The 57,671-nt window shown below is 45.8% G+C and carries 51 protein-coding genes (2 of these 51 only partly in view); 30 read left to right on the top strand and 21 right to left on the bottom strand.

Features of this window, described 5'->3' with window-relative positions:
- The 21 genes from FLM48_RS18360 to FLM48_RS18260 form a co-directional block, all read left to right on the top strand.
- Positions 1-279: the end of an NAD(P)H-hydrate dehydratase gene (locus FLM48_RS18360; protein ID WP_179025661.1), read on the top strand. It extends 1,197 nt beyond the left edge of the window; the window shows 279 of its 1,476 coding nt (coding positions 1,198-1,476); its start codon lies beyond the left edge, outside the window; its stop codon occupies positions 277-279.
- Between the two features lie 104 nt (positions 280-383).
- Positions 384-839 (top strand): tRNA (adenosine(37)-N6)-threonylcarbamoyltransferase complex ATPase subunit type 1 TsaE, encoded by a 456-nt coding sequence (gene tsaE / locus FLM48_RS18355; RefSeq protein WP_179025660.1) that lies wholly within the window; start codon positions 384-386, stop codon positions 837-839.
- A gap of 6 nt (positions 840-845) precedes the next feature.
- Positions 846-2,174: an N-acetylmuramoyl-L-alanine amidase gene (locus FLM48_RS18350; protein ID WP_084632602.1), complete on the top strand. Its 1,329-nt coding sequence runs from the start codon at positions 846-848 to the stop codon at positions 2,172-2,174.
- Complete coding sequence (mutL, locus tag FLM48_RS18345; protein WP_256870974.1) at positions 2,171-4,042, top strand: DNA mismatch repair endonuclease MutL; 1,872 nt, start codon at positions 2,171-2,173, stop codon at positions 4,040-4,042. Before FLM48_RS18350 ends, mutL begins: the two co-directional genes overlap by 4 nt.
- Before the next feature lie 35 nt (positions 4,043-4,077).
- Entirely contained in the window at positions 4,078-4,971 is an 894-nt protein-coding gene (miaA, locus tag FLM48_RS18340) for a tRNA (adenosine(37)-N6)-dimethylallyltransferase MiaA (RefSeq protein WP_218645354.1), read from the top strand.
- A gap of 88 nt (positions 4,972-5,059) precedes the next feature.
- Positions 5,060-5,341 carry an RNA chaperone Hfq gene (hfq, locus tag FLM48_RS18335; RefSeq protein ID WP_028774848.1) on the top strand — a complete coding sequence of 94 codons (282 nt, stop codon included), beginning with the start codon at positions 5,060-5,062 and terminating at the stop codon, positions 5,339-5,341.
- Between the two features lie 18 nt (positions 5,342-5,359).
- On the top strand, positions 5,360-6,658 hold the full coding sequence (gene hflX / locus FLM48_RS18330; RefSeq protein WP_028774847.1) for a ribosome rescue GTPase HflX: 1,299 nt from the start codon (positions 5,360-5,362) through the stop codon (positions 6,656-6,658).
- 44 nt (positions 6,659-6,702) lie between these two features.
- On the top strand, positions 6,703-7,845 hold the full coding sequence (gene hflK, locus FLM48_RS18325; RefSeq protein WP_179025658.1) for an FtsH protease activity modulator HflK: 1,143 nt from the start codon (positions 6,703-6,705) through the stop codon (positions 7,843-7,845).
- Between the two features lie 2 nt (positions 7,846-7,847).
- Positions 7,848-8,726, top strand: coding sequence for a protease modulator HflC (hflC, locus tag FLM48_RS18320; RefSeq protein WP_179025657.1), 879 nt, complete (start codon positions 7,848-7,850; stop codon positions 8,724-8,726).
- Positions 8,727-9,053: 327 nt separating this feature from the next.
- Positions 9,054-9,644 (top strand): ubiquinol-cytochrome c reductase iron-sulfur subunit, encoded by a 591-nt coding sequence (gene petA / locus FLM48_RS18315; protein WP_028774551.1) that lies wholly within the window; start codon positions 9,054-9,056, stop codon positions 9,642-9,644.
- Positions 9,644-10,858 carry a cytochrome bc complex cytochrome b subunit gene (locus tag FLM48_RS18310; RefSeq protein WP_028774552.1) on the top strand — a complete coding sequence of 405 codons (1,215 nt, stop codon included), beginning with the start codon at positions 9,644-9,646 and terminating at the stop codon, positions 10,856-10,858. The genes petA and FLM48_RS18310 overlap by 1 nt, the downstream gene beginning before the upstream one ends.
- Positions 10,858-11,586, top strand: a complete 729-nt coding sequence (locus FLM48_RS18305) for a cytochrome c1 (protein WP_028774553.1) — start codon at positions 10,858-10,860, stop codon at positions 11,584-11,586. Before FLM48_RS18310 ends, FLM48_RS18305 begins: the two co-directional genes overlap by 1 nt.
- A 103-nt stretch (positions 11,587-11,689) precedes the next feature.
- Positions 11,690-12,319, top strand: coding sequence for a stringent starvation protein SspA (gene sspA, locus FLM48_RS18300; RefSeq protein ID WP_028774554.1), 630 nt, complete (start codon positions 11,690-11,692; stop codon positions 12,317-12,319).
- Positions 12,320-12,778: a ClpXP protease specificity-enhancing factor gene (locus FLM48_RS18295; protein ID WP_179025656.1), complete on the top strand. Its 459-nt coding sequence runs from the start codon at positions 12,320-12,322 to the stop codon at positions 12,776-12,778.
- A gap of 166 nt (positions 12,779-12,944) precedes the next feature.
- Complete coding sequence (locus FLM48_RS18290) at positions 12,945-13,520, top strand: aminodeoxychorismate/anthranilate synthase component II (protein ID WP_179025655.1); 576 nt, start codon at positions 12,945-12,947, stop codon at positions 13,518-13,520.
- Positions 13,521-13,683: 163 nt separating this feature from the next.
- Positions 13,684-16,155, top strand: coding sequence for a prolyl oligopeptidase family serine peptidase (locus FLM48_RS18285; protein ID WP_179025654.1), 2,472 nt, complete (start codon positions 13,684-13,686; stop codon positions 16,153-16,155).
- Positions 16,156-16,333: 178 nt separating this feature from the next.
- Positions 16,334-17,476, top strand: a complete 1,143-nt coding sequence (locus tag FLM48_RS18280) for an HDOD domain-containing protein (protein WP_179025653.1) — start codon at positions 16,334-16,336, stop codon at positions 17,474-17,476.
- Positions 17,477-17,872: 396 nt separating this feature from the next.
- Positions 17,873-19,090, top strand: a complete 1,218-nt coding sequence (locus tag FLM48_RS18275) for an aspartate aminotransferase family protein (protein ID WP_179025652.1) — start codon at positions 17,873-17,875, stop codon at positions 19,088-19,090.
- Between the two features lie 114 nt (positions 19,091-19,204).
- On the top strand, positions 19,205-20,224 hold the full coding sequence (astA, locus tag FLM48_RS18270; RefSeq protein WP_179025651.1) for an arginine N-succinyltransferase: 1,020 nt from the start codon (positions 19,205-19,207) through the stop codon (positions 20,222-20,224).
- A gap of 8 nt (positions 20,225-20,232) precedes the next feature.
- Positions 20,233-21,693 carry a succinylglutamate-semialdehyde dehydrogenase gene (astD, locus tag FLM48_RS18265; protein WP_179025650.1) on the top strand — a complete coding sequence of 487 codons (1,461 nt, stop codon included), beginning with the start codon at positions 20,233-20,235 and terminating at the stop codon, positions 21,691-21,693.
- A gap of 138 nt (positions 21,694-21,831) precedes the next feature.
- On the top strand, positions 21,832-22,629 hold the full coding sequence (locus tag FLM48_RS18260; RefSeq protein WP_179026426.1) for a DUF1338 domain-containing protein: 798 nt from the start codon (positions 21,832-21,834) through the stop codon (positions 22,627-22,629).
- Between the two features lie 46 nt (positions 22,630-22,675).
- On the opposite strand, the gene FLM48_RS18255 is transcribed toward FLM48_RS18260, so the two are convergent.
- The 4 genes from FLM48_RS18255 to crp all read right to left on the bottom strand — a co-directional run bounded on the left by FLM48_RS18255 (position 22,676) and on the right by crp (position 26,051).
- A complete protein-coding gene (locus FLM48_RS18255) occupies positions 22,676-24,004 on the bottom strand; it encodes an ATP-binding protein (protein WP_179025649.1) in 1,329 nt (442 codons plus the stop codon).
- 2 nt (positions 24,005-24,006) lie between these two features.
- Positions 24,007-24,681 carry a response regulator transcription factor gene (locus FLM48_RS18250; RefSeq protein WP_179025648.1) on the bottom strand — a complete coding sequence of 225 codons (675 nt, stop codon included), beginning with the start codon at positions 24,679-24,681 and terminating at the stop codon, positions 24,007-24,009.
- Between the two features lie 316 nt (positions 24,682-24,997).
- The gene (locus FLM48_RS18245) at positions 24,998-25,333 is read right to left on the bottom strand and encodes a PepSY domain-containing protein (RefSeq protein WP_256870973.1); all 336 of its coding nucleotides are present in this window, start codon (positions 25,331-25,333) and stop codon (positions 24,998-25,000) included.
- Between the two features lie 82 nt (positions 25,334-25,415).
- Positions 25,416-26,051 carry a cAMP-activated global transcriptional regulator CRP gene (crp, locus tag FLM48_RS18240; protein WP_011864391.1) on the bottom strand — a complete coding sequence of 212 codons (636 nt, stop codon included), beginning with the start codon at positions 26,049-26,051 and terminating at the stop codon, positions 25,416-25,418.
- Between the two features lie 440 nt (positions 26,052-26,491).
- Between crp and FLM48_RS18235 the strand changes: the two genes are divergently transcribed.
- Positions 26,492-27,271, top strand: coding sequence for a sel1 repeat family protein (locus FLM48_RS18235; protein ID WP_372847166.1), 780 nt, complete (start codon positions 26,492-26,494; stop codon positions 27,269-27,271).
- A gap of 427 nt (positions 27,272-27,698) precedes the next feature.
- Here the strand turns inward: FLM48_RS18235 and FLM48_RS18230 are convergent, their stop codons facing one another.
- From FLM48_RS18230 to FLM48_RS18220, 3 genes are all read right to left on the bottom strand, one after another.
- Positions 27,699-28,586, bottom strand: coding sequence for a phosphoribulokinase (locus tag FLM48_RS18230; RefSeq protein ID WP_028774566.1), 888 nt, complete (start codon positions 28,584-28,586; stop codon positions 27,699-27,701).
- Positions 28,587-28,700: 114 nt separating this feature from the next.
- Complete coding sequence (locus tag FLM48_RS18225; RefSeq protein ID WP_179025647.1) at positions 28,701-28,940, bottom strand: YheU family protein; 240 nt, start codon at positions 28,938-28,940, stop codon at positions 28,701-28,703.
- Between the two features lie 13 nt (positions 28,941-28,953).
- Complete coding sequence (locus tag FLM48_RS18220; protein WP_179025646.1) at positions 28,954-29,922, bottom strand: hydrolase; 969 nt, start codon at positions 29,920-29,922, stop codon at positions 28,954-28,956.
- Between the two features lie 216 nt (positions 29,923-30,138).
- Between FLM48_RS18220 and FLM48_RS18215 the strand changes: the two genes are divergently transcribed.
- Both FLM48_RS18215 and FLM48_RS18210 read left to right on the top strand, forming a co-directional pair.
- Positions 30,139-30,648 carry a twin-arginine translocation signal domain-containing protein gene (locus FLM48_RS18215; RefSeq protein ID WP_179025645.1) on the top strand — a complete coding sequence of 170 codons (510 nt, stop codon included), beginning with the start codon at positions 30,139-30,141 and terminating at the stop codon, positions 30,646-30,648.
- Between the two features lie 63 nt (positions 30,649-30,711).
- Entirely contained in the window at positions 30,712-32,301 is a 1,590-nt protein-coding gene (locus FLM48_RS18210; protein ID WP_179025644.1) for a GMC family oxidoreductase, read from the top strand.
- A gap of 367 nt (positions 32,302-32,668) precedes the next feature.
- Here the strand turns inward: FLM48_RS18210 and FLM48_RS18205 are convergent, their stop codons facing one another.
- The 4 genes from FLM48_RS18205 to FLM48_RS18190 form a co-directional block, all read right to left on the bottom strand.
- On the bottom strand, positions 32,669-33,649 hold the full coding sequence (locus FLM48_RS18205; RefSeq protein ID WP_179025643.1) for a hypothetical protein: 981 nt from the start codon (positions 33,647-33,649) through the stop codon (positions 32,669-32,671).
- 136 nt (positions 33,650-33,785) lie between these two features.
- Entirely contained in the window at positions 33,786-36,062 is a 2,277-nt protein-coding gene (locus FLM48_RS18200; RefSeq protein WP_179025642.1) for an AAA family ATPase, read from the bottom strand.
- A 758-nt stretch (positions 36,063-36,820) separates the two neighbouring features.
- Positions 36,821-37,276, bottom strand: coding sequence for a TIGR02444 family protein (locus FLM48_RS18195; protein WP_179025641.1), 456 nt, complete (start codon positions 37,274-37,276; stop codon positions 36,821-36,823).
- Positions 37,277-37,289: 13 nt separating this feature from the next.
- Positions 37,290-39,206, bottom strand: a complete 1,917-nt coding sequence (locus FLM48_RS18190; RefSeq protein ID WP_179025640.1) for an ABC transporter ATP-binding protein — start codon at positions 39,204-39,206, stop codon at positions 37,290-37,292.
- A gap of 207 nt (positions 39,207-39,413) precedes the next feature.
- Here FLM48_RS18190 and FLM48_RS18185 point away from each other — a divergent pair, with 207 nt between their 5' ends.
- Positions 39,414-39,614, top strand: coding sequence for a YheV family putative zinc ribbon protein (locus FLM48_RS18185; RefSeq protein ID WP_028773258.1), 201 nt, complete (start codon positions 39,414-39,416; stop codon positions 39,612-39,614).
- 59 nt (positions 39,615-39,673) lie between these two features.
- Here FLM48_RS18185 and FLM48_RS18180 read toward each other — a convergent pair whose 3' ends face one another.
- Entirely contained in the window at positions 39,674-39,985 is a 312-nt protein-coding gene (locus FLM48_RS18180) for a hypothetical protein (protein ID WP_179025639.1), read from the bottom strand.
- Positions 39,986-40,206: 221 nt separating this feature from the next.
- On the opposite strand from FLM48_RS18180, the gene dbpA reads away from it, so the two are divergent.
- Entirely contained in the window at positions 40,207-41,619 is a 1,413-nt protein-coding gene (dbpA, locus tag FLM48_RS18175; RefSeq protein ID WP_179025638.1) for an ATP-dependent RNA helicase DbpA, read from the top strand.
- A 107-nt stretch (positions 41,620-41,726) separates the two neighbouring features.
- Here the strand turns inward: dbpA and FLM48_RS18170 are convergent, their stop codons facing one another.
- Together FLM48_RS18170 and FLM48_RS18165 are read right to left on the bottom strand one after the other, a co-directional pair.
- Complete coding sequence (locus tag FLM48_RS18170) at positions 41,727-42,143, bottom strand: GFA family protein (RefSeq protein ID WP_179025637.1); 417 nt, start codon at positions 42,141-42,143, stop codon at positions 41,727-41,729.
- A gap of 11 nt (positions 42,144-42,154) precedes the next feature.
- Positions 42,155-42,574 (bottom strand): hypothetical protein, encoded by a 420-nt coding sequence (locus FLM48_RS18165; protein ID WP_256870972.1) that lies wholly within the window; start codon positions 42,572-42,574, stop codon positions 42,155-42,157.
- 369 nt (positions 42,575-42,943) lie between these two features.
- Between FLM48_RS18165 and FLM48_RS18160 the strand changes: the two genes are divergently transcribed.
- Complete coding sequence (locus FLM48_RS18160) at positions 42,944-43,087, top strand: hypothetical protein (RefSeq protein ID WP_179025636.1); 144 nt, start codon at positions 42,944-42,946, stop codon at positions 43,085-43,087.
- A 78-nt stretch (positions 43,088-43,165) separates the two neighbouring features.
- On the opposite strand, the gene FLM48_RS18155 is transcribed toward FLM48_RS18160, so the two are convergent.
- Positions 43,166-44,539 (bottom strand): DEAD/DEAH box helicase, encoded by a 1,374-nt coding sequence (locus FLM48_RS18155; protein ID WP_179025635.1) that lies wholly within the window; start codon positions 44,537-44,539, stop codon positions 43,166-43,168.
- Positions 44,540-45,052: 513 nt separating this feature from the next.
- Here FLM48_RS18155 and FLM48_RS18150 point away from each other — a divergent pair.
- The 3 genes from FLM48_RS18150 to cydC all read left to right on the top strand — a co-directional run bounded on the left by FLM48_RS18150 (position 45,053) and on the right by cydC (position 49,113).
- On the top strand, positions 45,053-45,361 hold the full coding sequence (locus FLM48_RS18150) for a DUF3622 domain-containing protein (RefSeq protein WP_179025634.1): 309 nt from the start codon (positions 45,053-45,055) through the stop codon (positions 45,359-45,361).
- Positions 45,362-45,547: 186 nt separating this feature from the next.
- Entirely contained in the window at positions 45,548-47,332 is a 1,785-nt protein-coding gene (gene cydD, locus FLM48_RS18145; RefSeq protein WP_179025633.1) for a cysteine/glutathione ABC transporter permease/ATP-binding protein CydD, read from the top strand.
- Positions 47,332-49,113, top strand: a complete 1,782-nt coding sequence (gene cydC / locus FLM48_RS18140) for a cysteine/glutathione ABC transporter ATP-binding protein/permease CydC (RefSeq protein WP_179025632.1) — start codon at positions 47,332-47,334, stop codon at positions 49,111-49,113. The genes cydD and cydC overlap by 1 nt, the downstream gene beginning before the upstream one ends.
- Before the next feature lie 51 nt (positions 49,114-49,164).
- Here cydC and FLM48_RS18135 read toward each other — a convergent pair whose 3' ends face one another.
- The 6 genes from FLM48_RS18135 to FLM48_RS18110 all read right to left on the bottom strand — a co-directional run.
- Positions 49,165-51,054 carry a methyl-accepting chemotaxis protein gene (locus FLM48_RS18135; RefSeq protein ID WP_179025631.1) on the bottom strand — a complete coding sequence of 630 codons (1,890 nt, stop codon included), beginning with the start codon at positions 51,052-51,054 and terminating at the stop codon, positions 49,165-49,167.
- 327 nt (positions 51,055-51,381) lie between these two features.
- On the bottom strand, positions 51,382-51,558 hold the full coding sequence (locus FLM48_RS18130; RefSeq protein ID WP_028773269.1) for a DNA-binding protein: 177 nt from the start codon (positions 51,556-51,558) through the stop codon (positions 51,382-51,384).
- A gap of 141 nt (positions 51,559-51,699) precedes the next feature.
- Entirely contained in the window at positions 51,700-54,879 is a 3,180-nt protein-coding gene (gene putA / locus FLM48_RS18125) for a bifunctional proline dehydrogenase/L-glutamate gamma-semialdehyde dehydrogenase PutA (RefSeq protein ID WP_179025630.1), read from the bottom strand.
- 294 nt (positions 54,880-55,173) lie between these two features.
- Positions 55,174-55,749, bottom strand: coding sequence for a TIGR04211 family SH3 domain-containing protein (locus FLM48_RS18120; protein WP_256870971.1), 576 nt, complete (start codon positions 55,747-55,749; stop codon positions 55,174-55,176).
- A 235-nt stretch (positions 55,750-55,984) separates the two neighbouring features.
- The gene (locus FLM48_RS18115) at positions 55,985-57,253 is read right to left on the bottom strand and encodes an inorganic phosphate transporter (protein WP_179025629.1); all 1,269 of its coding nucleotides are present in this window, start codon (positions 57,251-57,253) and stop codon (positions 55,985-55,987) included.
- 25 nt (positions 57,254-57,278) lie between these two features.
- Positions 57,279-57,671, bottom strand: partial view of a TIGR00153 family protein gene (locus FLM48_RS18110; protein WP_179025628.1) — the 3' portion only. It continues 288 nt past the right edge of the window; only the last 393 of its 681 coding nucleotides appear in the window; its start codon lies beyond the right edge, outside the window — the gene reads right to left on this strand; the stop codon is at positions 57,279-57,281.

The following is a 57,671-nucleotide window of genomic DNA, read 5'->3' as shown; positions in this document are numbered from 1 at the left end:
GTGGTAGTGCTAAAGGGGCCTGGCACGCTAATTTATGATGGTGAGGTTTGCCATGTTGCCCCAGTAGGGAACGCGGGGTTAGCCAGCGGTGGCAGCGGTGATGTATTAGGCGGTATTGTTGCTGCGCTTATGGCGCAAAAAATGTCACCTATGGCTGCTGCGACAGCTGCGGTGGTGATTCACGGGCGAGCAGCAGAGTGCGCGGCCGTAGATGGAATGAGAGGCATGCTGGCTAGTGATTTATTCGTCCATATACGTCGCTTAGTGGATGAGTTGTAGTGTTTAAAATTAAATTAGGCTAATGTTTGTTTAGATAAGCGACTGATTACGGTAAAGTAGCGTATTATCGTCGGCGTGCCGTTTGTTTTGTTATTGTGGAAATTATGTCGTCATTAGCATTTGAATTAGAAAATGAAACTGCAACTGTTGCCTTTGGGTTGCGTTTAGCCAAAGTACTTGATGCGCCAACTACCTTGTATTTATATGGTGAGTTGGGGGCGGGCAAGACTACCCTTAGTCGCGGTATTATCCAGAGTTTGGGCCATAAAGGGGCAGTGAAAAGCCCGACTTACACACTTGTTGAGCCTTATGAACTTGACGGTATGGAGGTCTACCACTTTGACTTGTATCGTTTAAGTGATCCTGAAGAGCTAGAGTTTATGGGAATTAGGGATTATTTTTCTCCCACGAGCCTATGTCTCGTCGAGTGGCCCGATAGAGGTGAGGGGTTATTGCCCGCAGCCGATGTTAAACTTGAATTGGTGTACCAAGGGGAAAACCGTAAAGTTACACTGACCGCAGAGTCTGAAAAAGGTGAGCGGATTTTACAAAGCCTATAATAAAAAATGACAAATAAAGCGCTAAAAATACAATTTGTTAGTTTCATATTTTTACTGTGCCTGTCCGCAGGGGTTGCTGCCGCTAATCAATTAGATGGTGTGCGTATTTGGGCTGCGCCAGAATCAACTCGGGTGGTGTTCGACCTCTCAAAAGCGGCTGATTACAGTTACTTTACCCTGACGAGCCCTTATCGCTTAGTCGTGGATTTAAAAGGCGCATCGACCAAGCTAGATCTCAAAAAAATCAGCAATAACAGTAAACTGGTCAAGCAGGTGCGGACCAGTAAGCCGCCAGCAAAAGGCACGTTACGTCTGGTTATCGATCTCACCAAACCCGTTAAAGCTAACTTATTTGCGTTACCGCCCACCGCTCCTTACGGCAACCGTCTGGTGGTTGATTTAGATGCTGGTGGCACCAAAGCAAGTTCGGCAGCTACGGTAAACAAGAAACCAACCAATGCGCTGCGGGATGTTGTTATCGCCATCGATGCGGGCCACGGTGGCGACGACCCAGGCTCTATCGGGCCCAAAGGCACCTATGAAAAACGGGTAGTGCTACAAATTGCTAAAAAAGTTGAAGCTAAAATCAACAGTACACCAGGTATGAAGGCGGTGATGACCCGCACCGGTGATTACTTTGTCAATATTAACCGCCGCTCTGAGATTGCCCGCAACAGTAAGGCTGATTTACTGATTTCTATTCACGCGGATGCTTTTACTTCACCACAACCGCGTGGCGCTTCAGTGTGGGTGCTATCAATGGGGCGGGCCAATAGTGAAATTGGTCGCTGGTTAGAGCATAAAGAGAAACATTCAGAGTTATTGGGCGGTGCTGGAGAAATCATTCAAAACACCGACAATGAGCAATACCTAGCAATGACTTTGCTGGATATGTCGATGGATAGATCAATGGCGATTAGTCATAACATCGCCGATGATGTGTTGGCCAACCTTGGTAAAGTCACTAAGTTACATAAGCACAAGCCAGAATCTGCAAGCTTTGGTGTGCTTAAGTCGCCAGATATTCCCTCGATTTTGGTTGAAACGGGCTTTATTTCCAATCATAAAGAAGAGCGTTTACTGACTCAGCGAGAGCATCAAAACAATATTGCCAATGCGGTTCATCGTGGTGTGTTGCGCTATTTTGAGAATAATCCGCCCAGTGACACCTTGATGGCAAGTAAAAGCTCTCGCAGCCACAAAGTGCGCTCTGGCGAATCGTTGTCGGTTATTGCTCACCGTTACCAAGTGACGGTCGCCAGCATTAAAAAAGCCAACAATCTAAAATCCGACATGCTAAGAGTGGGTCAAAAACTAGTTATACCAAGGGCATGATGAGCGAAAAATTGATTCAGATATTGCCGCCTCAACTCGCTAACCAGATTGCTGCAGGTGAAGTTGTTGAAAGACCGGCGTCGGTGATTAAAGAGCTGGTAGAAAACAGTTTAGATGCCGGTGCGACTCGTGTTGATATAGAGATCGACAAGGGCGGCAGCAAGTTAATAAAAATTCAAGACAATGGTTCAGGGATTGCCAAAGAGCAGTTGTCCTTGGCCCTGTCGCGTCACGCGACGTCTAAACTGAGTACATTAGATGATCTCGATGCCATTTTAAGCTTTGGTTTTCGCGGTGAGGCATTAGCCAGTATCAGTTCAGTATCGAGGCTGACGCTTACCTCCAAAACCGCGGAGCAAACAGAAGCTTGGCAGGCCTATGCTGAAGGCTCAGAGATGGCGGTCAAGATTTTGCCTGCCGCCCATCCAGTGGGGACCACGTTGTCGGTGGTTGACTTGTTTTTCAATACCCCAGCTCGGCGCCGCTTCCTAAAGAGTGACAAGACAGAGTTTACCCATATTGATGAGTGGCTTAAGCGGATTGCTTTGGCGCGCAGCGAAATTCACTTTACTTTAAAGCACAATGGTAAGCAGGTACGCAATTACCGCGCAGCTAAAACAGAAGATCAGTATTTACAGCGCTTGGCCCAAGTCAGTGGCAAACGTTTTGCCGAGCAAGCATTAAAAGTGGATTGTAGTCATAACGGGCTCCGATTAAGTGGTTATATTCAATCGCCTCGTTTTGAAGCCAGTGCCAACGATACCCAATATTTTTACGTAAATGGTCGTTTAGTACGAGACCGCTTAGTCAATCACGCAGTACGCCAAGCGTTTGCCGAGTTTATGACTCATGAGCAAATTGGCTTTGTATTGATGTTAGATATCGACCCGCATCAAGTGGATGTCAATGTGCATCCTGCTAAGCACGAAGTGCGTTTTCATGAGAGTCGCTATGTACACGATTTCATCTTACAAGCGTTGCAGTCAGCTTTAATTCAGCTTGTTTCGTTACCCTTAGAGGCGGAACAAGATAACCAAGCCCAAGTGATAGCCAGTGCCCATGACATTGGCCTTACCAAGCAAGCTGAAACGAGTCACAGTGCTAATGAAGTGGTTAAGCCGTTAGCGCCAGAGATAAGCGCAAGTATTCAAGAGCGTGCGCCTACTCCTTATCAAGCGCCAAGTGAATCAAGCCGCCACGATTATGGGCGCAGCGACTATTCTCGCGGTGCAGCAGGCGGGAGAGCATCGGCTAGAGCCGACGTTGAGTTACCTAGCCAAGCGGCGGTTGATGCCTATGCACAACTATTAACAACGCCAAAGGTCGACTCGAGTGAACAACCGCAGCCGACAGATATGCCAGCGGTACTCGATGGGCAGTATTGGGTGATTTGTGCCGATCAGTCATTGCAGTTACTGAGTATTAATGATGTAGCCGATACGGTAAAAACGCTAGAGCTACAACATAAACTCGCAGGTGGCCTAGTTGGGCAACCGCTGTTGATGCCGGTATCGGTAGCAGCTGATGAAGACTGGCAGGCAACGCTTACCGAGCGTGAGCAGTTGATTCGTAAACTCGGTATTGAAGTAACAATTCGTTTAGGGCAGTTGATAATTAAGAAAGTGCCCCCATATTTAAGAAAGAGCCAATTGGCTAAGATTATTCCAGAGTTGATCCAATGGATACGCTTTGAGGAACCGAGTGATGAAGCGATGATCAATTGGCTCGTCACCCAAAGCCAAGAGCAGTTTAGCTCAGCGGCCGATGTTTGGCTGGCACTGTCGACATTGAGCCAAGCAGAACAAGATTCAATATTTACTCAAGCTAAGGCATTGCCTTGGCAAAACTGGATAGCAGAGCAAAATTAGTGACAGATAAACGTTTACCACAGATTGTAACGTTAATGGGGCCAACCGCCTCAGGTAAGACGGCACTTGCCATTGAATTGGTTGAGCAACATCACTGTGAAATTATCTCTGTAGATTCAGCCTTAATCTATCGCCAAATGGACATCGGCAGTGCTAAACCCGATGCGCAAGAACTTGCGCGAGCGCCACATCGCTTGATTGATATTCGCGATCCCAGTGAAAGCTATTCAGCCGCGGATTTCCGCCAAGATGCGCTAGTTGAAATTGAAGCGATATTGGCAAAAGGTAAGACGCCATTACTTGTTGGCGGCACCATGATGTATTTTAAGGCCTTATTGGAAGGATTATCGCCATTACCAGCAGCAGATGAAGCTATTCGGGCACAAATCGCACTCGAGGCTGATGCAAAAGGTTGGCAAGCATTGCATGATGAATTGGCGACAGTGGATGAAGTGGCGGCTAAGCGCATTCATCCAAATGATCCACAACGGTTATCACGGGCAATTGAAGTGTATCGTATAACCGGTAAGTCCTTGACTGAATTAACACAAACTAAGTCAGAAGCCCTGCCTTATACTGTGTCCCAGTTTGGGATTTCGCCAAAAGATCGGAAACAGTTACATCTTTCTATAGAACAAAGATTCAAATTGATGTTAAATCAAGGATTCATTGAAGAAGTTGAGCAGTTACGTGCTCGCGGCGATTTACATTTAGATCTGCCTTCAATGCGTTGTGTGGGTTATCGTCAAGTGTGGCAATATCTCGATGGGGACTACGACTATAATACAATGGTCGAAAAAGCGGTTGTTGCTACTAGGCAATTGGCTAAGCGTCAATTAACATGGTTGAGAGGGTGGCCAGAGCTAAATTGGCTAGAAAGTGGCGATGAGAGCAATATATCTCGCTTAATGGCGCATGCTGCTAGCTAAATATGTCACTCTATATAATACTAAAACCAAACAAAATTTTATGTTGTATCGGTTTTTACTGATTTATTAATAAAAAGGAAATTATAAAATGGCAAAGGGGCAATCTTTACAAGACCCATTTTTGAATGCGCTACGACGTGAGCACGTTCCAGTATCAATTTATTTGGTTAACGGTATTAAGCTTCAAGGACAAGTTGAGTCATTTGACCAGTTTGTTATTTTGTTGAAAAACACAGTGAGTCAAATGGTATACAAGCATGCCATTTCTACTGTTGTGCCAGCACGCCCATTTAAGGTTGGCGGTCATCACGGTACGCCTAACCAGGCCGGTGGTTTTAACACCCCAAGTGACGACAACGAACAACAGTAATTTTAAGGAGTTTGCTTTTTGTTTGATCGCTATGAGGCGGGAGAGAGTGCAGTACTTGTCCATATCGACTTTTCTGATGAAGACAGTCGGGAAGATATTACCGAGCTGCAATTATTAGTGGAGTCGGCAGGTGCCGAAGCTGTAGGCGTGATCACGGGAAGCCGTCGTTCACCGGATCGTAAATATTTTGTCGGTTCGGGGAAGGCCGAAGAATTAGCTGCAATGGTCTCAGCGACTGAGGCTAATGTAGTGATTTTCAACCATGCATTGAGCCCTGCCCAGGAACGTAATCTTGAGCAGTTATGCCAATGTCGTGTGTTAGACCGAACGACACTGATTTTAGATATTTTTGCCCAAAGAGCGCGTACTTACGAAGGTAAGTTGCAGGTGGAGCTAGCGCAATTGCGCCACATGTCGACGCGCTTGATTCGAGGCTGGACTCACCTTGAGCGCCAAAAAGGCGGCATTGGTTTACGTGGTCCAGGTGAAACTCAGTTAGAAACGGATAGGCGTTTATTACGTGGTCGAATTAAGACCATTAATAAGCGGCTGGCAAAAGTAGATAAGCAACGCGAGCAAAGTCGTCGTGCACGTAAGCGCAGTGATTTAGCTACCGTGTCGTTAGTCGGATATACCAATGCGGGTAAATCGACACTATTTAATGCACTGACGGTATCGGATGTGTATGCGGCAGATCAGCTGTTTGCGACCTTGGATCCAACGCTAAGAAAGCTTGAGATTCAAGATGGCTCAGTCATTTTAGCTGATACGGTCGGGTTTATTCGCCATCTACCCCATGACTTAGTCGCCGCTTTTAAAGCGACACTGCAAGAAACAAGAGAAGCAGATTTATTACTGCACATTGTTGATGCGGCAGATGAGAATATGGGAGATAACTTTGAGCAAGTACAACACGTGCTCAAAGAGATCGGTGCAGAAGAAATTCCACAATTGGTTGTTTGTAATAAAATCGATTTGTTGGAAGAGGTAAGTCCTAAGATTGATTTCGATTCTGAAGGCTTACCAACGCGGGTTTGGGTTTCGGCTCAACAAAGCAAAGGCTTGGAAGAGCTAAAGACAGCGATTAACCAACTTGTTGGTCAGTCGATTGTTGAGGTTGATCTTCAAGTCCCGGCAACAGCCGGACATTATCTTGGTCAGTTTTATCGACTTGATGTAATACAGCAGAAAGAGTATGACGATCTGGGGAACTGTATTTTGTCTGTACGCATGATTGAGGCCGATTGGCATCGTCTTGTTAAGCAGAGCCAAGGGGAGTTAGAGACCTTTGTTGTGGAATCAGCCGCAGTAGAGTAGTTTTTTAGTAATCTCGTTTAATTCATACACCTATGGAGTGCTAAATGGCTTGGAACGAGCCCGGTAACAAGGGAAAAGACCCTTGGGGAAATAAAAGTGGTAACGACAAGGGACCACCAGATTTAGATGAAGTTTTTAAAAATCTTTCCAAAAAGTTTGGGGGGAAAGGAAACGGTTCTGGACCGAGTGTAAGCTCGTTCGGTATCGGTATAGTGCTCGTAATAGCAATCGCTGTTTGGGGACTATCAGGTTTCTACACCGTAAAAGAGGCTGAAAAAGGCGTTGCATTGCGTTTTGGCCAATATATCGGTGAAGTTGAACCAGGCTTGCAATGGAAAGCGACATTCATCGACGAAGTTTTTCCTGTTAACGTCAGTACTGTTCGCTCTATTCCAGCGTCAGGTACGATTTTAACATCGGATGAGAATGTGGTTTTAGTTGAACTCGATGTTCAATATCGTGTGGTTGATCCCTATCTATTCTTATTTAGTGCTGTCGACGCTAACGAAAGTTTGCGTGAAGCAACAGACAGTGCCTTGAGATATGTCGTGGGCCATAACCGTATGGATGACATTTTGACTACTGGCCGTGACCAAATTCGTCGCGATACGTGGGAAGAAGTCGAGCGTATTATCGAGCCATATAAACTGGGTATTAACATTGTTGACGTTAACTTCTTGCCGGCACGTCCGCCAGAAGAAGTAAAAGACGCCTTCGATGACGCTATTGCTGCACAAGAAGATGAACAACGCTTTATTCGTGAAGCTGAAGCATATTCGCGTGAAATCGAGCCTAAAGCACGTGGTCAAGTTCAGCGTATGGAGCAACAGGCTAACGCTTATAAAGAGCGTGAAATCCTAGAAGCTCGCGGTAAGGTCGCTCGTTTTGAGCAGCTACTACCTGAGTATCAAGCTGCACCTGAAGTAACACGTAGCCGTTTATACATCGATGCAATGCAAGAAGTGATGTCTGGCACCAATAAGGTTCTTATTGATGCAAAGAATAATGGCAACATGATGTATCTACCGCTTGATAAGCTAATGCAGCAAAACAGTGGTAAAACATCAGCGCAACCAGTGATGACAGAGCCTGTCGCAAGCACTGGTAGCAATAGCATGGTGAACCATGGTTTACCACTTGATGGTCGTTCTTCACGTTCTGAACGTGTACGTCAGGGGAGAAATTAATCATGGGTAGATTAACCATAATTATCGTGGCTATTCTGATTGCCGTAGGTTTGTCTTCTCTTATCGTGGTTAACGAAGGCGAGCGCGCAATTGTGTCTCGTTTTGGTAAGATCCTTAAAGATGGTGGCGAAACTCGCATTTATGCACCTGGTTTGCACTTTAAAATACCGGGAATCGACAAGATTAAGTTCTTAGATTCACGTATTCAAACCATGGACGGCGCTGCGGATCGTTTTGTAACCTCTGAGAAGAAAGATTTGATGGTTGACTCATATGTGAAGTGGCGTATTGCCGATCACGAGAAATACTATCTATCGACCAACGGTGGTAATAAAGCTCAAGCTGAGTCATTGCTGCAACGTAAAATCAACAACGACCTACGTACAGAGTTTGGTCGTCGCACGATTACTGAAATTGTTTCTGGTAGCCGTGATGAGTTGCAGCAAGATGCATTGAATAATGCCATGGAAAGCTCAGAAGATTTGGGTATTGAAGTGGTTGACGTTCGAGTCAAGCAAATTAACTTACCTGCGAACGTCAGTTCGAGTATTTATCAACGTATGCGCGCCGAGCGTACTGCCGTTGCTAAAGAGCATCGTGCTCAAGGTAAGGAACAGGCTGAGATTATTCGTGCTAAGACAGACGCTGGTGTCACCATTCAGATAGCTGAAGCGCAACGTAAAGCATTGGAAGTTCGAGGTGAAGGTGATGCGATTTCTGCAAAAATTTATGCAGACGCATACAACAAAGATCCTGAGTTCTTTGGCTTCTTACGTAGCCTAGATGCTTACAAGAACAGCTTCCAAGGTGAAGGCAACGTAATGGTGCTTGAACCTGATAGTGACTTCTTCAAGTATATGAAGACCTCGCAAGCTAAATAAATCCTGTTAGCATTAAAAAAGCCCGACTAGTTCGGGCTTTTTTTATTTATCACGTCTAAGCTGCTAATTTAGCATCAATTACTATAACCGTTTTAGTTTTTATTATTGTTGATATCTGGTTAAAGCAGCCCAGATTAGCGTTTATTTTCACCGCAAAACGGCAATTTTTCTAACATAGTTAACTTTGTTCTCTGTTTTACTATGATCTGGTTCTAATTTTTGGCTATAATGAGCCCCGCCTCAAATTTGATTTTTGAGCTTTGGGGTGTAACCCGATTTTCAAAAATTTTTAAAACAAAAATTCCAACACTCTCTGGAGATAAGTGGATGAGCAATGCGCCAGTCGATACCGGACGTCGCAGATTCCTGACCGCAGCCACCGCCGTTGTAGGTGGTGCTGGTGCCGTCGCTGTAGCGGTTCCTTTTATAAAGTCATGGAATCCGAGTGCCAAAGCGAAAGCTGCAGGTGCCCCGGTTGAAGTAAATATTAGTAAATTAGAGCCGGGTCAACTGATCCGCGTTGAGTGGCGTGGAAAGCCTGTATGGGTTGTCCGTCGCACCGACGAGATCATTAATGGTCTAGCTAAACTTGATAACCAGCTTCGTGATCCAGCCTCGAACGAAGAACAGCAACCTGACTATGCTCAGAATGCCGTTCGTTCAATTAAGCCTGAGTATTTCATTGCAGTTGGCTTATGTACTCACTTAGGTTGTTCACCTACTTACCTACCGGATACGTTCGGTGAGCAAGTTGAAGGTGTCGCTTCTGGTTTCTTCTGCCCATGTCATGGTTCTAAGTTTGATATGGCTGGTCGTGTATTCCAAGGCGTTCCAGCACCATTAAATCTCGTGGTACCACCGCATCAATATATTGATGATGGCAACGTGATTATCGGTGTCGATCAGGGGGCAGCGTAATGGTTAAGAATATAATTGATTGGATTGATGCTCGCATCCCAATGACGGCGACTTATAACCGTCATGTGGGCAAGTATGCAACCCCAACAAACTTTAACTTTTGGTACTTTTTTGGCTCACTAGCCATGCTAGTGTTAGTTAACCAGTTATTAACTGGTATCTGGCTAACCATGAACTATGTACCAACTGCAGAGGGCGCATTTGCCTCTATCGAATACATCATGCGTGATGTTGAGTACGGTTGGTTGCTGCGCTATATGCACTCGACCGGTGCCTCCGCATTCTTCGTGGTGATCTATTTGCACATGTTCCGTGGTCTTATCTACGGTTCTTACCAAAAGCCAAGAGAACTACTGTGGCTATTCGGTATGTTGATCTTCCTAGTATTAATGGCTGAAGCCTTTATGGGCTACCTATTGCCATGGGGACAGATGTCATACTGGGGCGCGCAGGTAATTATCTCCCTATTCGGTGCAATCCCGGTTATTGGTGATGATCTAACGCTTTGGATTCGTGGTGACTTTGTTGTTTCAGGGGCGACCTTGAACCGATTCTTCGCACTGCACGTCATTGCGTTACCGTTAGTGCTGGTTGTGTTGGTTTTCCTACACTTAATCGCACTTCATGAAGTAGGTTCAAACAACCCAGACGGTATCGAAATTAAGCAAAACAAAGATGAGAACGGCTGGCCTAAAGATGGTATTCCTTTCCACCCATATTACACGGTGAAGGATATTATGGGCGTTGCAGGCTTCTTGATTGTGTTCTGTTACGTGCTGTTCTTCATGCCTGAAGGTGGTGGTTACTTCCTAGAGAAGCCAAACTTTGAAGCGGCTAACCCAATGAAGACGCCTGAGCACATTGCGCCAGTATGGTACTTCACACCGTTCTACGCGATTTTACGTGCGATTCCAGACAAGCTTCTTGGTGTTGTCGGTATGGGTCTTGCGATTGCGGTACTGTTTGTATTGCCTTGGTTAGATCGTTGTAAAGTTAAGTCGATTCGTTACCGTAGCATGATTCACAAGCTGAACATTAGCCAGTTTGCTGTGTCGTTCGTTGTTTTGGGCTACTTAGGTGCTGTTCCAGCAACGCCAGCTCTGACAATCGCTGCTCGTATCTTTACTCTGACTTACTTTGGTTTCTTCGTTGCGCTGTGGGTATACAGTAAGAACGAGAAGACTAAGCCTGTACCAGAGAGGTTGACCCACTAATGAAAAAATTACTGATTGCATTAGTTACGTTAGTCCCATCTCTTGCGTTCGCTGCAGGTGGTTCAAACGTGCCGCTAGAAAGCGCTAATATTGACTTACGTGATACTGAGTCATTACAACGTGGCTTAGATAAGTTTCAGCAGTACTGCGCCGGTTGTCATAGCCAACAGTACCAACGTTATAATCGTGTTGCCGAAGACTTAGATATCTCTATTGAAGACATGCGTAACAACTACATGTTTGATGAGACAGCTAAAGTTGGTGACTTAATGGAGAACGCAATTCCAGATGCCGATGCGGCTAAGTGGTTTGGCGCTGCGCCACCAGATTTAACTTTGGTTGCTCGTGTTCGTGGTGAAGACTGGATTTATACTTACCTAAAGAGCTTCTATCGTGATGATAGTCGTCCATTTGGCGTAAACAATACTGTTTTCCCTTCGGTGGGTATGCCACACGTGATGGAAGAACTTCAAGGCCTACCAGAGCCTGTAGTTGAGTCGCACGATGGTATGACTAAAGTCACAGGTGTTAAGCCTGGGACTGCAGGTAGCCTTAGCGCTGAAGAGTATGACCAAGTTGTTCGTGATATCACCGGTTACCTCGTTTATTCGGGTGATCCAGTTAAACTTGAGCGTGAAAGCTTAGGTTGGTGGGTAATGGGCTTCTTGTTTATTTTCTTTATTGTGGCCTACCTCTTAAAGAAAGAGTACTGGAGAGATGTACACTAACCTACAATAAAGGTTAGAATGTATTATCCGCATAGTGTAAACGGGGGGCATTGCCCCTCGTTTGCGTTTTTGTTTTTTTGATTGAATATCTCGGAGGGTATCAATGGCTGTTGCTGCCAACAAACGCTCAATCATGACCTTATACTCAGGTGCAGATGACCTGTATAGCCATCAAGTACGTATCGTCTTGGCTGAAAAAGGGGTCACTGTTGATGTCCTACAGGTTGATCCTAGTGAAATGCCTGAAGATCTGATTGATCTGAATCCATACAACACAGTACCAACGCTAGTTGATCGTGAGCTTGTACTTTATAACTCTCGTATCATTATGGAATATTTGGACGAGCGTTTCCCGCATCCACCACTGATGCCTGTTTATCCAGTATCTCGTGGTCAAACGCGTTTGATGATGCACCGCATTGAAAACGACTGGTACACTTTGGTAGACCGTATCCGTAGTGGTGATCGTGCTGATGCTGCGCGCAAAGAATTGCAAGAAAGCCTAACGGCGATCGCACCGGTATTTAACGAAATGCCTTATTTCATGGCTGAAGAATTTGGCCTAGCAGACTGTTATTTAGGTCCACTATTGTGGCGCCTACCAGTACTGGGTATTGAGTTAGACTCTCGCACAGCGAAAGAAGTTAAAGCTTACATGACGCGTTTGTTTGACCGTGAGTCATTCAAAGCATCATTGACTGAGGCCGAGCGCGAAATGCGCATGGGTATCTAAATGAAAGCGATGACGCCTAATCGCCCATACTTGCTTCAAGCCTACTATGACTGGCTAATGGACAATGACCTTACCCCTCATGTAGTGGTAGATGCATACGTTCCAGGTACGCAGGTGCCGCAGCAGTATGTCAAAGATGGTCAAATTGTACTGAATATAGCATCGACTGCTGTGGGTAATTTGCAGATCGGTCATGACTTTATTGAGTTCAATGCAAGATTTGGTGGTGTACCACAGCAAGTGGTATTGCCAATGGCGGCCATTGTGGCTATTTATGCTCGTGAAAATGGCGCTGGCACTGTATTCGACGCTGAAGAAGCTTATCAAGATGAAATTGCATCTAGTGATACCTCATCGTTAAGTGTTGTTGATGAAGCGGTCGATAAACAAGACAGTGAGCCTACTCAGGCAAGTGAAGAAAAACCGGTAAAACGTGGCCACTTAACCTTAGTTAAGTAGATACCACTGAATCGTATTATTGAGGCCGGTCTTTATGACCGGCCTTTTTATTAGCTCGCTGTCTATGCTGAGTGTATGAGGCAGTTTCACTAGTGACCGAGCAATGAAGCTGTGGTAGCATGCGGCGCCAGATCCACCGCTTTTTCGCTTATAAGTTAGGTTTACCATGATCTTAATGATCGACAATTATGATTCGTTTACCTTTAATCTAGTGCAGTACTTTCAGCAGCTAGATTGCGAAGTCGTTGTCAGACGTAATGATGAGATTAGCCTAACAGAAATACGCGATTTAGCCCCAAGCCAAATGGTCATTTCCCCTGGGCCCTGTAGCCCAAATGAGGCAGGCATCTCATTGCAAGCGATTGAGCATTTTGCTGGCCACATACCTATATTAGGCGTTTGTTTAGGCCATCAAGCCATTGCGCAAGTGTTTGGTGCTAAGGTAGTTAATGCCCATCGGGTTATGCACGGTAAAACCAGTGAAATTGTGCATCAAAATCGCGGTTTGTTTAAGTCACTCGCGAATCCGCTCACTGTTACCCGTTATCATTCGCTGGTCATAGAGTCTGTACCGCAGCAGTTTGAATTAGACGCTTGGTATGACGATCCTATTGTTGGCCGTGAGATCATGGCTATCCGCCACCAGAGTATGCCTTTATTCGGAGTGCAGTTTCATCCAGAGTCAATTTTGACCCAGCAGGGGTTAGATTTGCTGGCTAACTTTGTTAATCAATCGCGCTAGAGTTTAAACTGCCATACAGATATTTTAATCTGTTACAACTTATCTCAACATTCCTCACTAGTTTTGATCCATTTTGTGATATAAAAAGGGCAAAAAAGCAGCCTTGGACGATGATTGCCGTTTACAGCAATATCTTCCGCTATAACAACAAAAAGGGAACCCAATGGCAGGTTTACTCAAAACAGCAGCACTTAGCGCAGTCACGATTGCTATTTTATCGGGATGTACAGCCACACCAACTTCTAACACGCCGGCCACAGTTGCGGCTTCTGCGGCGGTAACCTTAGTTGCCCCACCTAAGGCTGAACAGCCTTTAACCATGAAGCAGATTATGGCCAACCCTGATTGGATGGGAATATTCGCCAAAGGTGAATATTGGAGTGATGATGGGCAGTCTATCTATTTTGCTCGTCAGGCTCACAGCTCACCACTGCTAGATTATTACCAGCAACCCATTACGGGACCAGCAACTAAGTTAGATCTGAATCAATTACATCTTGCTGACCAAAAGCATGGCGTATTTAACAGTGATAAATCTAAAAAAGCCTACGTCTATCAGGGCAATGTTTTTGTCAAAGCTATGGACACTGGGGCTATCACTCAACTTACCAAACTCAATAGCGCAGTGAGTGGAGTACAGTTTTTAACTTCTGGTGATTTAGCTTATTGGCAAGGTGAGTCAATTTTTAAGATTCACTCAAATTCAGGGCTAGTCGAACAGCTTGCTGATATTCAAATGGCCAAGGCACCAAGCAAAGTTAAAGATCCCGAGAGTTACATCGCTAAGCAGCAACATCGTTTGATTGATTATGTTGCGTTGCAGCACAGCAATGCAAAAGAGAAGCAAGCTTATCAGCAACAGTTAGCTGACATTGACCCAACCATGACCGCTAAAAGCTGGTATTTAGGCGATAAGGAGCGTGTCAGCGCCTTGAGTCTGTCACCAGATGGTCGTTATGTGCTGTTGGCGCTAATTGATAAGAGCTATAGCTGGCGCAGTGAACATGACATTATGCCCAACTATTTAGGCAATGAAGGTTATGTTGATGCTGTACCAGCTCGCGCACGTGTGGCCGAAGATAACAATCCTGGGCAAAGATTGGTATTGCTAGACCTGCAAAGCAAACAGAAACGCGATATTACTATTGAAGGGCTAAGCGGATTTGATGAAGACGTATTAGCAGCAGTCAAACAAGAGAATGCCGAAGCCAAAGGCGAAAGTTATAGCGCTGAGAAGCAGCCACGTAAGATCCAGTTGATGCAAGACTGGGGTTGGCAACAAAGCGCAATTCAGTGGCATGATGACGGCCAATTAGCTGTGATGCTTGAAGCCATCGACAACAAAGATCGTTGGATAGCCACGGTTAACCTAGAAAAAGGTAGCTTGCAAACTCAACACCGTCTGCATGACGAAGCATGGGTTAATTATACCTTTAATCAATATGGTTGGTTAAATGAAGGCAATAGCCTTTACTACCTATCTGAAGAGAGCGGTTATTCTCAGCTATATGTAAAACCGACAACAGGTAAGGCTCGTGCGCTCACTCAAGGCGATTATGTGGTGAGTGATATTACCCTAGGTCCTAAGCAAACCTACATATATTACAAGGCTAACAAACAACACCCTGGTATCGATAACGTTTATCGTGTCAATATTCAATCGGGTAAGTCTGAGCAGTTGACCCAGTGGCAAGGACAGCTAGATTATCAGCTCAGCCCAGATGGCGAACAGCTGTTATTGAAGGCATCAACTCGCACTCAACCAGCAGAGTTGTTTGTTAAACCCATTGGTGGTGAGCGTCAGCAGTTAACGGATTACACCAGTGATGCCTTTAAGCAATACCCTTGGCAAGCGCCAGAGGTGGTCGCTGTGCCATCTAGCCATGGTGCTAAGGACATATACGCCCGTGTGTACTTGCCACAAGGATACGCTAAAGAGAACGCTAGCCAGTATCCTGCAGTGATCTTTAACCACGGCGCGGGTTACTTGCAAAATGCGCATTACGGCTTCTCTGGCTACTTTAGAGAGTTCATGTTCCATAATCTGCTAACTCAGCAGGGTTATGTCGTAATGGACATGGATTATCGCGGTTCAAAAGGCTATGGACGTGATTGGCGTACGGATATCTATCGTCAAATGGGCACGCCAGAAGTACAAGACTTGAAAGATGGTGTTAACTGGATGGCGGCCAATGCCAATGTTGACGCGCAAAAAGTGGGCACTTATGGTGGCTCATATGGTGGCTTCCTGACCTTTATGGCGCTATTCAATGAGCCTGAATTGTTCCAGGCCGGTGCTGCGCTGCGTCCAGTAACCGACTGGGCACACTACAATGCACCTTATACATCTAATATTCTTAACACGCCCGACGTTGATGCTATCGCATACGAGCGTAGCTCGCCAATTGAGCATGCTGAGGGACTGCAAAAGCCTCTGCTAATCATGAGTGGCGTGCTGGATGATAACGTATTCTTCCAAGACAGCGTGCGACTAGTACAGCGTTTGATTGAACTGGAAAAGCCAATGTTTGAAACGGCAATCTACCCAGTAGAGCCCCATGGTTTCAAGCAGCCTTCAAGTTGGTTAGACGAGTATCGACGTATCTATAAGCTGTTCGAACAAGAACTCAAATAACTAACAAGGACCCGATAAGGGTCCTTTTTTTTATCGCTAAACTGGCTGCAGAGTAGTTCAAGGTAACCTGTGAGTCGCCAGCATAAGGTTATGATTGTTAAATCAGGTTGATGGCGTTAAATTGGCAGGGTTATGTGCTAAATTAAAGCTAAAGAACAATATAAAAGGAAACTAATTAGTGGCGATATCTGTCGCTGGCGGTGTTAGGCCAGGTAAGGTAATAGAGTTAGAACACAAATTGTTAACCCAATTGATTGTCGGCAAGCAAAAATCATCGTCAATGTTTGATGAGATTGATAAAGAGCTTGAAGGCGATGCCAACAAGCTTGATATTGAACGAGAGGCCGTTTTAGCACGGCTGGCAAAACAGATTGAGGCGCGTAAAGTCTTTGAAGCGGTATCAGGTCAGCTAGTGCATACAGTGACAACTGCCTTGGATAATCAACTCGCCACACCTGAGAGTTTGTTAGCAGGGTCAGGGATCAGCGCAGCGCAACTCACGCTGTTTGAGTTGATCAGCCACGAAACACTCAATATTAACCGCATTCGCCCCTTAATAGCCGACTTGCCCTGGCTCGAGCGTGATCTCACTAACCTAGTTAATAGCCCAGCGTTTCGTCTCAAGCGCTCGCACCGCTCAGAAGTGAAAGTAACTGATCTTAAGTTGGTGCTGAATTTTATCGGTATTGATAACCTACGCACGCTCATTCCATACTATTGTCTACGTAATTGGTTACCCTCAGGTCACGCTCACCTGTTATGGACGACACGTAAATTATGGCGTTATGCCATGATAACTGGCGTCGCGGCCAAAGCATTGGCTAAGCTTCATGAGGCTGACGAAGCGTTTATCTATACCAGCGCTTTGCTGAGCATGTTAGGCACCTCAGTTGTGTTAAATAACGGCGCGAAAGTGTATGAGACTACCTGGGGTACCTGGCTAAGAGAAGCCAGTGCTAGCCGCGATAAAGAGCTGCACGATGCGGTGCTCGCCACTGAGTTTCCCGCTAATGATATATATCATTTGGTGTTGTCCCACGGAAATAAACTCAATTGGCAGCTATTAGAGCTATTAGACTTTGCTGCTAGTCCACTGACTCAGGTGCAAGCAGAGCTAGATAATAACCTCAGTTTTGCCGAGCTTTCGGCTGCGGCGAAGTTGGTGGCCAAAGCGAGCTGTTTTGCTAAGGTACTGATGCTAGAAGAGATGCGTCAGTTGGAGCCAAAGGAAAAGCGGCTTATGTTCGATTACTACGAACTTAATGAACAAGAAGTGATTCGCCTCAAAGGGCAGAATTATCGTAAGCTCGACCTTTATTAGCCATTGATGTAGCACCTCGAAGGCGAGGTGCTTAGTCTGTGGTTGAATTTTACTCTGTTTACAGTTTTGTCCTGGCTTTGTCAGTAATTTTTCCTACTACCTATGCATATTCTATGCATTTTTAATAAAAAAAGGTTCAAATAACTTTTTTTATGACTATTTATTCTGTAAACCCCCGATATAAACGCTTGTATAACACCTAAGTGCAAATCTTTATGCAGTTAACATGCGAACTCGATCGGACTTGAGTGCAAGAAACTGGTATTTTGATCACATTTTAGTTATTAATGTCACTTAACCGATATAAACAACCGTCGTTATCACAGGCAAACTTCTTGGTACAAGGCGGGAATACTGGCGTTTAGCGCCATTGTTAATAATGAAAGGATGAAAGGTATGAGCGTGAACAACAACCTAACTAGAGCCCAATTTGATGAAGTCATGGTGCCTAATTATGCGCCTTCGGCTGTCATTCCTGTTCGTGGTGAAGGTAGCCGCGTTTGGGATCAGGAAGGTAAAGAGTTTATCGATTTTGCCGGTGGTATTGCCGTTAACTGTCTCGGTCATTGTCATCCAGCGCTAACGGCTGCGTTAGCTGAACAAGGTAATAAGCTTTGGCACCTTTCTAATGTGATGACCAATGAGCCTGCATTAGCACTAGCGACCAAGCTAGTTGATGCAACGTTTGCTGACAAAGTTTACTTCGCCAATTCGGGTGCAGAAGCTAACGAAGCAGCACTTAAGCTTGCTCGTCGTTACGCTCTAGACAAATTTGGTGCAGAAAAAGATCAAATTGTAGCGTTTGATAAAGCATTTCACGGTCGTACTTTCTTCACCGTAAGTGTGGGTGGTCAAGCGGCATACTCTGATGGTTTTGGCCCTAAACCACAAAGCATTACTCATATTCCGTTTAATGACATTAGTGCACTTGAAGCGACTATTTCAGACAAAACTTGCGCGATTATGCTTGAGCCATTGCAAGGTGAAGGTGGCATTATTGATGCAGATCCTGAATTCTTACGTGCCGTTCGTGCGCTTGCAGACAAGCACAATGCATTGGTCATTTTTGATGAAGTGCAAACAGGTGTTGGCCGTCTAGGTGAGCTATATGCTTACATGCGTACTGAAGTGGTACCGGATATCCTTACTACCGCTAAAGCACTGGGTGGTGGATTCCCAATTGCTGCTATGCTGACGACTAACGAAATTGCTACTCATCTTAAGATTGGTACTCATGGTTCTACCTACGGCGGCAACCCGCTAGCCTGTGCTATTGGTAATGCTGTGCTTGACGTGGTCAATACGCCAGAAGTACTTGAAGGTGTGAAAAAGCGCGAGCAATTACTGCGTGATGGCCTGAATGCTATCAATGAAAAGCACAATGTATTTAGTGAAGTTCGTGGTCAAGGCCTACTCATTGGTGGCGTAATGAATGACGCTTACCAAGGCCGTGCTAAGGACTTTCTTGTGGCAGCTGTCGGCGAAGGTCTCATGACTTTGGTTGCGGGTGCAAACGTGATTCGATTCACCCCATCATTGGTGATCCCAGAAGCCGATATTGCTGAAGGACTAGCTCGATTTGAGCGTGCTGTAGCAAAAGTTGTAGCGGGCTAAATGATATTAAAGCGCAGCATCAGTCTGCGCTTTTTTATGTCATTGTTTGTAAGCGGTTTCTACAGGTTAAGCTGTGCTTAGCTTGTAGGCTGTTTACGCTGAGGAGAGTCTAAGATGTTAATTATACGTCCCATTCGCTCATCTGACTTTGAAGCACTGTATCAAATTGCAGAAGAGTCGGGCCATGGGTTTACATCGCTACCGGTAAATGAAGCGCTGTTAAGAAGCAAAATTGAACGCGTAGAAGCGTCATTCAACAAACAGGTCGACAAGCCGTTTGATGAAGGCTACTTGATGGTGCTCGAAGATACAGACACGGGTGAAGTCGTCGGTACATGTGGTTTAGAAGCCGCAGTAGGCATGGAAGATGCTTTTTATCATTATCGACTCGGTACCGAGGTCTATCATTCAGAACAGATAGACGTGCGTAACGAAGTTGAAACCTTGACCTTATGCCATGACTATACGGGGGCGGCTGAGCTTTGTACGCTGTTTTTACGTGCATCATATCGTAAGAATAATAATGGTCGCATGCTATCGCGTAGCCGTTTTTTATTCTTGGCACAGCATGCTGAGCGCTTCGGTCAAACCGTGATTGCAGAAATGCGTGGTGAAAGCGACCAAGACGGGAACTCCCCGTTCTATGGTTGGCTGCAACAGCACTTCCTCGGTATTGATTTCGTCCAAGCCGACTATTTGTCGGGCTTAGGTCAAAAAGCCTTTATGGCTGAAATGATGCCAAAAAATGCGGTATATGTGTGTCTGCTGCCTGAAGAGGCACAGAAGGTGATTGGTGAAGTTCATGCCAATACACGTCCCGCGTTAAATTTACTGCAAGCTGAAGGTTTCCGTTGTCGTGGTTACGTCGATATTTTTGACGGCGGGCCAACGGTGGAGTGTCAGCTACAAGATATCCGCTCAGTGCGAGAAAGCCGATTGCTCACGGTCAATATTGGCGACAGCAATGGTCAAGGCAGTAAATTCATTATCTCAAACACTCAATTAGCGAATTATCGTGCCACATCCGCAACGCTGGATATCAGCGAAGACAGTGACAATGTGACGATTTCAGCCGAACTTGCCCAGGGATTAATGGTGCAACAAGGCGAACAAATTCGTGTATTAGCTTTGTAGGAAAAATCATGACGCAATTTATTAATGGCCAGTGGGTTGCCGGCCTAGGTCACGATGTGACCTCAACAAACCCAGCAAATCAACAAGTTATTTGGCAGGGTAAAACTGCCACGCCAGCGCAAGTTGATACCGCAGTTAATGCCGCACGTGATGCCCAGTTTGACTGGTTCATGTTAGGGCTCGATGCCCGTATTGCCATTATTGAAGCATATCGTAGTGAACTTGAAGCCAATAAAGCAGAAATTGCCGAGGTGATTGCTCAAGAAACCGGTAAGCCACAATGGGAAACGGCTACTGAAGCTGGCGCGATGATTGGTAAGATTGGTTTGTCGATTGCGGCGTACAATAAGCGCACTGGCACCAGTGAGAACGACACACCAGCAGGTCGCGCAGTATTGCGCCATAAGCCTCATGGTGTAGTTGCGGTGTTTGGCCCTTATAACTTCCCAGGGCACTTGCCTAACGGTCACATAGTACCGGCATTAATCGCCGGTAATACTGTGGTATTTAAGCCATCAGAGCTTACGCCTAAAACGGCGGACTTAATGGTGAAGTTGTGGGAAAAAGCGGGCTTACCAGCCGGTATCATCAACTTAGTCCAAGGTGAAGTTGAAACAGGTAAAGCACTGGCATCACACCCTCAAATTGATGGTTTATTCTTTACCGGTAGCTCACGTACCGGGCATATTCTACATCAGCAGTATGCAGGTGACCCAGGTAAAATTTTGGCACTTGAGATGGGCGGCAATAACCCACTAATCATCAAGGGCGTAAGCGATACCAAAGCTGCCGTGCACGATATTATTCAGTCTGCATACATTTCAGCGGGACAACGTTGTACTTGTGCTCGTCGCCTCTATGTTGAGAAAGGCGCTGACGGTGATGCGCTTATTGCCCAGCTTGTTGCAGCCATCAAGCAGATAAAAGTCGCGCCATGGGATGCACAGCCACAGCCATTTATGGGGTCAATGATTTCAAGTACGGCTGCCAAAGGCATGGTTGAAGCACAGCGTAACTTAGTCAATCTAGGTGGTGACGTGTTGGTTGAGTTGCAACACCTTGACGCTGATACTGGCCTGGTTTCTCCTGGTCTGATTGATGTGACGCAAGTGATAGAGTTGCCAGATGAAGAGTATTTTGGTCCACTATTGCAGGTGGTTCGATATACGGATTTTGATGAAGCGATTAAGTTGGCTAACAACACGCGTTACGGGTTATCAGCTGGGATTTTAGCTGACAGCCGTGAAGACTATGACTACTTCTTAGCGCGTATTCGAGCCGGTATTGTTAACTGGAATAAGCAGATCACCGGTGCTTCTGGTGCTGCACCATTTGGCGGTATTGGCGCTTCTGGTAATCACCGAGCCAGCGCTTACTACGCCGCTGACTATTGTGCTTATCCGGTAGCATCAGTTGAAGCTGATGCGGTTGCACTGCCTGCTAACTTAAGCCCAGGCCTAAGTATTTAATCTTTGAAGTTGGGGGGAGCCGCGTCAGCAGCTTCCCCTTTTTGTACAGGATGCTGACTAGCTATAGCTGTACTTATATCGTGATAAATAATAATACCTGCCAGAGTACTGGCACACGATGCCGTTAAGGAACAAATGATGCACACAGATATTAACAAGCTATTTGAATCACTATGGAATGATTACGTCGAAATGACGCCTTCAGCAGGGAAAGTACATCAGTTGCTTTCACGCGGTGAACAGATCATTAACGACCATATTGCCCTACGAACTTTTAATCTGGCTAAAGTGAACTTAGATGTCCTTGCTGCCCACTTTGAGTCTTTAGGCTACGTTGCATGTGGCGACTATAATTTTGAAGCCAAAAAGCTCAAAGCAAAGCATTTTGAACATCCCGATACCACGCAGCCAAAAGTCTTCATTTCGGAACTATTGGTTGAAGAATTTAGTCCACAACTACAGCAAGTTGTGCAAAGTTTGATTGAGCAAGTTGATAGCGCAGCGACCACCGCTGATGACTTCCTTTATTCTGGCCGTCACTGGCAACTTGATTTTGCCACCTACCAAAGCTTACTTGCAGAGAGCGAATATGCGGCTTGGGTGGCGGCATTTGGCTATCGTGCAAACCACTTTACGGTTTCAATCAACCACCTACCGGGTTACAACACCATCTATGAAGTTAACGATACCCTTAAAGCGGGTGATTTCGTGCTTAACAGTGCTGGTGGTGAGGTAAAAGGATCCCAAGAGGTATTGCTTGAGCAATCATCCACCATGGCAGACAAGATTGAAGTTACCTTTAGCGATGTCAGCAAAGAGATCCCAAGCTGTTTTTATGAGTTTGCTTTGCGTTACCCTAAAGCTGATGGTGAGCTTTACACCGGCTTTGTTGCAGCATCTGCAGATAAGATTTTTGAAAGCACCAATGCAAGCTAGCATGGGGTGCCCGTTATAAAAAAAGCCAGCTTATCGCTGGCTTTTTTTATGCTTTGAACTCCAAGGTCACCTTTAAGCCACCTAATTCGGTGCTGTGTTCAAAGGCCAAGTCAATTTGATACTGCTCTGCAATGTCTTTGACAATGGATAGACCGAGACCATGGCCCATGGTGTCTTCGTCGAGTCGCTTACCGCGGTTAGTCAGTAGAGCCAGTTCATGGCTCTCCACCCCTGGGCCATCATCTTCTATGCATAGGCGTATGCCTTGCTGCGTGTCGGCACAGACGCGAACCTGGCTTGCTGCCCACTTATGAGCATTATCCAGTAGGTTGCCAATTAGCTCCATGCCGTCTTCACGGTGAATTGGCAAACGGCTAATCGCGCTTGGAATATCAACCTGGCAATCAATGTCTTTGTGATGGTGAACTTTGGCTAACGTTTGGCATAAATCGAGCAAATCTTTGGGTACCTGCATTTGCGCAGCAGGTAGCATATCACCGGTGATCCGCGCCGCGGCCAATTTACGCTCAATCATCTTGTGGATATGATCTAATTGCTTTTGCATGGCAATGGCTGCATCAGGATCTCTAAGCCCAAGGGCTTCTACTTGCTGCTGCATGACCGCTAAAGGTGTTTTGAGACCATGGCTCAGGTTGCCCAAGTTATTGCGGCTACGCTCTATCTGCTTGCTTGAATAGACCAGTAAGTCATTATAGGTGGTGGCCAGAGGTTGCAGCTCTTGTGGGATTTTATCCACCTCTAGGGAGCTAATTTCCCCCTCACGCAGCTTATTGAGTACCAACTGCATTTCGTTGACCGGTTTAAACGACTGTCTTAAGACTAAAATGATGCCGGTGATCATGGCTAACAAAAGCGCTAAATTGATTCCCAGCTTAGTGCCGTAGATTTGGCTAAAGACTTTGCGGCCGATACTTAAGTCTTGGGCAACGGTAATGGTAGCGGGCAGGGACAAGGTTTCAGTACTCAGTCCCAAAGACAGCAGTTGGATATCGTGATTTTGCGGGCCTTTGGTTTGCCACACGCGGGTTTCACCAGCAGCGAGTACTTTTACATCGAGGCGTTGATCCCACAGTGAGCGCGAGCGCAGCTCTTTGCCCACAATATTGAGCTGAAAGTAGCGTCCAGAATAAACAGGATTATAAAAACTGGAGATTTCGCCCTGGTCGATGTAGATCTCACCGTTCTCATACTCAACGGCCATCAACACTTGCTCAAGGTCTTCTTCTAAACGATCAATGATTGAGTCATGAAACGCTTGCCGTAGCATGGTTTCAAATAATACCAATCCGGCTAGTGTCGCAATAATCACTAAGCCTGTTAGCCACAGGCTTAGCTTGCTGCGAATTGAAATCATGGTTACTTATTAAGGCCGTGAAAAATATAGCCTTGACCACGACGGGTCTCAATGGCGGTTTTGCCTAGTTTCTTACGTAGATGAGTCACATAAACTTCAACGACGTTACTTTCTTTCTCGTCGTCGAATTGATAAAGCTTGTCGGTCAGTTGTGCTTTGGATAACAGCTTTTTAGGTGACATCAAGAAGATTTTAAGCAGGCGGAACTCCATTGCAGTGAGTTCGAAAATGGTGTCATTTACCTGCACGCTTTGCTGATTTTCATCTAAGGTCACGCCTTCGAAGCTCAGCTCTTTGCTAGGTGTATTGGCTTTGCCGTGTGCGCGGTGGATAAGCGCATGGATACGGACTAACAGTTCTTGGGTATGGAATGGCTTGCCTAGGTAATCATCGGCGCCAGCGTTAAAGCCTTCCACTTTCTCGTGCCACTGACTGCGCGCGGTAAGCATAATCACTGGTGTATTAATGCCTTGGTTACGCCAAGTTTCTAATAACTCCAAGCCATTACCGTCAGGCAAACCAATGTCTAAGATGACGCAGTCATAATTGGTCTCTTTGATTAAATAGTCCGCTTCGGTCGCTTTATCGGTCACGTCAGTGACGTATCCCGCTTGCTTTAATTGCTTTTCTAACTCTTCGACTAGCAGGGTATTATCTTCAACGAGCAGTAATTTCATATTACCTTTTCACCTTTGCTTCAATGCGTTATCTAATTGTGGTCGGCCTAACATATTGACGTTAATCTCACTCAGCATGTTATGAGTCAGTGCCGATGTCAACTGGTAGGGCAATTACTAGGCATTATACCTGTTTAACCGCAAATAGGGCAGAGGTGTGTTGCTAAAGCGCTATCTAGATAACATGTTTTATCTATCGAGATAGTATAATACCAGTCAGTATAAAGATTTGATCGCTCAGCGAGAGTTTAGCCGCTTTGAGGTAAGGCAAGGAATGAAGAGCATAGTCATTCTACGTTCAAGTTTTGGTATATCACTACTCGCTGGGGCGACAGCTGCTGGGGAGTTTACTATTGGGCTGGAGTGTTCCGGTTGAAGCATCAACAATAATGGCGGCACGGCTGCCACGAGTCGACTTTATTTTTAGCTCGTAGACCCAATGACCTTGATACTGAAATAGGTTGGCATCAAGTAGCTTACCGGCGCAAAAGTTTTGCACCTGAAATAGGGTGATATCAAGGGGTAAGATTTTGCCTGCGGAGACGAGATCTTTGGCTTGATTATGTTCGAGTTCGATTAACGAAGTGGCAAACGTCGTACTGGATACGCAGAACATAAGCGCAATCAAGCTACGAAAAGCGGTGTTTAGCACTAGCGTTCTCCAATAAAAAAGTGGCCTGAGATTAACTCAGACCACTTTATCGAAGATCTATTAAACCTAACTTAATGTTAACTTATCGTGTACCGTACACTACGATAGTTTTACCGTGTGCTTGAATCAGGTTTTGCTCTTCAAGCATCTTTAAGATACGGCCAACGGTTTCACGAGAACAACCTACAATTTGACCAATCTCTTGACGAGTGATCTTAATTTGCATGCCGTCTGGATGAGTCATCGCATCAGGTTGCTTAGCTAGGTGCAGTAATGTTTGTGCAATACGGCCTGCAACGTCTAGGAAAGCTAAGTCACCTACCTTCTGGCTAGTGCTTTGTAAGCGGTAAGCCATTTGCGAAGAAAGCTTCATTAAGATTTCTGGGTTAACTTGAATGAGCTGCTTAAATTTCTTGTAAGAAATTTCTGCAATCTCACATGCCTGTTTAGCACGTACCCATGCAGTACGTTCAGCTTGTTCTTCAAACAGACCAAGTTCACCAATGAAGTCACCTTGGTTAAGGTAAGACAGGATCATCTCCTTGCCTTCTTCATCTTTAATTAGCACAGCCACAGAACCTTTGACTATGTAATATAGGGTGTCAGAGTCTTCACCAGCGTGGATCAATGTGCTTTTGGCTGGATACTTGTGAATGTGACAGTGTGATAAAAACCATTCCAAGGTTGGATCCGGTTTCGGCTTACCAATCAGAGCCATGCCTGTGTTCCTCGACAGATTAATTAAAATACAAGAATATGCTAAATAAGCAGTTTACGTCAATCAGGCCTTAAAAAACTTGATAGAAGTCTGATTCCTGTGAACGACAAAGGCGTAAACAGCTTAAATCGATGGTTGGATATTTTGATACATTAGCAATATATGTCAACCAATACCGTCTAAATGCATAATTATTGAGGAAACTATGCAGGTCAAATCACATTCGACGCTTTAGTGAGCCTAGCTTATGGCGGCTAAATTTTCAGTTCTTTACAATCTAATGCGTATTTTTCTCGACTTTGCTATGGCATTCTTGCTACGGTGCTGGGAGTCGTGTAGTTACTAACACGATTTACACCCGCTTACAAAAATTGAATGAATAAGCAAAAGCGTGTGTCGAATAGCAAAAAAGTAAACCAAAGGGCTGGGAGATAAGTATTGTGAATTGTCGTTCTTTAATCATGAGCTTAAGCATCATTTGTGGTGTAGCCGTTTCAAGTCATGTCCAAGCATTTTCTTTACCGCAACCCGCGAGTGAAATTAAAGCCAGTAAGTTAGCTCATATTGAGCTGCGTGCTAATCATGGCGATGCCGAAGCAGAATTTTTATTGGGCTTGATGTATTTATCAGGTCGATTTGTGACAGAAGATAAGCCTTTGGGAATGCAGTGGATGCAACGTGCTGCAGAGCAAGGCCATGATAAAGCCCAGCAAACATTAGCGGACTTAACTTTTGAAGGTAACATTGTAAGTCGTGATTTAGCCACGGCAGAGCGCTGGTACCTATCGCTTAGTGAGCAAGGTAATAAGTGGGCGGAATTTCGCTTAGGCTTTATCTATGCAGCAGGCGGTGAAGGTGTTGAGCGTAATTGCGGCAAAGCGGTTGAGCGTTTTAATGCCGTAGGTGATGATGTGTCGCGCGGCAATGTTGCCTGGATTCTTGCAACGTGCCCAGAAGCTGAATATCGCAATGGCACAAAAGCGGTTGAGATTGCCCAAAGCTTAGTTGAATCTAACGAGCAAGATCCGACTAACTTAGACAACCTCGCTGCAGCCTATGCAGAGCTAGGTGATTTTCAGTTAGCGATTCAAACCCAACAAAAAGCCATTGATGCATTAAAGCAGACTGCGGAGATCAATCGCTCAGATGAGTTTGAGCAGCGTCTGCAAACTTATCAGTCTAAGCAACCTTATCGCGAAATTATCCCCTTAGGTCAGTAATTGACTTAACATGCAAAACTAAAGGAGCTACGGCTCCTTTTTTATTTCCTACGCCTGGCGTTTGGCAGCGTTTATTGATTTGGTTAAGCCAGCCGGAAACGGCATGGGTTACGGTCAATACTGGGCTTTTAAAGCGATAGTATTGTAAATAAATGGTTGTAAAATTGTAGTGATTTTCAGCTTGAGAGGTATAGCTAAATACAAGCGAGATGGGGTGAGTTTTGCTGACAACAAAGAGGTAAAACTAGGTAGAGAATAAGGCATCGGGCAGCTAGCAAACTCAAGGAAACAAACAGATCAAGATGGGGGAATTCACTCCCAAGAGTAAGCTAACTTATCAGTCTTTCGCCTGAAATCCCGATAAGATGAAGTCTACGCGATCATACTTAAATGAAACTTAAGGTTAACTTAGTGTTGCTGAGAGCGATTACTCATTGTCGAGTGATAATAGCTGCTGACGCTTCTCCATTAGATCACGGATTAGCGGCGTAAGAATTAGCTCCATTGCCAATGACATTTTACCGCCTGGTACCACTAGGGTATTAATGCGCGACATAAACGCGCCATCAATCATCTTCAGGTAGTAGGGAAAATCAACGTTGTTGATACCGCGGAACCGAATCACCACAAAACTCTCATCTAAGCTTGGGATGGTTTTGGCGCTAAAGGGGTTGGAGGTATCTACGGTAGGGACACGTTGAAAGTTAATATGGGTACGTGAAAACTGCGGCGTCATATGATTGATGTAGTCATCCATACTGCGCACAATCGACCCCATGACTTTCTCTCGACTATGGCCTCTGTCGGAGGTGTCGCGAATGATCTTTTGGATCCACTCTAGGTTGACGATAGGCACCATACCAATCAGTAAATCCACATGCTGCGCCACATCGTGATCATCGGTCACCACACCACCGTGTAAGCCTTCGTAATACAACATGTCGGTATTATCAGGTAAAGGCTGCCATTGAGTGAAAGTGCCCGGCATCTGGTTAAAAGGTACCGCTTCATCGAAGGTATGTAGGTATGCGCGTGTCTCACCTTGACCCGTGGCACTGTAATCGGCAAAACATTTGGCTAAGCGCTCAAAGTCATTTGCTTCAGGACCAAAATAGCTAATGTTGCCATTTTCGCTTTGTGCCTTGCGGATCATCAACTCCATTTCTGGGCGGGTGTAATGGTGAAAGCTATCCCCTTCAACTACAGCGGCATTAATGCCTAGTTGTCTGAATATATGACTAAAAGCTGTTGTAGTTGTGGTGGTACCTGCTCCTGAAGAACCGGTCACCGCGATGATTGGATGTTTAGCTGACATGTCATTACCTAGGTCGCGCGTTTCGCGTTTAAAGACACCTTAAATTGCGTATCAATGAATAGATAGTTATACGGCACACGACTACATAAGGTCAATGGAAGTGGCCGATATAGTTTAATTATTGATGGTATCTGCCTGTGGCCGAATCGCTATCGATTCCTGCTCTTCACTGTACTCAACCACCAACTCTCCACGCTTTAGCGCGAGCATACACTGGGCAATGGCTTGTTGTAGCGCGGTTTCATCTAAGCTTGCAAAACTGCCATCTTCTAACTGGGTGAGTAGATACTCTTTGACCATATTGTCGAGCGTAGTTTTAGGCAGCTGCTGCAGCGCATCGAAAGGCACTAACATGATGTAATCATCCTCATTGTGAGCTTAAGAATTGTATGATTCTTGGCTCTAAATAATATTGTGGTGATAAAGGCGTGCCGCCATTAATAAAGCCAACATGACCGCCGCGCGAGTGTAACTCATAATTGACCGCTTGTGATAGCTGCGGGGCAGAGGGGATCACGGCCTCATTCATAAATGGATCGTCCGCGGCGTGTAGCACCAGAGTCGGCTTTTTAATGTGCTGCAAATAGGGTAAACCACTGGCCTTGTTGTAATAGTCCTCTACGCCATCAAAGCCATGTAATGGCGCAGTGACTTGATCATCAAATAGATGGAAGGTCTTAAGATGTTCTACCTGCGACGGTGCGACAGGCATTTCACCTGCTAGCTGTTTATCTGCGAGTTTATCGCGAACTTTCTGTTGTAGCTGTCTAATCAGATGGCTTTGATAAACCCGTGAAAAACCACTTTTAAGCCGCTCAGCGCATGCGGCAAGCTGCAATGGGGCAGAGACCACAACGGCACGTTCAATCAAGCTGTGTTGCTGCTGCTCTCCCAAGTATTTGGTGAGGACATTGCCGCCTAAACTGTACCCAACCGCAAGTAATGAGCTTTGCGGATAATGATTTTTTAAATGGCGTAGTACTTGGGCAATATCACCGGTATCACCACTGTGGTAGCTACGTGCAAGGCGATTGTTTTCACCTGAGCAATTACGGTGGTGATGGACCACAGCAGCAAGGTTGTGCTGCTGGCAATGACGTAGCATGCGACGAATATAATGCGAGTCGGCACTGCCTTCTAGGCCGTGCAGTAGCACAACCAAAGCTTGGCCGGGGTCGGGCACGCGCAACCAATCTAAGTCGATAAAGTCACCGTCATCGAGTTCGATACGTTGGCGCTTTAACGCTGGTCTGGCCACCTTAGTCAGTACCGGAAGAATCGTTTGTATGTGGGGGCTTTTGGCCCACCAAGGCGGGCTGAATGTTTCTGTGTTCATATCTTAGACTATTGCTGAAAATTAAAACATGTGTTTAATTAATAGTTATTGTTATTAATATCAGGTTTATAGCGCGCTGGCTTGTGGTGCAGAAGCAGTCAGTAGCTAAGTAACGTTTAATGCTATCACAGTGTTACTATCAAACGGGTATTATTCTCACTGGGCGGTTTGGGCTTGCTGCGAGCAAGTTCTTGCAAAGTAGTTGGAGTTAGGTTTATGAAGCGACGTACATTCTTGACCACGGCCTTGGTGGGAACCGGCGCATTAGCCCTTGGGGTTAATGTTTATTCGCCGCCCGCGGTTAATATTAATCCGGCGTTAGATAACCCCCATAGATTGCTATTTTCAGTATTATTGCCAGTGATATTAGATGGCGCTTTTCCAACGGTTGAGTCACACCGATTAGCGGCGCAAACCCGCACTTTAGATGCCATAGAACAAACCATTAGCGTGTTGCCACAAGATCAACGTGAAGAGCTAATGCAACTGCTTGAATTGTTGGAGCAGCGTTTAGGTTTGCTATTACTCACTGGCAATATGACCCCATTGATGATGCGCAATCCTCAAGAGCTCGCAGCACTGTTAGAGAGCTGGCGTGGACACTATCTCGACATGATGGTGACCGCTTATGGCGGACTACGAGATTTAATTATGGCGAGCTATTACAGCTGCCCCGAGCATTGGCATCATCTGCACTATGATAAGCCGAAATATTTTGAGTCCTAGTGAGCAAATCATCCTGATGTTAGGCCATTTACTGCCTAAGTCACCTGTTGTTGGAGATAGCATTTGAGTATTGAAGATCCCATTGAAACTGGCTTAGCGTCTGGCTGGCAACATGTAGATGGCAGCACCTTAACTGAGCCTCAGCACTATCAAGTGGATGTGGTCATTGTCGGCAGTGGCGCGGGTGGCGGTGTCGCGGCTGAGATCCTCACTCAAGCCGGATTATCAGTGATGATCATTGAAGCAGGCCCGCTTAAATCGTCCAATAGTTTTAATATGGAAGAGCGCCGCGCATACCCTAATTTGTACCAGCAAGCGGCGAGCATGAAAACCAAAGACAAGGCGATCGGTATCTTTCAAGGCCGCGCTGTTGGCGGGTCAACTACAGTCAATTGGACAACCTCTATTCGAACGCCGCGTAACGCATTGCAGTATTGGGCCAGCGATAAAAGTATCGCGGGGTTGTCGCGCGATGAGCTCGACCCTTGGTTTGAAAAGATGGAGCAGCGGCTCAATATCGCCAAGTGGGACTATGAGCCAAACCGCAATAACATGGCGCTTAAGCAAGGGTGTGAAGCCCTAGGCTGGGAATATACCGTTATTAAGCGCAACGTGTCAGGTTGCTGGAATACCGGCTATTGCGGTATGGGTTGTCCTGTTAATGCTAAACAGTCGATGTTAGTGACAACCATACCTTCAGCGCTCAATGGCGGCGCGACGCTATTGAGCCGCGTCAAGGTGGCCAAGCTTGAGCATCAAGGCGATAAAATTACCGGCCTGCAAGCCCAAGCATTAACCGAATCCCTTACCCCCAGTGGCGTTGCGGTTAACGTGAAAGCCAAACATTACTTATTATCAGCAGGCGCAATTCATACTCCTGCACTGCTTATGCGCTCACAAGTGGCGGATCCACACCAATTACTAGGCAAGCGAACATTTTTACATCCAACACTATTGAGCGGGGCGATTTTCAATGATCCCATCAATGGCCATGCTGGCGCACCGCAGTCGATTTATAGCGATCAATTTGTGTGGCAAGACGATGCCGATGGCGAGCTAGGCTATAAACTTGAAGTGCCACCAATTCACCCAATATTAATTGCCTCAAAGACCTTAGGCTATGGTAAAAGCCATGCAGAATTGATGGCTAAATTTAATCAACTGCAAGTCACCATCGCCTTGGTGCGTGATGGTTACCATCCAGATAGTCAAGGTGGCCAGGTTCAGCTTACCGATCATGGCTTTAGTTTGGACTACCCATTGAGCGATGCGTTTTGGCGTGCGGCAAGGCGGGCCTATGCCAGCATGGCGGAGCTGCAGTTTGCTGCTGGGGCTCAGCAAGTATTACCTATCACTGAAGGTGCGCCTTATTTGTCATCATGGCAACAAGCTAAAAAGGTGATCAATGAGTTAGATTTAGCCCCACTTAAAACCATTGTGGCCTCAGCCCATGTTATGGGCGGCTGTCCAATGGGCGAGGACCCGAAAATGGCGATGGTGAATAGTTATGGTGAGTCCCACTACTATGATAATTTATCGGTGATGGATGGCTCTATTTTCCCAACCAGCTTAGGTGCCAATCCGCAATTATCGATTTACGGGATCACGGCCCGCAATGCTACTCATTTAGCGCAAAAGTTGCAGCCAAAGTGATAGCTGCTGGTGGGTAATGAAGCATGAAGTTCTGACATAAAGGGTTATTCATCGCTTGATAGGGGAGCGTGTCTTCGCCTCCAGCGGGGGTGTGCAGATGCTTTTTCGGGACGCTTTGCGCCTTCCATGGCCGCTTAACGAAAACATCCATGTTTTCGATACCCTCAGCCGCATCTACACTGGGTCAATTATTTCTTCGAATTGAGCTTGCTCTTTGTGAAATGGTTTTTGGACAGAAATGCGTTAGATCAAGGAGTCTAAAGTCGAGTCGTGGGATGGGGAAAATATGGTATTTAAATAAAGTTGACCCTGACCCAAATATCCACAAAAAGCGTGACAGTTTGCGGAGTCAGATTGCAGCTGCTTGTTATAAGCCATAGCACTCAACGCTAGAATTGAATACATTCTCATGGCATTGATAAACAACATGCTTATTATATTGTTCTAATGATTCTAACTCATTGATTTTGTGATGAACACTAATTGATTTTGGGCGTGATTTGTATGCTTCTATAAGGCTTTTCGGTGCATTAGAGGGAGCCAATGAGTTCAAATCTCCAAAGATGTATCTGATAAACCCATGAGAATTTAAATTGAAGTCCCATGCTGTGTGCTGATCTTCGGGTAGTGGAATGCTATACCCCCTATCAGATAAGAGACATGTTTTCTCATCAAATGTATATACAATAATCATGATAAAAGTATCAGGGTTCTCATAAAGCCCCTTTACGACTTGCTCAAAAAAATTAGGCTGACCATCCTCTAGTGGCGTTAATAGTAAGAATATAATAGACAGCCAGTCAGCATACTCTTCTTCTGTTACACCCAAGTGCTCACATAAATGTTGCTGCTGTGGCTTTCTACCCTTAAGTACTCTTTGAAAATTTTGATAATGGATAGGATTCGTTGGGTGAACATTTTTAAGAGAGGGAAATGTATTCAATACCTTTTTTATTGAATAAGGATTTCGAATAAAATTTAATAATTTGGAAATAAATAGGTTAAGTACTTCAGGCTTTATATCTGAGCTAGTATTTGGAAGCTTTGATATCAAACTTTCGGTATTAAGTTTAATATCCGATTCGTACTGGTGAAATAATTTTTCGAAATTATACCTTTCAGCTTCCGTCTCCAAAACATCAAAACTGAATATATCAGTTAGACTTAGCGTTTTATTTATTTTAAACCCATTGGGTGAATCTAATTCAATTCCGTAATTTTCACGGTCAACTACGCTAAATGAATATATCTTCTGATTCACTACTTTAGCAGATGGATTAATTGCATTTAACCTTTGCTCAACTTGAGGAACAAAGTGTTGGTTTCTAGTTACATCTTGCAAATCCACGCTTAACTCTCCATTGGCTTATAACCCCGCCATAAGCGGTGAGTAACAGTTGGCTAAAATGTGTAGCGAAGCGGAACCGAGCCAACTGTTACGAATCCGACTTTATGGCCTTGTTATGTGCTGATTACTAATATGTTTATCCAGCATAAATCACAGCTAGCGATCTTTCTACAAAGCTTAAAAGCTCACCATCTGTAATTTGAACTTGGTCTGCCGCAGGATTAGTATCGTGATGAAATTGTCCTGCGTAACGATTTATCTCATTTAGTTCGTTAGTAATGTTTTGAGCATTAATTAAGGGGCTTGGTGGTTGTGCATTACTTATCAAGTCAATAACTTGACCAAACAAAAGACCGCCATTTATCAGATTAGGAAAACGTCTATGTAGATACCCCTCAAGCATAGGCCTAATTGATCTAGCTATTTCCATACTACTCTGAACATTGCCAACTATATATTCATCAAGCATGCGGTGGCATTTGAAATATGCACTTTCACATTCTTGATCAAGATTAATTACATCGAAGTCACTATAGCGATTAATAACTGATTTTAACTTTAAACATTTAATGTCGTTTGGGCTTCCGGTACGCAACACATCATCACGAAGGTTGCGAAGAAAATGAACGTCATGTGCAAGAACAATTATTTGCTCGCAGCTATCATGTAATCTCTTCAAAACAGTACGTGTTTGCTGTTTTCTATTAAGATCTAAGCTACACATTGGATCATCTATTACGACAACCTTGTTGGCTAAATCAGGATCAGACTCTGCAGAAGCTATGAAGAAAGCAAAAGCTAATGTGCGTTTATCACCTTCGCTCAAGGAAGTCTTAAAATCTGGCACGCCGCCATTTAAAGCAATATTGGCACCGCGCATTTGCAGCACATAATCACTTCTCAAACCACCCCGGTAATTGAAATCAATATTAGGAATCAGAAATTGAGCACCAAAACCGCGTAAAAGCTCATTAATACGATCTTTATAGCTTTCTAGTGTTGCCTGCATGATTTGATTCAAGGAATCTTTCTTAGTTTGCTTTTCAGCTTTTGCGGCTGCGTCTTGATCTTTATCCAACGCGAGCTGTGCAAATAAATCTATAACATCTTGCCTGTAACGTGTTTTAGCCCATTCCAAATCACGGATTTGGTTTTGCAAATTATCAATACTTAGAGCTGCCAAATTGTTTTTGTAGTCTGTTATAACAGCTGTAGCATTTGAAATTGATTCGTTACATGCAACAACAACATCTAAAACTTCCTGCCAGTTTCTAGCAACTTCGCTTCTATCCTCTTCAGAGCCAACAGAATCAAGCAAATTGACTTCTTTTCTCTCTCTCAAAGCGTTTAGCAGATTTTCAATATTAGAAAGAGCATCTCTTGCTGAACTTTCATCGAATGTTGGAGGTATTACCTCTACATGTTCCTGCCAACCATCAATGACTGCACTGGCAGTTTCAAACCGTGCCTTTAATCTGTCAATTATCTCATTAGAGCAGCTTGCGTTAATAAGGCCTGCCAGCCGAGAAACATCTGATTTAAGCTGATTATAATCTTGATTAAAATAACTTCGATATGCCTGTATTAATTCGACCCCATGAAGAGGTTGGTTGCAATACAAGCAATTACCTTCATCACCATATGCGTGCCCATCACTTATCCATTTCTCTAAACGATTTTTGTTGTGAATATTTAAATGTTCTTTAACTTGCTGTTCTGCAGCTAGGTCAATATTTTCAAGGGACATACCAAAAATATTGAAAACATCATCCACATTAAGTGTCGGCAATACTAATTGCTGAGGCAATACCTTAGCTTGAATTAGCCCGATGTTTTGAGCTTCAACGATTTTGCCATTAAGAATGGATATTTGGTCATCTGCATCTACAACTTCGGCTATTCTTTGAAATTGAGTTTGCGTCAAACCTCTGTGTAACACTTCTAATTGATTGCTTGTTTCTCGTAAAGAGCTGGCTGCTGTTCTCGCATGATTATCTGCAAGATCATATTCTTGTTGCGCCACAACAGCACTTTCGCCAAGTGCAAATTGTAATAAGTTTTTTCTTTGGTCGGCAGTAACTTGTCCGCCTGCATAAACATTTTGCTCTACGAAATCGGCATCAAATACTAAAAGTTCTGGACGCTCGACATCCCAACTACCATTTTGAAAGTTAGAACGTTGTCCATTAGAAAATTGAAGTATTGCTTCTTGGTCATTATTACCATCAATCGTACGGCGGTTTACAAGTAATTCAGGCTTATTCGTAGAACAAGAACGAAATAATGAAGCTAGTGTTGATTTACCACGTCCATTATCTGCATAGATAAAACTGGCTTTCTGTAGTCCATGAGCTCTTGCATCGGCATCATGTAAAAGCCCTATACCTCTTATTCTATGTATTCTTTCTAACATCTATATCTCTTTTGTAATTCGACACTTAAACATGCCTGCGTCCGAAGCATATAACATTTGTATATACGGCTTGCGCGTTTTGCCAAGCTTCGTTGAGAAAGCATGCACTCAAATTTCAACTAAAAATCCATTCAAAACAACTCAATAACGAAAAATCTGCAAAATTGTATTCAATACACTTTCGGTAGAAACGCGCATGCACGCTTTGCTTGCCTGTTATCTCGTTAACTCTTACAAATGAGAGTGGTTGCACACTTTTATATTTCTGAATTTACAGAACTTATTTACCCCTCGCAATCATTTTTAATACCTAAAATGCTAATTCGAAGAGATAAATATCCCAGTGTGAATGTGCGTTGACTCTTGGCGACAGGACGTCGCCGTGAAGCCTACATGGATGTATTTATGGCGTGTCATAAGCACAATCGCACATTCCCTCGCTGGGAGGCGAAAGCCAACTATTAGCCTGTGTCATCGCGGCATTTGTGAATCCATTCACATCAGACTCCGCCGTGAAGCCTACATGGATGTATTCAAACAATATCCCTATTTAAAGGCCAGTTCGGCATCCATGCCTCTCGTTCATAGGCACAGTCGTTAGCACGACTATTCACCGTGTCATAAGTACAATCACACATTCCTCGCCGGACAGGCGTTAGGTTCCGGCCTGAAAATGTCCCGCAATGATGAATAGTCACTATCGTCTAGCAAGTGGAACCAATACAGAATGTCATCAGCCTTCATTCGAAGGCTAACAACTAAGCTGCTTGATGAGTCATAGCAAGCAACTGTGGTTGCGTATCTGCAGACAGCTCAAATAAGCTCAAATAGGTTTCGAGGTTACTTTGGCTGCCATCGTCAGCCAGCTGTTTGAGCTTATGTAAAATCAAGGCTTGGGCTTTGCGCTCTAGCATTAACTCAACATCGAGCATTTGTTGATATTCATCGGGGGCGAGGTTGGCTTTACTGAGTTTACGAAGCTTGCGGTAGGGCTTAAGCATTTTTTGCTCCCAGCTATCAATTTCGACATCAAGACGTTGCCAGCTATCGAAGCTGAGAGGGTAACGATGATTATCCAACCAAATGGCTAATAGCAGCAGATTGACATTAACATGATGTTCGTCCTGCAGCTGCAAGACAACAGGCTGTAACTGCGCATAATATTCATCACAGTCACGCCATAAGCTGCTATTAAATGGGTTGAGATAAGTCATGTAAAGTTCCTTTTTATTGAGCCGCCTCCGCCTTAACAGCTTGCTCAACTTCTTCAATTGATTCCTGTACTTCTAACCATTCCATTTCACTTTCTTCTAGTGCTTGAGTGAGTTTAGTTCGCTCATTTAGCACTTGGGTGAGCTGGGCTTTATTGTCAGCATCGTACAAGCTAGTATCTGCAAGCATCTGTTCTAACTCGGCTAAACGGTCACTGGCTTGTTGCTGTGCCTTTTCTAACTTAGCCTGAACTTTCTTTAAAGGCGAGAGTTTTTGACGTAATTGTGCCTCTTGGCGCTTTAAGGCCTTTTTATCTTGCGCGGGTTTGGCGCTGTCATCTTGCTCAACTCGATTAGCCGCTTTAGCGGCATCAAGTAACCATTGATGATAATCATCAAGATCGCCATTAAAGCTCGCCACTCGTCCTTGATCAACCAGGTAATAGTCGCTGCAGCTAAGGCGTAGCAAATGCCTATCGTGCGAGACAATAATCATTGCACCTTCAAAAGATTGCAGTGCCATGGTAAGTGCATGGCGCATCTCTAAATCTAAGTGGTTGGTGGGTTCATCGAGTAGCAATAAGTTAGGGCGTTGCCACACCAGCAGCGCCAATACCAGACGGGCTTTTTCGCCGCCAGAGAACGGGCGTACCGGTGATAATGCCATGTCACCATTAAAACCATAGCCACCTAAGAAGTCTCGCAATTCTTGTTCTCTGTGCTTGGGTGCTAAGCGCGCAAGGTGCTGCAGCGGCGTCTCATCTAAATGCAGAAACTCTAGTTGGTGCTGGGCAAAATAACCGATGTTAAGCCCTGGGTTGGTTTCGTAAATGCCGCTCATGGGCTGCAGTTCTTCAGACAACAGCTTAATTAAGGTGGATTTACCCGCACCGTTGCGGCCGAGTAAGCCAATACGGGCACCGGGGACTAAATTCAGGTGTACATGGTCTAAAATCGCTTTGTCACCATAGCCCACACTCACCTGTTCCATTTTCACTAACGGATTAGGCAGCGCATCTGGGGCGCGAAATGCCATATGAAATGGGCTGTCAGCTTTAGAAGGCAGCAGCTCGGTCATACGCTCTAGGGCTTTGAGGCGGCTTTGGGCTTGCTTTGCCTTACTGGCTTTATAGCGAAAGCGATCAACAAAAGACTGCATATGGGCGCGCTCTTTTTGTTGACGTTCAAAGGCCACTTGCTGCTGGGCCATACGCTCGGCGCGGATCCGCTCAAATGAGCTGTAGTTGCCTTTGTAATAATTAAGTTTGTGGTGCTCAACATGGACAATTTCATCAACAATGCCGTCAATAAAGTCACGGTCATGACTGATGAGCACTAAGGTGCCTTGGTAGGCCTTAATCCAACCTTCAAGCCAATACATGGTATCTAAATCTAAGTGGTTGGTGGGCTCATCAAGCAGCAATAGATCTGAGCGGCACAACAGTGCTTGGGCCAAGTTGAGGCGCATGCGCCAACCACCGGAGAAGCTTCTAACGGGATTGTGTTGCTCGGCTTCGCTAAATCCTAGGCCGGCCAATAGACTGGCAGCCCTAGAGTGAATGGCATAGCCACCAATGGCATCAATTAGGCCGTGTAATCTCGCGATGGCATTACCATCATCATCCGCTTGAGCTTGATGTAGCTTGGCCTCTAACTGCCTGTATTCTTCATCGCCGTCAATGACATACTCTAAGGCAGAGACGTCAAGCGCAGGGGTTTCCTGGGCTACGGTGGCGACTTGCCAGCCACTGGGAACACTGATTTCACCTTTATCTAAACTCAGTTTATCCAGGATTAATGCCAGCAACGACGATTTGCCCGTGCCATTGGCACCCACAAGGCCGACTTTGTGGCCAGGGTAAATGGTGAGCGATGTATCATCGAGGAGCGTTTTTGAACCACGGATGAGTTGAGCTTGTGTAATGGTGATCATGACTACGACTTGAATACTTAACTGATAGCGAGTGGAGGTGAATGATAGCCTAGTTCATCGCTCAGGTGCTACTAATAAGCCGACAAATCTCAATAGAGATCACCCACTGTCTCCAATAAATATTGCCATTGCGGCGGCGAGCCATGGTAAACTTATTGGGTTTATTTTCCCGCCTAAGAACGAGGCGAACCTCGAGGTTGTATTGCTGTGACGGCTAAAAAAATCAAAAAACGTTTTGTTGCCGGGGCTAAGTGTCCAAAGTGCCAAGCTAAAGAAACCATTGTGCTGTTTAAAGAGCACGGCATAGAAACGGTTGAGTGTGTCGAGTGTGACTACCGTGAACAACAGGGCGACGAGCAGGCGACCTCTCAAGCCAGTGGCGATCTCATCGGCGTATTTAAGCCTTAAATGCTGCGCCCCGGCCCAAGTTAGCCATTACTCATCGATAAAATGGCAAAGCGGTTCAGCTAATCTCGAAAGCCCTGTTGTAAGAACAGGTGACGGGTTTGGTTGAATTGTGATTCATCGGCTTGAATGAAATTGATAGCAAGTTGATAGTTTTCTTGGCGAAACTTATCTATTTTGGCAATTTCATATTCATTCATCACAATGTTCATCGCCTCTACCACCCATTCAGGCTCGCCGCGGCCGACATCCACTTCATCGGGATCGTAATGGGTCACCATCCAGTCTTGAAGCTGCTCGGCATTGATGTGGTTTTCGCCCCAGCGGCTGATCTGTTCGATTAGCTGGGTGCGGGTAATATTAGCTTTGGTCATATCAGGGCTCAATTTTGCGTAAAGGTTGGCTACTACACAGGTGCTTTGCAGCATAATACCCGAGTGTTAGCCGATGCACTAACAAGTCAAAGCACTTTAGTGCAAAGATTGCTATAATCGCGCCATCAACGGGTAAAGTGATTACTTTGCCGCTTCATTTTTTGCCTTTGCCTTCTATTTGCTTTAACTGAGCCACAGATAGGCCTGATTAGGAACACACCGTGAGCCAGACTCCCACTAACGACCAGCAAGTCAATTTAGACTTCACGAGTTTACCGCTAAAGCGAGAGTTAACAGATAATTTAGCGACTATGGGCTATGCGCAGATGACGCCGATTCAGGCGCAGAGTTTACCTGCCATCCTCAATGGTGAAGATGTTATTGGTCAAGGTAAAACCGGCTCGGGTAAAACCGCGGCTTTTGGTTTGGGCTTGCTCAATAAGCTCAATGTGAAACGGTTTCGCATTCAAACTATGGTGCTGTGTCCAACCCGTGAACTGGCTGATCAAGTCGCCAAAGAGCTGCGTACCTTAGCGCGCGGTATTCACAATATTAAAATATTGACCTTGTGTGGCGGTGTGCCTATGGGGCCGCAAATTGGCTCGTTGGAACATGGCGCTCACATTATTGTTGGCACCCCAGGGCGTATCATTGATCATCTAGATCGTGGCCGTTTAGATCTAGAAAATGTCGACACGCTGATTTTAGATGAAGCCGACCGCATGTTAGAGATGGGCTTTCAGCGCGAGTTAGACGCGATTATGTTGGCGGTGCCTCGCGAGCGCCAAACTTTGCTATTTAGCGCCACATTCCCAGATCAAATCAAAACCATTAGCGAACAGTTCTTGGTGAATCCGGTGATGGTTAAGGTAACTGCAACCCATGACAGCAGCAGTATCGAGCAACATTTTTACGAGTGTGGCAATAACAATGACCGCATGCGCGCATTGCAGCTGCTGTTGCTAGACCGCAATCCAGAAAGTGCGGTGGTGTTTTGTAATACCAAGCGAGAAACCAAAGATGTTGCCGCTAAGCTCAGTAACGCTGGGTTTAGTGTGGTTGCCTTGCATGGCGATTTAGAACAGCGCGATCGTGACCAAATGCTGCTTAAGTTTGCCAATAAAAGTGCCAGTGTCATGGTGGCCACCGATGTGGCGGCGCGTGGGCTCGATATTGATGCTTTGGATATGGTAGTCAATTATCACGTTGCGTATGACACAGAAGTGCATATTCACCGTGTTGGGCGAACGGGACGTGCAGGCAGTAAAGGGGCTGCATTTACCTTCTTTAATCATGAAGATGGTTACAAGATTGGCCTAATTGAAGACCTATTAGGGCGCGATATTATTGCTGAGGGATTACCCAGCGAATCGCTATTGGACAAGATGCCAGCCCAACCTGCCATGGTCACGATTCAAATTGACGGTGGTAAGAAAAATAAAGTCCGCCCTGGGGATATTCTTGGTTGCTTAACCGGCGATAACGGCATTGAAGGCAGTGAAGTCGGCAAAATCAAAATTACTGATTTTCGCTCTTATGTGGCGGTTAAACGTCAGGTTGTAAGACGCGCACTTAATAAAATCACTAAAGGTAAGCTCAAGGGACGCAATTACCGCGCTTGGGAGCTTAAATAGCTTTAGCAAAGTTATTGACCCTATATTGCAATGGGCTGAGTCAATTGACTCAGCCCATTTTTATTTGTGCCGCCAGCATGGTTTACCTTACGGTGAGGGGCATGGTGTTAATCGCTGCTGCGAGCATTAGCATAGCGTGGCAACTCATCATCGATTACTAGCCAACTAACCGCGCTTGCCGTATGAATATGGTATTTGGGCTGCACTTGGTTGGCATCGTCAAGTGAGGTGATAGATAAGGTGTAGTAGTCGGGGTAGTCAGTACTTCGATAACTTAACGTACTCCCGCAAAGATGGCAGAAGCCACGTCTTATGGTGTCTGATGAGGCATATTCGGTGACCTGACCTTGTATCCAGGTTACCTGTACTCGTTTAAAGTCCATCCAACTTCCCACCGCTGCGCCAGTGCTCTTTTGACATACAGTGCAATGGCAGTGGTCACTGTCAAAGGGCTGTGCTGTGGTTTGATAGCGTAGCGCGCCGCACAGGCAGCCGCCGGTAAGTATTATATTATTGGTTGTCATAGAAAATTGGCTTACATGGTTCTGGAAAAGATTTCTAATATCGGGAATTTTTGCTGGCCAAAATGCAATGTGATTGAGAGTGTTTCATTTGATGAGAACAGCTCTTTGAATCGTTCGGGGACTATACGTTCCCCGCTTGATATTAAAGCCATCAATTGATTTTGATTGAGTGTTCTTTGGCCGCGGGCCGTGTTCTGTAATGTCACAACTGCCCAGCGCTCTCCTTGTTCATTACTCATTAGCACGGTATTGATGACCTTAAAGTCACTAATGTCAGGTTGAATATTATCTGGGTTTGGAAAGGATGAATTAAAGTTGCCGGAAACACTTCTTTCTACATTGATAATTTCATCATTAGCTGAGGCTTGACAGTGAATAGATAAGTAGCCAGTTAGTAATACAACTAAAGCATGATTTGATAGTTTTTTCATATTCTTCCATGAACGAACTCTATTACTTGTATAACTAGGCTAACATTCAGATTTTAAAGTGTAAAGTATATTATATTATTGGGTTTTAGGTATAACCCTATACCTTTTATAACGGTGCGTAATTATTGTGTACTATTTTATTTTTAATAAGGCTGCGTGGTTATTTTTTTTGGTAGTGGGTTTAATTTTAGCTATTTTATTCTGTTTTCATTTTATTGTTTTTTTGATGCTTATATATTAGTTCAATAGGTGTGCAAAGAAGTAAAGGATAACCGTTGAATTTGTTTGTGACAGTCGATGTCAAGGGGATATAAACGGAGTTTGGAACAGCATATCGTGTCATATTTAGCCACAAATAATGGTGCAAGTATGAGCTCGTTAGTGAGAGCTAACTATGTCGATGGACCTTTAAATGGAACGAGCGCTGTGTGGAGAATCAATAGCCCGACTGCACCGGCGACAAAAATAGCGGACGAAGAGGTTGAACGTAGTGATACCAGCCAAGAACCATAGAGCTGGCATGTTATTTATTGACCGGGCATCAGGGTATAAGCCGAACTGCTCGGCTTATACTGATTGACTGTTGGACTGCTAAAGAGCTGCAGGTTTACGATTGGCCGGCTTTCTGCGTCTTGATTGATTACTCGGCTTTGAGTTGTTGCCCGAGGTATCTTTGCTGCGGTTAGGCTTATTCTCACCTGGTTTACCGCTGCGCTGCTCGCTAGATTGACGTCTAGGCTTATTGGCACGGCCATTATGGTTGCCACTGCGTTGCTTGTTATTGCGTGGCTTAGCGTGTTTTGCTGGGCTGAGATCGGTATCTGCTAATGCATGGGTCGGCTCGAAACCGGCAATGACTTCTCTTGGCAAGTTTTGTTTGATCAAGCGCTCAATATCACGCAGTAGCTTGTTTTCTTCATGGCTCACCAGTGAAACCGCTTGTCCGCTGGCACCTGCACGGCCAGTACGGCCAATACGGTGAACATAATCTTCAGGGACATTTGGCAGATCGAAGTTGACCACTTGCGGTAGTTGGTCAATATCAAGCCCGCGAGCGGCAATGTCGGTTGCCACTAACACACGCACTTCACCGGTTTTAAAGTTGGCCAAGGCTTTAGTTCGAGCACCTTGACTCTTGTTACCGTGAATGGCGGCGGCAGTGATGCCTTTGGCATCTAAGCTCTTAGCTAAGCGGTTAGCACCATGTTTAGTGCGACTAAAGACCAAAACTTGTTGCCAATTATTGTCGTTGATCAGCTGAACCAATACCGCTGATTTGCGGGTTTTATCAACGGGGCAGATCCACTGTTTAACTGTGTTGGCTGTGGTGTTACGCGGCGTGACCGAAATCTCAACTGGGTTATTAACCAAGCCTTTGGCTAATGCGCGAATGTCATCGGAGAAGGTCGCTGAAAACATCAAGTTTTGTCGCTTTGCGGGCAATAGCGCCAAGATTTTTTTGATGTCATGGATAAAACCCATATCTAGCATGCGATCAGCTTCATCTAATACCAAGACTTCCAGTTGTTTAAAGCTCACTGCGCCTTGTTGATATAAGTCCAGTAAACGCCCTGGCGTGGCAACCAAAATATCGACGCCACGCGCCAATTGCTGAATTTGCGGCACAATGCCCACACCACCAAACACCACGGCAGACTTTAACGGTAATGCGCTGCCATAAGTGGTGACACTCTCAGCCACTTGTGCAGCGAGTTCTCTGGTTGGGGTTAATACTAATGCACGAACCTGCTTACGCGGCGCTTTAGTGCCTTGCATCAAGTTTTCCAGCAAAGGCAAAGTAAAGCCCGCTGTTTTACCTGTTCCGGTTTGAGCGGCGGCCATGACATCTTTGCCTGCTAGCACTGCGGGTATCGCTTGTGCTTGAATTGGCGATGGGGTGTGGTAGCCCTTGTTGGCAACGGCGCTTAAAATCGGGGCAGATAAGCCCAGAGAGTCAAAACTCATAGATAGGTCTCTTCACCCCAAAGGGCGTCTGATGGAGCCAGCCAGCGTGGCTGGGGGGCGTGAAGCTTACAGTATCTGCCTTAAAAGCGCTATTTAATAATAGCAATCTGTTAAGTCAGTGGCGCTAATATGTCGCCAACAGTCGGTAAAGCTAATCATTGTTATTGAATACTCAGGTTTTTCAGCCAGTTTATGATGGGCTAGCCTTGATTATGCCTATCAAACACTATAGTCAAGTTTCAACTATATTGGGGGCTGGCATACATTGATCTGCTCTGGCTTGACGGCTGCGGGTGGAGTTGAATGGCTCAATTTAGATAGTCAGGCTGATTTTTTTTTGCACAATTTTACGCTTTTGGGCTTTCAATGATTGAGTTTTTCAAATAGCTGACTACAATACGCGCTCTTTAGAAAATAGTGACTATTTTCTGTGTTGAGCAAGACATCGATATCAACTCCGTTCTCAAACGCGCTTTTGAATGATCTATGTCGTTTACCTGATAGGATCACCCCATGTTAAAAAGCAAAAAATACGATCTACGCGTGCTAGAAGTTGAAGGCAGCTGGACCGGACAAATTACTCGCCGCATGACAGCGCGTAAAACCGTGGTATCAAAACAGCAAGCGGGTTTTGCTAGCGAAGCAGAAGCACAAGCTTGGGCTGAGCAAACGCTGCAGAGCTTTCTTGAAGGCTTGATTGAGCGCAATGATCGCAAAGCGAAAGCACGTGGCGAGCGCACCGAAGCTATCGTTAAAAAAGAACGTGAAGCACAAGCATGGCGTGACGCTCGCGATGTTGCCGGCGATGACTTCGACGAATAGTGACTAGATTGTTAGTGTAATATGATTAAAGGCCACCATATATGTGGCCTTTTTTGTTGCCGCGCCCCTATGAAAATTGATCTAGCTCAATTTTTGTGAGTCTCCTAACATTTACATCAGCTGCAGTTTATTCTCACTGCTAGGCCTGCGATACTTCAGCGATTGCTATATCAGCTTTGGAGCTTCATGGATAAGTCGTTGGAAAAAATCCTGACACGTTGGCTTAAACAGCGTAAAGGTGCCTGTGGTGTCTACCTTAATCTCACGGTGATGTTGGGTGTGTTAACGGGCTTCTCTCTTGTGGCACAAGCTTACCTTTTGGCCACGATGCTGCACGGCTTAGTGATTGAAAACCAAGTAGTCAGCGACTTTACCGACCATTTCTACGCTTTATTAGCACTTATTGTTGTCAGAGCCTTACTTGCCTATTGTCGAGAGCGGGTGAGCTTTGTTGCTGGTCAGCGTTTGCGTCAAGATGTGCGCCGTGCCGTGCTCGATAAGCTTAGCGAACTAGGCCCCGCTTATATCAAAGGTAAGCCAGCAGGTAGCTGGGCCAGTATTGTATTAGAGCAAGTTGAAGATCTGCACGACTTTTATGGCAAGTACCTGCCACAAATGCTAATTGCGGGATTTGTCCCCATCACCATACTTGCGGTGGTTTTCCCAATAAACTGGGCTGCAGGCCTGGTATTGTTGGCGACAGCACCGTTAATTCCCATGTTTATGATTTTAGTGGGTATGGGCGCTGCCGATGCCAATCGTAAAAACTTCAGCGCGCTGGCGCAGCTCAGTGGTCACTTTATGGATCGCTTAAAAGGGCTCAGCACCATCAAGCTATTTAATCGCGGTCAAGCAGAAGTGAGTGCGATTGAGTCAGCCTCAGAAGAGTTTCGTAGTCGCACCATGTCGGTGTTGCGAATGGCTTTTTTAAGCTCTGCAGTACTGGAGTTCTTTGCCGCGGTGTCGATTGCCGTTTTAGCCGTTTACTTTGGCTTTAGCTATCTCGACCACCTCAATTTCGGCCACTATGGCGTCGGGTTGACACTATTTACCGGCCTGTTTGTATTGATTCTTGCACCTGAGTTTTATCAACCATTAAGGGATATGGGCACCCATTATCATGCTAAAGCACAGGCCATTGGTGCGGCCGAGGCGCTGAAAAACTTACTCGAATATCAAACCCCGCAATCAAGTGAGCAAGCATCACAATCCCATGCGCCATTGTTAACTGCGGCGGAGCCCATCACCATTAGCGCCAAGCAATTACAGGTAATGAGCATGGATGGCACTGTGCTGCTTGGCCCGGTGGATTTTACCCTTAATGCCGGCGAGCATGTTGCGCTGGTGGGGCCCAGCGGTGCGGGTAAATCAAGTTTACTAAACGCGCTGCTTGGGTTCTTACCCTATAGCGGTAGCTTGCAAGTTAATGGTGTTGAGTTGAATCAACGTCAACTGACCAATTGGCGTCAGCGCGTCGCTTGGCTCGGGCAAAATCCGCAATTGTTTCATGGCTCCATCGCTGACAATGTCAGCTTAGGCGATCCAGATATGCCAGCTGAGCGTATTGAAGCACTCTTGGCACAAGCGCAAGTTGCTCAGTTCGTTAATAGCCTGCCTGACGGGATAAACAGTCAGATTGGTGAACAAAGTGCGGGGGTCTCTGTTGGTCAAGCGCAGCGCTTATGTTTAGCCCGAGCCTTAGGTCAGCAAGCGCAGTTTTATATACTGGATGAGCCGACTGCGAGTCTTGATAGTCAAAGCGAGCAGGCGGTGATGAGTGCGCTAGAGCAGGTTATGACGACCGCGGGGAGCATTATGGTGACCCATAAAATCGATGAACTCGCTAAGGTCGACGTTATTTGGGTATTGGATGCAGGACAGCTGGTGCAGCAGGGCAGTTTCCAGCAACTAAGTGAGCAAGACGGCCTGTTTCGTACCTTGCTTGGTGAACAGCGCGGGGAGAGCAGCTAATGCGGGTACTTTTGCCGTTTCTAAAATTGTTTAAGCGTCAGTGGCTAATGATGGCTGTTGGCTTGCTGTTAAGTATTACCACGTTAATGGCGGGGATTGGGTTATTGTCATTGTCCGGTTGGTTTCTATCGGCAACCGCAGTAGCCGGACTAACGGTCGCGACCGCGCAAGCATTTAACTATTTTACCCCCGCTGGTGGGGTGCGTTTTCTGTCTATCGCGCGAACCGCTAGCCGCTATGGAGAACGCCTAGCAACCCATGAAGCGACATTTAAGCTGCTTACCGAACTGCGTAGTTGGACTTGGAAACGCTTGCTGCCTTTGACTCCTGCTGACATGCAAGGGCTTAGGCATGGCGACCTGCTCAACCGCTTAGTGGCGGACATTGATACTTTAGATCATCTCTACCTGCGACTGCTCACGCCGATGGCAGCATCGTTGCTAATGATAGGTGCTTTGTACCTATTTTTAGGTTGGATAGATGCTGATTTAGCGGTGGCGTTATGCAGTGTGTTATTGCTGATTTGGTTAGTGTTGCCGGTGATTTTTTACTATCTTGGCCGCCAACCAGGGCGCGCAATGGTGGAAAGTAAGCGTCAATATCGAGTGCAACTGCTGCAGTATATCGAAGGCAATGCAGAGCTGACGCTGTTTGGGGCATTGCCGCGCTTTAGGTCTCAGCTAGATGCGGCGGAACTGGCTATTTTTAGTAGTCAGTCACGGATGAATCAGGTCACAGCATTAAGCCAAGCGTTATTAGTGCTGTGCCATGGCGCAGCGGTCGTGATGATGCTGTATTTAGCCTCATTTGGTGTTGGCCAACACACCCCGCCAGGGCCGATGCTCGCGATGGTGGTGTTCATGACCTTAGCCACCATTGAGATGCTAATGCCAATCACTACCGCGTTTCAGCACTTATCGGCCTGTGTACAAGCGGCCGAGCGGGTAACTGCTGTGGTTGATAAACAAAGTCAGGTGCAGTTTAACGCCAGTGCGACCCATGAAGTCACCCGTGGTGATATTCAAGTGAGTAGTATTAACTTTGGCTATCAAGCGGGCAAAGCGGTGTTAAACGATTTATCCATGACAATTGCTGCTGGAGAAAAGGTGGCGTTATTGGGGCAAACCGGCTGCGGTAAATCGAGCCTATTGTCATTGCTGACCCGTGAATGGCAGGCTCAGCGCGGTGACATTTGTCTTGATGGGCGACCGATTAGCGAATATAGCGAGGCGGCATTACGGGCATCAACCACTGTAATTAGTCAGCGGATCTACCTTTTTGCTGGCACCCTAAGGGATAACCTTACCCTCGCGCAATTTGATACGGGTGTGCGTGATGACATGAAACGTAAACAGCGTATTGCGGCCAGAGAAGCCAACGATGCCAAGCTAATAGCGGTATTAGCACAAGTGGGACTGGGCAACCTAACACAGGGCGACAGGCCGCTGGATAACTGGATTGGTGAGGGCGGCCGTCAGCTATCAGGCGGTGAAGCACGCCGAATTGGTGTGGCTAGAGCACTGTTAAGGGATACGCCAATTCTGTTGCTTGATGAGCCCACTGAAGGCTTAGATAAGCGCACCGAGCGCGAAATCTTGGCGACTATATTTGAATTTGCCAAACATAAAACGGTGTTGATGATATGCCATCGCCTAACGGCATTAGAGCAGATGGACAGAGTGTGCTTAATGGAGCAGGGGCGTATTGTTGACCAAGGCGCTCATCAGCAATTGCTGGTGAGCAACGCTTATTACGCTGGACTGCATCACAGGTTAGGCTAGTAATAAAAAGGGCGCCTTGTTGGCGCCCTTTTTGTTTGCAATATTGTCGTGCTAGTTGATTTTAAAGCGTGAAACGTGACGGGTAAGTTCGGCAGAGGTGGCGAGCATCGCCGCGGCGTTATCACTGACATCTTGGGTTTGCAGGGCGATCTCGTTGGAGACTTGATTGATCTCTTGGGTGTTACGGCTAATGTCGCCCGATGCAGCACGTTGTTGCTCCGCTGCACTGGCAATATGGGTTGCCATATCGTTGATTTCAGTAATGGACAAGGTGATCTGCTCTAAGCTTTGCTGCGCTTGCTGCGCTAACTGGACACTGCTGTCAGCGGTGGCAGTACTCGACATCACAGCGCTAACCGCTTGTTGACTGGTTTGCTGCAAGGTGGCGATGGTGGCGCGGATCTCTTCAGTAGAGTCTTGGGTGCGGTGACTTAGCACGCGAACTTCATCAGCAACCACGGCAAACCCACGGCCTTGCTCGCCGGCACGGGCCGCTTCAATTGCAGCATTAAGTGCCAGCAAGTTGGTTTGCTCGGCAACCGATTGTATGGTCGCCAGTATCTGTTCAATCTCTGCGGTATGCTTTTCTAAGTTAATGATAATTTCGGCAGTATCATTGAGTTGATGTGACAGTTGCTCAATTGAGTGAGCACTTTGGCCAATCACTTGTCCACCTTCAACGCAATATTGCGCCGACTGCTTTGCCGCATTCGCGGTTGACTCTGCGTGACCCGCCACTTCATTTGCGGTGGCTGACATCTGCCTTGTTGCAGTGGCAATTTGCGTCAATTCATCGTGCTGCTTAGCAACGCCACCGTTGGCTTGGCAGGCTGTTGTTGCAGTGTGATCAATTCTGTCATTAAGGTGCAGGGTATCTTGGTTAATCGCTTGCACCATTTTCTGCAAGGTTTGTAAGAACTGGTTCATGTGCAGTGACAATTGGCCAATCTCATCAGCGCGCTTGACCTTAAATCTGTGGGTTAAATCGCCCTTGCCATTGGCTAATGCTTCTACGGCATGGGTCAGCTCGCCAAGCGGTCTGAACATGTGATTGATGGCAACACCGGCTAATAAGTTGACAATCACCACCATGATTAGGCTTGAAATCAGGATATCCCAAATCTGCTCGTTGACCGAGGCAAAGGCCAGTTGTTTATCTTGTACTATGCCCAGGGTCCAGTTGGTACCTTCAATCGGCGTAAACTGTAGCAGCATCTCTTTGCCAGTGTTGCGCCAAAGCACGGTGTCTAAATGTTGAGTCTGGCGCTGTTGGCTAATGTATTGTGGGCTAAGCTGTCTGTCTAAGTCAGTGGCAGCCTGATTCAACAGCTGTCGATTCTCGTGAGCGAGAACCTTGTTGTTGCCATCAATCAGAAAAGCGCTGCCTTGATTATCTATCTGCAGTTGCGCCACATTTGCGGCAATTTGATCGATTTGCAGATCTGCACCTACCACACCTTGGCTGGATTGATTGAATGCTTTGGCTAAGGTAATGACGCTACTGCCGGTTTCTACATCCATATAGGGCTCAGTAGTGATCATCGCACCTTGCTGCTGCGCCTGGCGATACCAAGGTCGGCTACGAGGGTCGACATTGACCTGCTGATGCCCCTGCTGATTAACATAAGTTAGGCTGCCATCTTGTCGGCCGACAAAGATAGACATAAATCCAGCGGCATTGAGCGTTTGCTTTAACTCAGCAATGGTTTCTTGGCCTTGAGCGATTGATGTTTCATTGGCTTGCAGCACGACTTTGCGTTGATTAAGCCAGTCACTAATATAAAAGCTGGTGGCGCGGCTGGTTTCAGTGACATTGGCTTGAATGGCAGCTTCTGTTTCTTGTTGCAGCTGTGAAATCGAAATCCACGCTTGGATCAAGCTAGTGATAGCACAAATAGCTAAGATAGAGATTTGGATTTTATGTTTAATCGTAAGAGTCATGGATGAATTGTCGTAGACAGAATTGAAGTGTAAGCAAGCTGAATTTAACGCTAAGTTCAGCAGCCAAGAACGAGCGCGTGACTATACCGAAAGCGGCAGTCACAAGCATCAGCAACTGATGTTTTTATGAACTAGATTTGTACATTTTTAGCCCGTGTAACTTGCTGACTTATTTTTGCTTACAAGTTAGCGTTATTCGAGGGCAATTATTTACGATTTACTAGCGTTTATTTAGCAATTGTGGCCATTTAATAGGGTAGGAAACTAATCGATGAAATCGGCGGTGATAACCAGTGTAGCGCTCACTGGTTTATGCGCCTTGCTGAACTAGCCTAATTTGTTTTGAAACGCTAAGTAACGCTGCACTTCGGCTTCATTAAATAGCGGCGCATCTTCATCACCGATATTAGTGAGTAAGCTCTCACGGGCAAAGCGTTTAATCGTCGCTGGGCTTTTGCCGAGTAGCTCGGCGACCTGTTCAAGATTGAGTGTTGATTCAGCCATAAAATCTCCTTTTAAAAAGTTTGTTACCAGTATGAGTGAGTACCACTTAGTAAAGGTGAGCTTGGCAGTTTTGGCAAATATCGCCGATCTGCAGGCACAAAAAAGCCCACGGTATCGTGGGCTTTTTTATTGTGCTGTTAGTTAGTCTTCGCTATCACCAAGCGATAGCAATGTTGCATTGCCGCCGATCGCTGTAATGTTGTTGGTGCGCGTTTTCTCAGTAACAAAGCGGGTTAGGTAGTGTGGGCCGCCAGCTTTTGGACCAGTACCAGATAGGCCTTGGCCGCCAAATGGCTGTACGCCAACTACCGCACCAATTTGGTTACGGTTGATATAGACATTACCCACATTGACCTTGTCGGCAACGCTAAGGGCGTGGCCTTCATTACGGCTGTGAATGCCTAATGTTAAACCAAAACCTGTGCTGTTGATTTCATTAATGACTTGCTCAAGCTCTGCGGCTTTGTAGCGGATCACGTGTAAAATAGGACCAAAGTGCTCTTTGTCCAAGACCTTAATTGAATCAATCTCAACAGCTGTTGGCGTGACAAAATGGCCATTTTCAGTACCAGCAGGCAGCTCAACTTGCTTAAGTAACTTGCCGACTTGTTTGATATGGTCGATGTGACCATCAAGGTTAGCTTTCGCTGTCGCATCAATTACAGGGCCTACATCGGTTTTCACTGAGCTTGGGTCGCCAATTGTCAGCTCATCCATGGCGCCTTTCATCACATCTAACACGCGGTCTGCAATATCTTCTTGTAGGAACAACACCCGCAGTGCAGAGCATCGTTGACCAGCGCTGGTAAAGGATGAATCAACCACATCTTGTACCACTTGCTCTGGTTGCGAGGTTGAATCTACCACCATCGCATTTTGACCACCGGTTTCAGCAATTAATGGAATAATTGCCCCTTCACGTTGGGCAAGTGTCAGGTTGATGCGCTTAGCGGTACCCGTTGAGCCGGTAAAGCATACGCCGCCAATTCTTTCGTCGGCTGTAATAGCTGCGCCAACTGTGGCACCAGTGCCGGGTAGGAACTGAAGTACCTCTTTTGGAATGCCTGCTTCATGGGCAAGCTGTACTGCACGGTAGCCCACAATGGAGGTTTGTTCCGCAGGCTTAGCCACAACCGTATTACCTGCCGCTAGGGCTGCAGTAACTTGACCGAGGAAAATCGCTAGTGGGAAGTTCCATGGGCTGATACAAACAAACACACCACGGCCTTGTAAGAATAGCTCATTGAGCTCACCCGTTGGACCAGGTAGTAGCTCAGGCTGCGCCATCATTTTCTTCGCTTCTATGGCGTAGAAACGGCAGAAATCGACAGCTTCGCGAACTTCATCGATACCATCTTGGATGCTCTTACCTGCTTCACGTGTACACAGTGCAATGAGCTCTTCGCGATTTTCTTCAAGTAAGTCCGCTAATTTTTGTAAGGCATTGGCGCGGGTTTCTACCGGCGTGCGACACCAACTAGCGAAGGCGGCATCGGCACTGGTCAGTGCATGTTCAACCGCTTGGTTGTTGGCAAAGGCAATTTTACCCACAACTTGGGTGGTATCAAAGGGGCTTACCACTTCATGGGTTTCACCGTCTAAGGTCTCACCATTGACGATAGGGCCAGCTTGCCATTGAGTATTTTTATATTTTTCTAGTGCGGCAAAAAATGGCTTAGATTCAGAGATAATGTTCATATTGAGTCCCTTCGAATTCTTACGCTCTGCACCGAAGATATCGGCCGGCTGGACAATTTTATTATTAGCGAGAGTTTTGTACTTTCTTAACGTCGTTAGCGGGTGAACCACAAGTGAATCGATAGGCGTTTTAGGGTCAACAAGCTTGTGTACAAACGAGGTATTCGCACCGTTTTCTAATAGGCGGCGTACCAGGTAAGGCAGCAAGTCTTTATGGGCGCCGACGGGTGCGTATATGCGCACGTTGGTTACGCCACTTTCTGCCAATATGGTGTCGTATAACTCTTCACCCATGCCATGCAAACGCTGGAATTCATAGTTGCGATCGCCGGCCATGTTAGTGATGCTTGCCACTGTTTGCGCGTTATGGCTGGCAAACTGTGGGTAGATAGCACCGCGGGTAGCGTCTGATAGTAAGTAACGGGCGCAGGCTAAGTAAGATACGTCTGTGCCTGCCTTACGGGTGTAGAGTGGGTAACCACCTTCACCGTTTTCTTGTGCCCATTTGAGCTCACTGTCCCAATAAGCCCCTTTTACTAGACGCAGTGGGATTTCATCGCCTTGATCTTTAGCTAGGCGGGTCAGCCAGCATAAAACAGGCAGGGCGCGTTTAGAGTAAGCTTGCACTACGATGCCAAGTAAACCCCAGCCTTTAGCGGTGTCTGATTGGTATAAGCGTTGAAACAGCTTCAATGATAGTTCAAGACGATCCATCTCTTCAGCATCAATGGATACGCCCACGTTTAAGCTGCGTGCTTGGCCAATCAACTTAATGAGGGTGTCATATAGCTCGGTGAGGGTACGATCTTCATTGGCGACTTCATAGCGCGGATGCAATGCCGATAATTTAATCGAGATAGTAGGGCGAGGTGCTTCCGATTCGTCGTATTCTTGAGCGCCCAATGCCGCAATAGCACTCGAGTAATCATCAAAATACTGCTGAGCATCTTTTTTGGTAAGTGCGGCCTCACCTAGCATGTCGTAACTGTGGGTATAGCCGATTTTGCGCTTATCGACGCTGTTCTTTAAGGCTTCTTTAACTGTGCGTCCTAACACGAACTGTTTGCCCATGATTTTCATGGCAGCAAGCATGGCTTGGCGAATAATCGGTTCGCCTACGCGGTTGACTAGGCGGTTAAGTAAGCTACTCGGCTTACCGTTGATATTCTTATCAAGTGTGACCACTTTGCCGGTTAGCATTAGGCCCCAGGTGGATGCATTGACTAAGGTCGAGTCACTTTGACTGATATGTTCATCCCACTTAGCCCCAGAGAGTTTGTCTTCAATGAGTGCATCTGCGGTAGCTGAATCTGGGATACGTAGCAGTGCTTCGGCAAGACACATTAAAATAATGCCTTCTTGAGTTTCTAAGCTGTATTGCTGCAAAAATGCATCAATACCTACCATCAATCCTTTCTTGTCATATTGACGCACTTTACCCACTAACTCGTGAGCTCTAGCGGTTACTAGGTTGATCTCTTCATCACTCGAAGGTACGAGTTTAATAAGCTCAGATAAATATTGTTCTTCATCGACAATATAGTTGTTGGTGATGGCTTGAAAGAGCTCATCAAGGCTTGCTGAGTCGTAATGACCAGTCAGAACTTCACTTGCTTTAAACATAGTAATCACTTCCACCTGGACCTTTTAAAGGGACAGTTTTTGCTTGAACAAAATGAATGTCAGGTGCTTGTTAACCGTGTCGGTTTTGTTTTTGTATACAATCGTGCACCTTGCGCGCGCCGATTATACATCCAAAATGTGACGAGGGACACTGTTGTGAATCGTTATGTGACTTTTGTTTGATCTCATCCGTCCAGATAGTGATCAAAGCTAGACTAGATGGGGGTTTGCTAATTTAGAAACAAAAAAGCCAGCGTATTAAATGCTGGCTTTTTCGAATAAATATGAGGTTGTTTACCAACGATTTTTCTGACGACGACGTGGGCGAGGGATGTAAGCGAGTATCAAACCCACGAGTAAGCCAGCGCCGGCAATCATGCCGCCTTGCTTTAAGAATTCAAACCGTTCGTCATTTTTAAGGTTAGCCAATTGGCGCGTTGCGGTGTCGCGCTCATTGCTGGCTTGTTCCAGCGCCGTATTGCTTTGGGCTAGTTGGCTTCTTAGTTGACTAATTTGCTGAGCGTCGCCGCTGCTTGATTGCGTTAGCTCTGCCAATTGAGCTTGAACGGTTTCTAGCTCAGCTTGTACTTCAGGCAGTTGCACGCGAAAACTCTTGCTGCTGCTAATAAGATCGGCGTTAACCCAACCTTCACGACCTTTATGATCGATAATTTTGGCGTAATCGTCTTGCTCTTCGCCTAAATAGGTAACCGGTTGCCCAGCTTCTACGCTGCCTAAAATACGGTATTGGGTACCTGGGCCACCATGCAAGTAAAGGTAGACTTTATCTGAAATGTATCGTGTTTGGCCTTCAGCCAACAAACTAGGTGACAGTAGCATCATTACTACTAAAGCTATGAGTCTTAACACTTATGAATTCTCATCAACGAAATATAGCCACATGCTAGGGATTTGGAGGGGCTTTTGCAAGTATTAGATGTGGATGTAAAGCCGTGATGGGGCGATTCGCAATGATGATTAATTTATCGCGGGCAAAACTGTGAAGTCTGTGTGCTGCTTTTGTTATCTTAGCCGGCGATATCCTTGGCAGTTGCCCATAAAAAAAGGAAGCCAAATGGCTTCCTTTTCTATATGCGCATCAGCATTAGCTGAAGATGCCCTTAATCATGAAGAAGAACATGATAGACAGACCCGCACCTGCTGGTAGGGTAATAACCCAAGACACCACGATATTACGAACAACACCGATATTAATCGCTGCAATACCACGTGCCATACCGACACCAAGCACTGCACCCACTAAGGTTTGCGTCGTTGAAATTGGTAGACCCGTACCTGATGCGATCACAACCGTTGAAGCTGCTGCAAGTTCAGCTGCAAAACCACGGCTAGGTGTAAGGTGAGTAATGTTTTTACCAATGGTTTGCATTACACGCTTACCAAAGATAGCTAGACCCATCACAATACCAACGGCACCGAGTGGTAAAATCCACCAAGCTAGTGCTGCTTTAGCGCCAATAGTACCGCCACTTTCAACCACTGATACTACAGCGGCTAGCGGGCCAATAGCGTTAGCTACGTCGTTTGAACCGTGAGCGAATGCCATACAACATGCGGTGACAACCATCAAAATAGCAAAGACTTTCTCAACGTTGCCGAATTGCGTTTGCTGATCGGCAGTGGTTGGAATGTTAAGGCGCTTAATTGCAACCATACCACCAATACCGACTAGCACAGCTACACCCGCTGCAAGCGCGTAAGCTTCTAAGGTAGAGAAATGTAGGCCAACATGTTTTAGGCCTTTGGTAATGGTCACAAGTGACATTACAAAGCCCGCAAACGCCATATAAAATGGTACGTAACGCTTAGCATTTTCAAGTGGTGAATCGGTATTAAAAATGAGCTTTTGGGTACTCTGGAATATCATAAAGGCGATAAAGCCGGATATTGCAGGGGTGACCACCCATGAGCCAACAATGCCGAGCACTTTGCCCCATTCAACCGCTTCCGTTCCCACACCTACCGCTGCGAAACCAACGATGGCGCCGACAATAGAGTGAGTCGTTGATACCGGCCAACCTAGCGCAGACGCTAGTACTAGCCAGATACCTGCTGCAAGCAATGCTGCAATCATACCGTAGACAAGTAACTCAGGTGACTCAACAAAATATGCTGAATCAATAATGCCCTTACGGATGGTGCTGGTGACTTCACCACCGGCTAAATATGCACCGGCGAACTCGAAAATCATCGCAATGATGATCGCTTGTTTAATCGTAATAGCATTTGAACCTACTGAGGTTCCCATTGCATTAGCGACGTCGTTGGCGCCAATACCCCATGCCATTAAAAAACCAAATGCGGCCGCAATTGCAATAAGCACGGGGCCGTTGGTGACTAATACATCAACCATGTTGATACCTTGATTACTTTGTTGTTTAGACGCGAGCTAACATCAGCTCTAAGCGGGAACCAACGCGTTCAGCAAGATCTGCTAAATCACCAACCCACTCAATAATCTTGTAAAGGAACATTACATCAACAGGGTTTAGCTCACCTTCAATGCTAAATAACTGTCGACGAATCTTGATTTGTAGATCATCGGTGTCCTCTTCAATCTTGTCGAGTTCAGCGATCATCTTAGCGACTAGGTCTACTTCACGACCACGAAAACCTGTTTCTAATAGGTCATCGAGTTCATTAATGGCTTCCTGAGCTTGAGTCACTGCATCAATACAGCGGGCTAGGTAAGCAATAAATGGGTCTTGAATAGCTGCAGGGATCTGCAGTTGACGGCCAATGATTCGGCCTGAGATGTCTTTCGCCTTATT

The organism is Shewanella sp. Scap07, assembly GCF_013394145.1.
GTDB lineage: Bacteria > Pseudomonadota > Gammaproteobacteria > Enterobacterales > Shewanellaceae > Shewanella > Shewanella waksmanii.
Note: the sequence above shows the minus strand (reverse complement) of the source record. Positions and strands in the feature narration are given on the sequence as shown.

Excerpts from the sequence above, each read along its gene's own strand:
- FLM48_RS18195 (WP_179025641.1), bottom strand. The coding sequence starts at position 37,276 with ATGACTTATCTCAACCCATTTAATAGCAGCTTATGGCGTGACTGTGAT.
- FLM48_RS18150 (WP_179025634.1), top strand. The coding sequence starts at position 45,053 with ATGTTAAAAAGCAAAAAATACGATCTACGCGTGCTAGAAGTTGAAGGC.
- FLM48_RS18290 (WP_179025655.1), top strand. The coding sequence starts at position 12,945 with ATGATCTTAATGATCGACAATTATGATTCGTTTACCTTTAATCTAGTG.
- FLM48_RS18215 (WP_179025645.1), top strand. The coding sequence starts at position 30,139 with ATGAAGCGACGTACATTCTTGACCACGGCCTTGGTGGGAACCGGCGCA.
- FLM48_RS18250 (WP_179025648.1), bottom strand. The coding sequence starts at position 24,681 with ATGAAATTACTGCTCGTTGAAGATAATACCCTGCTAGTCGAAGAGTTA.
- petA (WP_028774551.1), top strand. The coding sequence starts at position 9,054 with ATGAGCAATGCGCCAGTCGATACCGGACGTCGCAGATTCCTGACCGCA.
- miaA (WP_218645354.1), top strand. The coding sequence starts at position 4,078 with ATGGGGCCAACCGCCTCAGGTAAGACGGCACTTGCCATTGAATTGGTT.
- FLM48_RS18305 (WP_028774553.1), top strand. The coding sequence starts at position 10,858 with ATGAAAAAATTACTGATTGCATTAGTTACGTTAGTCCCATCTCTTGCG.
- putA (WP_179025630.1), bottom strand. The coding sequence starts at position 54,879 with ATGTTTAAAGCAAGTGAAGTTCTGACTGGTCATTACGACTCAGCAAGC.
- FLM48_RS18260 (WP_179026426.1), top strand. The coding sequence starts at position 21,832 with ATGCACACAGATATTAACAAGCTATTTGAATCACTATGGAATGATTAC.
- FLM48_RS18180 (WP_179025639.1), bottom strand. The coding sequence starts at position 39,985 with ATGACCAAAGCTAATATTACCCGCACCCAGCTAATCGAACAGATCAGC.
- FLM48_RS18255 (WP_179025649.1), bottom strand. The coding sequence starts at position 24,004 with ATGATTTCAATTCGCAGCAAGCTAAGCCTGTGGCTAACAGGCTTAGTG.
- FLM48_RS18200 (WP_179025642.1), bottom strand. The coding sequence starts at position 36,062 with ATGTTAGAAAGAATACATAGAATAAGAGGTATAGGGCTTTTACATGAT.
- hflC (WP_179025657.1), top strand. The coding sequence starts at position 7,848 with ATGGGTAGATTAACCATAATTATCGTGGCTATTCTGATTGCCGTAGGT.
- FLM48_RS18350 (WP_084632602.1), top strand. The coding sequence starts at position 846 with ATGACAAATAAAGCGCTAAAAATACAATTTGTTAGTTTCATATTTTTA.
- mutL (WP_256870974.1), top strand. The coding sequence starts at position 2,171 with ATGATGAGCGAAAAATTGATTCAGATATTGCCGCCTCAACTCGCTAAC.
- FLM48_RS18165 (WP_256870972.1), bottom strand. The coding sequence starts at position 42,574 with ATGAAAAAACTATCAAATCATGCTTTAGTTGTATTACTAACTGGCTAC.
- FLM48_RS18295 (WP_179025656.1), top strand. The coding sequence starts at position 12,320 with ATGAAAGCGATGACGCCTAATCGCCCATACTTGCTTCAAGCCTACTAT.
- FLM48_RS18285 (WP_179025654.1), top strand. The coding sequence starts at position 13,684 with ATGGCAGGTTTACTCAAAACAGCAGCACTTAGCGCAGTCACGATTGCT.
- FLM48_RS18310 (WP_028774552.1), top strand. The coding sequence starts at position 9,644 with ATGGTTAAGAATATAATTGATTGGATTGATGCTCGCATCCCAATGACG.
- FLM48_RS18225 (WP_179025647.1), bottom strand. The coding sequence starts at position 28,940 with ATGTTAGTGCCTTTCGATGCGCTGCAGCAGCTGCCTAAAACTACGCTC.
- tsaE (WP_179025660.1), top strand. The coding sequence starts at position 384 with ATGTCGTCATTAGCATTTGAATTAGAAAATGAAACTGCAACTGTTGCC.
- FLM48_RS18130 (WP_028773269.1), bottom strand. The coding sequence starts at position 51,558 with ATGGCTGAATCAACACTCAATCTTGAACAGGTCGCCGAGCTACTCGGC.
- FLM48_RS18160 (WP_179025636.1), top strand. The coding sequence starts at position 42,944 with ATGAGCTCGTTAGTGAGAGCTAACTATGTCGATGGACCTTTAAATGGA.
- crp (WP_011864391.1), bottom strand. The coding sequence starts at position 26,051 with ATGGCTCTGATTGGTAAGCCGAAACCGGATCCAACCTTGGAATGGTTT.
- hfq (WP_028774848.1), top strand. The coding sequence starts at position 5,060 with ATGGCAAAGGGGCAATCTTTACAAGACCCATTTTTGAATGCGCTACGA.
- cydC (WP_179025632.1), top strand. The coding sequence starts at position 47,332 with ATGCGGGTACTTTTGCCGTTTCTAAAATTGTTTAAGCGTCAGTGGCTA.
- hflK (WP_179025658.1), top strand. The coding sequence starts at position 6,703 with ATGGCTTGGAACGAGCCCGGTAACAAGGGAAAAGACCCTTGGGGAAAT.
- FLM48_RS18115 (WP_179025629.1), bottom strand. The coding sequence starts at position 57,253 with ATGGTTGATGTATTAGTCACCAACGGCCCCGTGCTTATTGCAATTGCG.
- FLM48_RS18170 (WP_179025637.1), bottom strand. The coding sequence starts at position 42,143 with ATGACAACCAATAATATAATACTTACCGGCGGCTGCCTGTGCGGCGCG.
- FLM48_RS18155 (WP_179025635.1), bottom strand. The coding sequence starts at position 44,539 with ATGAGTTTTGACTCTCTGGGCTTATCTGCCCCGATTTTAAGCGCCGTT.
- sspA (WP_028774554.1), top strand. The coding sequence starts at position 11,690 with ATGGCTGTTGCTGCCAACAAACGCTCAATCATGACCTTATACTCAGGT.
- FLM48_RS18230 (WP_028774566.1), bottom strand. The coding sequence starts at position 28,586 with ATGTCAGCTAAACATCCAATCATCGCGGTGACCGGTTCTTCAGGAGCA.
- FLM48_RS18275 (WP_179025652.1), top strand. The coding sequence starts at position 17,873 with ATGAGCGTGAACAACAACCTAACTAGAGCCCAATTTGATGAAGTCATG.
- astD (WP_179025650.1), top strand. The coding sequence starts at position 20,233 with ATGACGCAATTTATTAATGGCCAGTGGGTTGCCGGCCTAGGTCACGAT.
- FLM48_RS18190 (WP_179025640.1), bottom strand. The coding sequence starts at position 39,206 with ATGATCACCATTACACAAGCTCAACTCATCCGTGGTTCAAAAACGCTC.
- FLM48_RS18135 (WP_179025631.1), bottom strand. The coding sequence starts at position 51,054 with ATGACTCTTACGATTAAACATAAAATCCAAATCTCTATCTTAGCTATT.
- cydD (WP_179025633.1), top strand. The coding sequence starts at position 45,548 with ATGGATAAGTCGTTGGAAAAAATCCTGACACGTTGGCTTAAACAGCGT.
- astA (WP_179025651.1), top strand. The coding sequence starts at position 19,205 with ATGTTAATTATACGTCCCATTCGCTCATCTGACTTTGAAGCACTGTAT.
- FLM48_RS18220 (WP_179025646.1), bottom strand. The coding sequence starts at position 29,922 with ATGAACACAGAAACATTCAGCCCGCCTTGGTGGGCCAAAAGCCCCCAC.